The organism is Erwinia endophytica, from assembly GCF_009295515.1.
In the GTDB taxonomy this organism is placed as follows: domain Bacteria; phylum Pseudomonadota; class Gammaproteobacteria; order Enterobacterales; family Enterobacteriaceae; genus Erwinia; species Erwinia endophytica.
On the sequence record NZ_RQVV01000052.1, the window covers coordinates 1 to 57671 of the forward strand.

Here is a 57671-nt window from a genome sequence, read left to right on the forward strand (position 1 = left end):
GGTCATTGGACATTATCTGAACATAAAACACTATCAGTAAATTGGAATCATTACCGAGAAATTGTGCGTGCCGTCAAATCATAGGTTCGCCTACACCAGACCGACTGGTGATGGTACCAATGGGATGTTCAGAGTCAATACTCTATGTCATGAAATGGGGATAACCCAGAAAATATTTCACAGACATATATCCCCTAATGGCCAATTGTGATCTGACGGTATAGGGGTTTGAGGTGAGTAGACCCGCTGGTTACCCGGACGGGCCCCTCCTCAGAACCGGACTTGCGGAACTACCGCATCCGGCTCCCGACAGATCAGTGTCCCCACACATATTCAGCGAGAGTGGAACATTGACTGAGTTCTCCATCGCGATGGGTATCCCAGCATTTTGAGGATCAGATCCAGCTTTTCCCATGTCATTGGGTGTCGGCCACCTTTACGGTTGAACCACCTGCAGATGATCCGCCTGCTCTGGTAGACGAACTGCCCCACACGTCTTTTGTTATCTGAGATGCCATGGTAATTAATCCATCCACGCACTACCCGGATAACCGTGTTCAGGGTCTGTCTTCTGTTGGCGTTCAGGTTCTTCCACAGGGAGTCTCTCAGGCCTTTCAGCCTGGCCGCAAAGCGGTCCTTCCGGCTGGTAAACTTCAGCCGCCAGTTAGATCGGACCGCATATCAATTGTTCTAGGACAATATCTAAATTTATCGATTAACCATTTAGGAAAATCTCATGGAGGAATATCACATGGAAAATGATGGAGATTTAACATACGATACCCTTGAAACTCAAAGCATAGGATCAGAAAAATTGGTCAGTCTAATATCACTATTTAATCACAAAGGTGGTGTCAGTAAAGCAATAACCGTTTTTCATCTTGGTTGGAAAATTGCTGACCCAGGTAAACATGTACTTGTCGTTGATGCTGGTCCTCAATGTAATTAGATTGCCAACCTTTATTGGTGGTTCCCCCCCCTGGACAATGCCCCCTCGAATAATGGGGGTGACAGAGCCTTGTATGACGCATTATTCCCCGGAACGTAAAACCGCCGTATTGGCAAAGTTACGGCCGCCTTACAATATGACGGTCTCCTCCATGAACAGGAGAAAGGGAAAGAATTCGCGCAGAAACTGCTGAACCATAAATCTGAGGCCATGAGAGGTTAGTACCTTGATACCAGGGGCAAAGAATACGTGATGCTTTAAAACACCGAAGATCATATTTCGAGTAACCGAAAATAAAACCAATAAAAACAATCAAATAAAAAAAGACCGAAGACGATTCCTATCTTCGGTCCAGGGAAATGGCTCCTGTAGGAGCCGTGCGCTAAAAGTTGGCATTATGCAGGCGATGTCGCCTTGCCCTTTAAAAGGTAGTCGATATGTGGGGGTTTTCCAGCCAGTTGTCAACAACGAAACAGAAAGATGCCAGCTCTGTGATCGTGCTGGCAGAATGGTTACTTCACGGAGGTTATGGCCGAATATGCCAATGTTGGATGTTACTGGCTGACTCAGTCACACAGTTTTTGAGCACGCTCGATAAACGGCGCCAGGCTCTTCTTCTGTCCAGGATGTTGCGGATCGTCAATCTGGATGACGCTGACCGGCTGTCCTTTCAATTGGCCACTTTTCATCATCTGCTGCGCAACGTCGTTTAACGGATATTGCATCAGTGTACTCGGGTTGATAACCAACAATGCACCGCCTTTAGCACAAGTCAGCATGACCTCTTCCCGATCAAACGCCCAGTTATCTTTCCCCACTTCAAAACGGCTGACAGTGATAATTTCTGCGGCCATCGCGCTGGAACAAAAACTCAGAGCAATCATCAAACTGGCCATTTTTTTCATGATCTAGCAACCTCTTTGGATAACGCCTGGAGCGGCGGTAAAAATAATCAATTTCAGGCCGGTTCCTGCGTGGCAAACACGCTGACCAGCAGCAAAACCAGCGCAGCAAGGAACAACTCCAATAACGTGGTGAGCATAAAATAGTACTGAGCGTGCGCGCCACTGCGCTGAAAACGTGGCACCAGCCAGTACCGGTTAAATAATGCAACGGCACACATGACAACCACCAGAGTTGTTTTCAGCAACAATAACCGGCTGTACAGATGGAAACTTGTTAGCGGCCAGCCCAGGAGCAGCCATGCATTGATAATTCCGCTGATCACTACCAGTGCAACGGCAAGATGTCCATAACGTGAGAAGCGCATCAGAGATCTAATTGCGTCATAGCGCGTATTCAACTGGTGTGCTTCACGCATCAACAGCAGTACCGGCAACAAACCGCCAGCCCAGAAAGCCGCAGCGATAAGATGTACAGCCTGATTACTGCGCTGCAACATACCCATAGCACCGTCGAGCATTGCGGCATGTCCGACAAATGCCAGCCCCATCAACTGCCCTGTCCCACTCAGTAACAACAGCTGTTGTCGAAGTCTGCCTTTAAATGCCAGAGCCACAACTCCCGCAGTGGATACCATCAGATGCCACCGCCACACCTGCCCAAAATGCGTTTGTAGAACCGCCTGCCAGATATCAGCATTAAACAGGTCAGCCCAGCCGTTGCCCATCAGGCCAGTTTGTACAGCGAACAGCAAAATAGCTGAAAGCAGCGCCAGCACAGCACTGGTCGCCAGCAGGTAATGAAATTTTTCTGCCAGATAGCTGCGGAATCTGGCCGGGGCCATCAATGCGGTATAAACACTGCCTCCAGTCAGCGACATTAACGCAGTAAAATGCAGCCAGCGGCACAGGAAATAAAACAGACTGAGAGACATATTACTTCACGCTGCAGCTATCGTTCCCCATGGCCTTATGACCGTCCACTGACAGCACAAGCCCATTGACCTGATAATGACCATGGGTCGGGGATTTTTCCCACGGTATCATCATCTGGTTTTTTAGATGGGCATGAGCGGATACCTGCTGCGAGAAAGTCGCCGCCAGGAGGAATGCAAAGGACAGAGAGATTTTACGCGTTAACATCGTGTCATCCTGAACAAAGCAGCGCTGCAGTGCTGGTGCTGTAGCCTGGGTAAGCTCGAAAGGATACTCCGCTTAAAATAGGGTGTCGAGTCCAGCAAGATAGCCACTGACCGCCAGACTTGCGAAATCTCTCTGGGTACTTTATGTTTGCCTCGAATCTCAGGAGAATTCGATGAATTACAATCTGGCCGAGCTGCCACAGGAAGAAAAAGATAAAGTTAACGTTGAGTTGGCTGCTGCCAGCGTGGCGTTTAAAGAGCGTTATAACATGCCAGTCATTGCTGAGGCGGTCGAACGTGAACAGCCTGAATCCCTGCGTGACTGGTTTCGTCAGCGGCTGGCACAGTACCGACAGATCTCGCTGAGCCTCTCCCGTTTGCCTTATGAACCGAAGCAAAAATAACAGATTAATTCGGCTGTTTGGTGTTTTCTCGGTGAGCCAGTGACGTATTTGACTCATTCCCAACCTTAGTGGAGAGCTTATGTCCGTCTGGAGCGTTGCGGCGGCGCAATCGGGATCGCGTGCCGGTGAGATTGACTGGAATATTTCGCACCATATGGATTTTATCCAACAGGCCGCTGAACTTCAGGTCGATGTGCTGATTTTCCCCGAACTGTCTCTCAGCGGTTATGAACTGGCTTTCAGTCCGGCACTGGCAATGGAAATAAACGATCCCCGGCTTATTCCTTTCTCCATTGCCGCCAGCCAGTATCAAAGCGCCGGTAAAAGCGCATTCTGGGACCCGCATGGCCGCCAGGTGGTACAGGGAGGTGCTGGAGAACAGTTGGTTATCGCCCGGCAAATGGGTAACGATTGGCAAGGCACGGTACATTCGCTACGCGAGCCGCCACTTTTTTGATAGGGATGTGAATGATGTTACGTGTGATTGATACCGAAACCTGCGGCCTGCAAGGCGGCATTGTCGAGGTGGCGTCTGTCGATGTGATTAATGGCCAGATCGTTAATCCCATGAGTGATTTGATTTGCCCCGACCGCCCCATCAGCCGTGAGGCAATAGCTATCCACCGTATCACTGAAGCCATGGTGGCCGACAAACCCCCAATCGAAAAGGTCATTAGCCGTTATCATGGCAGCCCTTATTATGTGGCGCACAATGCCAGTTTTGACCGTCGCGTGCTACCGGAAATGCCTGGCGAGTGGATCTGTACCCTGTCACTGGCGAAAAGCTTGTGGCCGGGGCGGAAATACGGCAACCAGGCACTCAGAGAATCCCTGCAATTAGAGGTTAACCCGCCCGCAGGGCTACATGCGCACCGTGCACTTTACGACTGTTACGTGACAGCGTCACTTCTACTGCGCATCATGAATTTTTCCGGCTGGGATGCTGCTGAAATGGTCAGAAGAATGCAGGTGCGCGGTTCCAGCGCGACCTTCCCGTTTGGCAAGTATCGTGGACAAAAAATCGATGAGGTAGCCAAACACGATCCGGGCTATCTCAAGTGGATGCTGAAGAATATCCTGGATCTGAAGCCAAACCTGCGCAGCGCCATGGAGCGGGCGCTGTCAACCGACTGACGCAGCGCCTGATTGAATCACTAAATTACTTTCCCTTATGCCGCTTTGCTGGAACGACCAGATTTAGCGGGTTTTTCCGCTTGTTGGTCGGCAACAGCCGCTTCTGTCATTTCAACGGCGCTGTCTTCTTCATTCCGTTCAGTAGCCTCATCACCTTTCCCTTCTTCAACCACCCCTGCCTGCTCCGGCAGTTTACTGGTGCGCAAAATATGTTGAACGACCTCCTTGTTTTCGGCGAAAAACATGCCAAGCGCTTCACGTTGTTGATCTTCCATATCGCATGGCGCCCCGCTCAGCCAGTCGGAGAACACTTCTGCCATATCGAGCATTTTGTCGTACGCATCAGCGTCTTTCTTACTGGCGAATGTCATCTTTTCCTCACCTTTTCTGACCACAACATATTTAATTTCAACAGCCATAATGCCCACCTTGGTTAACTGTATTTTTGTACAGTGTATCAGTGATAAAATTTTGCCTCAAGCCCGTAAAGCAGATGTATACGCAATCGTTTTCGTTTATACTGCGCGCGTTTTTCATCCATTCAGGTACAGATTATATGACTACTCTTGGTACTGCGCTGCGCCCTGCCGCCACGCGCGTAATGCTGCTGGGTTCTGGTGAACTGGGCAAAGAAGTCGCGCTGGAATGCCAACGCCTTGGCATAGAGGTGATCGCGGTCGATCGCTATGCCGACGCACCCGCTATGCACGTTGCTCACCGCCGTCATGTCATCAATATGCTGGATGGTGAAGCGTTGAAAACCCTGGTCGCGCTGGAACAGCCTGACTTCATCGTGCCGGAAATCGAAGCGATCGCTACCGATATGCTGCTTGAGCTGGAAAAACACGGCCAGCACGTGGTGCCAACCGCGCGCGCGACCTGCCTGACGATGAACCGCGAAGGCATCCGCCGTCTGGCCGCGGAAGAACTGTCCCTGCCAACCTCAACCTTCCGCTTTGCCGACAATGAAGAGACATTCTGTCAGGCAGTACAGGAAATTGGCTTTCCGTGCATCGTTAAGCCAGTGATGAGCTCTTCCGGTAAAGGCCAAAGCTTTATCCGCGATGCTTCCCAACGCCATACCGCCTGGGACTATGCACAGCAAGGTGGCCGTGCCGGCGCCGGTCGCGTCATCGTGGAAGGCGTGGTTACGTTCGATTTTGAAATCACCCTGCTGACCGTCAGCGCCGTGGATGGGATCCATTTCTGCGCGCCGATTGGTCATCGTCAGGAAGATGGCGATTATCGCGAGTCCTGGCAGCCACAACAGATGAGCGCCCTAGCCCTGCAACGTGCTGAACACATTGCAGAAAAAGTGGTTACAGCGCTGGGAGGCTATGGCTTGTTTGGCGTTGAGCTGTTTGTATGCGGCGATGAAGTGATATTCAGCGAAGTCTCCCCTCGCCCACACGATACAGGCATGGTGACGCTTATCTCTCAGGATCTGTCAGAATTCGCCCTGCATGTACGCGCCTTTCTCGGTCTGCCGATTGGTGGTATCCGCCAGTATGGTCCGGCCGCATCCGCGGTTATCCTGCCAGCGCTGGACAGCGATAATGTACAATATGACCTGGGGGACGTGCTCGGCGCTGGCCTGCAAATTCGCCTGTTTGGCAAGCCGGAGATCCACGGCAAACGCCGTATGGGCGTGGCACTGGCAACGGGCCGGGATACGGATGATGCCGTCGCGCGAGCAGTCAACTGCGCAGCTGGCGTTGACGTTCGCGTCTGAATGTATACACACGACATAAACGTGAAAAACGCCGATCAGTCGATACCCTAAAGATAAAATATCGCAGCCCTGACTGACATCGTCAATGTCAGGTGCTTTTAGTCGTCAGAAAGAGGGAAGCAACCCTCTTTCTGACTGACTGCGTTAACCTACTCAGCGCGCGCCAGCAACAGCCTCTTTCGCCAGTTGCGTGATCCGCTGATAGTCACCAGTGTCCAGCGCATCAGCCGGAACCAGCCAGGATCCGCCGATACAGAGCACACTTTTCAGCGCCAGATAATCACGGTAGTTGGCTGGCGAAATCCCCCCCGTTGGGCAAAAACGCACCTGAGGGAATGGCCCACCGATCGCCTGCAGCGCTTTCACGCCGCCGTTTGCTTCCGCCGGAAAGAACTTAAATTCACGCAGACCATAATCCATTCCGGTCATCAGTTCCGACACGGTGCTGATGCCAGGAATCAACGGAACCGGCCCTGCCACCGCCGCTTTCAGCAGTGACTCCGTAATGCCTGGGCTAATGACGAATTGCGCCCCGGCATCGGTCACTTCTTTCAATTGCTCAACATTCAGTACCGTACCGGCACCGACTATCGCTTCCGGTACTTCCCTGATCATCGCTTTCAATGCGTCCATCGCACAGGCTGTACGCAGCGTGACTTCCAGTACTTTCACCCCACCCGCAACCAGTGCTTTCGCCATGGGCACCGCATGTTCCAGTTTGTTCACCACGATAACCGGCACAACCGGTCCAGTAGTCAGAATCTGTTCTGCGCTTGTTTTCCAGTTACTCATTGACCTGCTTCTCCTGTCTGACCAGCCTGTATCCTTTGAAACGGAGGCTGGCTAAAACGACGCACTCGACGTCCGAAAAGTGATTTCATCCTCTACCATACAGGATTGTTACCGGCCTCGTCCATGCGCTTACTCTGTTTTTGAAACCACGGTTCATTTTAAAAAACCGCCCGACAAATGTGACTTAATCAGAGATAACCGGCATCAGCATTATGTCCCTTATCCACAAAAAAGGCCTGTAATCACAGGCCGTTACTTTTGATTTTTTCGTTAAGAACAGGAATAACACCGCAGATTAACCATCACGTTTTTTATTCAAACTCATTCCATGAACGACCATCTCGGGTGATCATGGCCACTGAGGCGACCGGTCCCCACGTCCCAGCCTGGTAAGGCTTAGGCGGTTCGTTATCAGCAGCCCAGGCTTCCATGATGGAATCAACCCATTTCCATGCCTCTTCCACCTCATCACGACGCACAAACAAGGCCTGAATGCCACGCATTGTTTCCAATAACAAACGCTCGTAAGCATCGGCGACATGCGACTGATTGAAAGTTTCAGAGAAACTCAAGTCCAGCTTGGTGGTTTGCAACTTGTGCTTATGATCCAGACCAGGAACCTTGTTCAGAATCTGAATATCCACGCCTTCATCTGGCTGCAAACGAATAGTCAGTTTGTTCTGCGGCAATTCCTGCCAGGATTCTTTAAACAGGTTCAGTGCCGGGTTCTTGAAATAGACCACCACTTCCGAACACTTGGTCGGCAGGCGTTTACCGGTGCGCAAATAGAACGGTACGCCAGCCCAGCGCCAGTCATCGATATCCACCCGGATAGAGACGAACGTTTCGGTGCTGCTCGTCTTGTTCGCATCGTCTTCCTCCAGATAGCCAGGCACTTTTTTACCCTGCACAAAACCGGAGGTATATTGGCCACGTACCGTTTTCTCACGCACGTTGGAATGATCAATACGGCGCAGCGAGCGCAGCACCTTCACTTTTTCATCACGGATACGATCCGCAGAAAGATCCGCTGGCGGCGACATAGCAATCATGGTCAGTACCTGCAACAGGTGGTTCTGGATCATGTCGCGCATCTGGCCAGCTTTATCAAAATAACCCCAGCGCCCTTCGATACCCACTTCTTCCGCCACCGTTATCTGTACGTGGTCGATGGTACGGTTATCCCAGTTAGCCGCGAACAGGGAGTTGGCGAAGCGCAGCGCCAACAGGTTAAGCACGGTCTCTTTACCAAGATAGTGGTCAATACGGAAAACCTGGTTCTCTTCAAAATATTCCCCGACCTGATCATTGATCTCCCGGGAAGTTTCCAACGAGGTTCCCAGCGGTTTTTCCATCACCACTCGCGCAGGCTGAGCATTCAGTTTAGCTGTACCGAGCCCCTTGCAAATGGCGCCAAAGGTGCCTGGCGGCATGGCAAAATAGTTAATGGTAACGCGCTTTTTTTGGTCGAGCATTTTACCCAGTTTGCTGAAGTGCGTGGTATCGTTGACATCAAGATTACAGAAGTCGAGCCGGCTGCTTAATTTGTCCCACAATGCTTCGTCGATCTTCTCTTTCATAAAGGTTTCCAGCGCTTCACGAACGACTTTGGTGTAGGCTACTTTATCCCAGTCCGCGCGTCCCACGCCGATAATGCGTGATTCTTCGTGAATCTGACCGGCTTTCTCTAATTGATACAGGGAAGGCAACAGTTTGCGGCGAGCAAGATCGCCTTTGGCACCGAAAATAACCAGATCGCATGCCTGGGCTGTTTGTGTATCCGCCATTATATTCTCCTCGTTGCAGGGTGAGCCTGACCTGCGGGATCCGTAAGCACTCAGGCCCTTATTGTAATTTTCTTTCAATACAATGTACTGCTTTTGCTGTGGCCACGTAAACCTGAGTGCGGCGTATCAGCACAGAGTAGCCAGATTGTGCAAATTTTGCCGCACCGGGCGGACAGTTTGTGCGTAATTTTTCGGCTTTTTTGTTACGTCGTTTACAACTGTGAAAGTTAGACACAGCTCAAAGTCTGATAAAAAAGAACGACAAAGCGGGCTAAGTCGCTGCTCCACATAATTAGCGCATCATATATTCTCTACAAATTGACATCGATTTCACCTTTGATTGAAATCGCCAGAATATATGAATGGACGCTGTTATGAATATGCTGGAAAAAATCCAGTCTCACCTGGAGCACCTTAGCAAATCCGAGCGCAAAGTGGCGGAAGTGATCCTCGCCTCGCCCGGTTCCGCCATCCATGCCAGTATCACCCTGCTGGCCCGTGACGCTGAAGTCAGCGAACCTACTGTTAATCGATTCTGCCACCGACTGGAGACCAAAGGCTTCCCGGATTTCAAACTACGGCTGGCGCAAAGTCTTGCCCACGGTACGCCCTATGTCAGCCGTAATATCGACGAGCATGACAGCGCAGAGACTTACTCCAGCAAAATTTTCGAGTCGTCGATGGCCGGACTTGAGCAGGCCAGAAAGAGTCTGGATGTCAATGCCATCAACCGCGCTGTGGACCTGCTGACCCAGTCAAAAAAAATCGCCTTCTTCGGTTTGGGGGCTTCCGCCGCTGTCGCTTATGATGCAATGAATAAATTTTTTCGCTTCAATGTGCCTGTCATCTATTCCGATGATATTGTGATGCAGCGGATGTGTTGCATCAACAGCACGGAAAGCGATGTGATAGTGCTAATTTCCCATACCGGACGCACTAAAAATTTAGTCGAACTGGCGCAGCTTGCGCGAGGCAATGATGCCACCGTACTGGCAATCACCTCACCAGGCTCACCACTGGCGCGTGAAGCCTCGCTGGCACTGACCCTGGACGTGCCGGAAGATACCGACATTTATATGCCGATGGTTTCACGCCTGGCCCAGTTGACACTGATAGACGTGCTCGCCACTGGCTTTACACTGCGGCGAGGTGCGCCATTTCGCGACAATCTTAAGCGCGTCAAAGCGGCGCTTAAAGAATCGCGGTTTGAGAAGGAAACCCAGGCTGCGCCACCCACACGTTCCTAAGAAAGACGTGGCCTGGTCATTATAATTACTGAACCTTTACAGGGATTGCTCCAGCATTATCCCTTTCAAAGCCAACGGAGTCATACATGTCCAGACGTCTCAGAAGAACCAAGATTGTAACCACGTTAGGCCCTGCTACCGATCGTGATAATAACCTCGAGAAAATCATCGCTGCGGGTGCTAATGTTGTTCGTCTTAACTTCTCACATGGCACCCCAGAAGATCACCAACAACGCGCCAACAAGGTGCGCGAAATCGCAGCGAAGCTGGGCCGTCATGTGGCTATTCTCGGCGACTTACAAGGTCCCAAAATCCGGGTATCCACCTTCAAAGAAGGCAAGGTCTTTCTCAGTGTCGGCGATCGTTTCCTGCTGGATGCCAGCCTGAGTAAAGGCGAAGGCGACAAAGAAAAAGTCGGTATTGACTACAAAGGGCTACCCGCTGACGTGGTGCCAGGCGACATTCTGCTGCTGGATGATGGCCGGGTACAACTGAAAGTGCTGGAAGTCCAGGGCATGAAGGTTTACACCGAAGTGACCGTCGGTGGCCCGCTATCCAACAACAAAGGCATCAACAAACTCGGTGGCGGCCTGTCAGCTGAAGCGTTAACCGAGAAGGATAAAGCGGATATTTTAACCGCAGCCCAAATTAACTGCGACTACCTGGCTGTCTCCTTCCCGCGTTGTGGTGAAGACCTGAACTATGCGCGTCGCCTGGCACGTGAAGCGGGTTGTGAGGCCAGGATCGTCGCCAAAGTTGAGCGTGCTGAAGCGGTTGCCACCCAGGAAGCCATGGACGATATCATCCTCGCCTCTGACGTGGTAATGGTTGCCAGGGGCGATTTAGGGGTAGAGATTGGCGATCCTGAACTGGTCGGCATCCAGAAAGCCCTGATCCGCCGCGCCCGTCAACTGAACCGTGCGGTTATCACCGCGACCCAGATGATGGAGTCGATGATCACTAACCCAATGCCTACCCGCGCAGAAGTCATGGATGTGGCTAACGCCGTGCTGGATGGCACAGATGCGGTGATGTTGTCGGCGGAAACCGCCGCCGGTCAGTACCCTGCCGAGACCGTCACTGCCATGGCTAAAGTCTGTCTGGGCGCGGAGAAAATCCCCAGTATCAACGTTTCCAAGCACCGCCTGGATGTGCAATTCGACAATATTGAAGAAGCGATTGCGATGTCAGCCATGTACGCGGCCAACCATCTCCAGGGCGTCACCGCGATCATTACCATGACCGAGTCTGGTCGTACCGCGCTGATGACCTCCCGAATTACCTCCGGCCTGCCAATTTTCGCCATGTCCCGACACGAACGTACCCTAAACCTGACCGCGCTATACCGCGGTGTAACCCCGGTTTATTTCGACAGCAATAACGACGGCGTGGCCGCCGCTCACGACGCCATTAATCTGCTGCGTGATAAAGGTTTCCTGATGTCCGGCGATTTAGTCATCGTCACACAGGGTGACGTAATGAGCACCATGGGTACCACTAACACCAGTCGCGTATTGCGTGTCGACTAGATCTCCGCCATGTTATTGAGCCGTCAGGCTCAATAACATTTTCTGGTCCACTCATCTCTCTGGTACGGTGCTTTACGGCAGGACTATTCCAGGCACAAGGCGTGTGGAGACCGACTTCATTCACCCACTCCCCCTCACTTCTTACGATAAAGATCCTTACGCTGGTAAGGCTCGATATCGCCTTCTTTACGCGTTTTCAGCAATTTGAGGATCCAGGTGTACTGCTCCGGATGTGGCCGCACAAAAATCTCCACTTCCTCATTCATACGACGCGCCAGTGTGGTGTCATCCGCCGTGAGCAGGTCATCCATCGGTGGGCGCAGATACACCTCCAGCCGGTGGGTTTCATTGTTGTACACCGGAAACAACGGAACCACTTTAGCCCGGCAGACTTTCATCAAACGCCCTACCGCAGGCAGGGTTGCTTTATAGGTGGCGAAGAAATCCACAAATTCGCTATGCTCAGCACCGTGATCCTGATCCGGCAGATAATAGCCCCAATAGCCTTGCCGCACCGAGCTGATAAACGGTTTAATACCGTCATTCCTTGCATGCATACGACCACCGAAGCGGCGACGGACTGCGTTCCAGATATAATCCATCAATGGGTTGCTTTGGTTATGGAACATCGCGGCCATCTTCTGCCCTTCCGAAGCCAGTACCATCGCCGGGATATCCACTGCCCAGCCATGTGGAACCAGAAAAATCACGTTCTGCTCTTCACTCCGCAGGTTATCGATGATTTCCTTATTGTACCAGGTGATACGTGAGCGGGTATGCTCAGGACGCATCGCCAGTTCCGCCATCATCACCATCGATTGCGGCGCGGTAGCGAACATCTCGTCAATGATCTTTTCCCGCTCGGATTCAGAGCGCTCTGGCATACAGTAATACAGGTTGATTTGCGCCCGCCGGCGGGCGCTTTTGGCTAACTTTCCCGCCATTCGCCCCAGTACGCCAAGCAGCGGATCTCGTATCCCGGCAGGGATCCAGGCCAGTCCCGCACAAGCGCCGATGAGCAGCCAGTTTCCCCAATAGCGCGGCAGCAGAAAGGACCGTTGAAAGACGGGAATAAACTCAATATTGTTTTTTTGACTGTTTTGCATGCACTCGCCTCAAACATAATCGGCTAATGATAGTGCTGGCAGACAATATTGCAATGTCCACCTTCAACCCCAAAAAAGGAAAAGCTGACGGGAAAATCCCGTCAGCTTACAGATATGGGAAAACCGCGGGTTTATTTAAAGTGCAGCTGCGGTATAACCTCGCGTACCTGAGCCAGGTATTCTGAACGATCTTTACCTGTCAGTCCTTCCATCTGTGGCAGCTTCGCCGTCAGTGGGTTAACCGCCTGATTGTTAATCCAGATTTCAAAGTGCAGATGCGGCCCGGTGGAACGGCCAGTACTGCCTGACAGCCCAATGCGCTCACCTCGTTTCACTTTATCACCAGGTTTAACCAACAATTTCTTCATGTGCATATAACGCGTCATGTACTGGCGTCCATGGCGAATAGCGACATAGTTACCCGCTGCGCCACTGCGTTTGGCGACAATCACTTCCCCATCTCCCACAGTCAGCACCGGCGTACCCAATGGCATAGCGAAATCCACTCCCTTGTGCGGCGCAATGCGGTCGGTAACGGGATTCAGACGACGTGGATTGAAGTTAGATGACACACGGTACTGTCGGGTGGTGGGGAAACGCATAAAGCCCTGTGACAATCCAGAGCCACTGCGATCGTAGAACTTGCCATCATCAGCGCGGATCGCGTAGTAGTCTTTATCACCCATTTGCAGGCGTACGCCAAGCAACTGGCTCTGCTGACTCTTGCCGTCCAGCATCTCGCGAGACATCAATACTGCGAACTTATCGCCGTTGCGTAATTTACGGAAGTCCATTTGCCACTGCAGTGCTTTGATGACCTCGCGGATCTCACTGCTGCTCAAACCGGCGTCTTTGGCACTGCCAATAAAGCTGCCATTCACGGTACCGGCAAGAACGCTGTTGTTCCATTCCCCTTTCTGGATTTCAGAAGATAATTTGAAGGTATCGCCAGAACGCACATAAGTCCGTGTTTCACGACGAGACGCTTCCCAGGTCAGACTCTGCAATTGACCATTCTCGTTCAAAGTCCAGGAGAGTTGTTGACCGATCCGCAAATTACGCAGATCTTTATCAACTTTCACCAATTGGCTGATATTCCCCATATCGATGCCATACTGATTAAGCACACTGCTTAATGTATCGCCAGAGGACACGACATAATCATATCTTCCCGTTTGATTAGGCGTCGCATCATCGATCTCATCGATCTCATCTTTGGGGACATCGTCTTCCAGCGCGGGTGTCTCCTCATCAAAAGGTTCACTGGCGTCAGGCAACAACGTGGGCGGATTTTTGTTCAACTCAATATTCTTTACAACCGGGTTGTCCCCTGCGTCGGAAGGATGATAGACATAGGGCCGCCAGACGGAGACGGCCAGAGTTACAACGGTGAGTGAACCCAACATGATGCGGTGAGTTCGCGGCAATGTGTTAAACGCCATCGCGACAGCGCGGGCAATCTGCTGCAATTATCCAGTTCCTCTAGGCTCCTTTCAGGCAGCTCGCATATTGATTAGACAACTGTGAGAGGAATTTCACATAGCTGTCTTTACTCACTGTGATGTTGGTTCCCAACGGATCCAGCGTTCCTGAACGCACTGTGGTTCCCCTGGCAACAGCATCGATCACGGCTGGCCTGAATTGTGGTTCAGCAAAGACACATACGGCCTTGTGCTCAACCAACTGTGTTCGAATTTGATGTAAACGCTGAGCTCCAGGTTGGATCTCGGGATTGACGGTAAAATGACCTGTAGGGGTCAAACCGAAGTGTTTTTCAAAGTAGGTGTAAGCATCGTGAAAAACGAAATACCCTTTTCCCTTAACCGGAGTAAGCTGAATTCCTATTTGCGCATCGGCGCTCGCTAATTCTGCCTCGAAATGCTGCAGGTTCGCGTCTAGTTTGTCTCTGCTTTGTGGCATAAGTTCCAATAATTTTTCGTGGATTGCAACCGCCGTTTGTTTGGCGATTTCAGGGGACATCCACAAATGCATATTATATTCGCCATGATGGTGGTCATTTTGCGTTTCATCCTCCCCTTCATGCGAGTGATCATCGTCGCTCTCACCGCGTACCAATAGCGGTTTAACCGTGTCCAGAGTGGCAAGTTCAATGGATTTTTTGGCCGGAAGTTGGGCCACGACTTTCGGCATAAAAGCTTCCATTTCAGGTCCAACCCAAACCACAAGATCCGCAGCCCGCAAGCGTTTAATGTCGGAAGGACGCAAGGCGTAATCATGTTCAGATGCCCCATCAGGGAGCAGAACTTCTACCGGAGTGACCCCATCAGCAATCGCCGCCGCAATAAATCCTAAGGGCTTAACAGAAGCAACTACCGCCGCCTGAGCTGGCGGTGCTAATGACGTGCCAAGAGCAAGGCCAAAAGCAGAAATAAGTGCTAAAAGAGGCCGTTTATTCTGTAACATAATGCTTCAATCCATCGTGACAAGTCGATGGTGTGTGATATTATAACATTCTAAAACTTCTGCAAGCTGTAATCACTATGTCATCACTGATTAGTCTGGAAAAAATTTCTGTCAGCTTTGGTCAACGAATTGTATTGTCTCATGTTTCTCTGGCGCTACAATCCGGCAAAATTCTCACACTTCTGGGCCCCAATGGTGCCGGTAAATCAACGCTGGTGCGTGTAGTACTGGGACTTATTCAGCCTGAACAGGGCAATGTCATCCGTACCGATCGACTACGAATTGGCTATGTGCCGCAAAAAATTCATCTGGATGCCACGCTGCCCCTCACCGTTGCGCGCTTTATGCTGTTGCGAAACGGTGTAAAACCTGCCGAAATTTTACCCGCGCTAAAAAGAGTCCACGCGGCTCAATTGCTGGATTATCCATTGCAAAAGCTCTCTGGCGGTGAAATGCAGCGCGTACTGCTTGCCCGTGCTCTACTCAATCATCCCCAATTGCTGGTACTGGATGAACCGACTCAGGGCGTGGACGTGAACGGTCAGGTCGCGCTGTACGATCTGATAGACCAGTTGCGTCATGAGCTCAACTGCGGCGTACTGATGGTTTCCCACGATTTGCATCTGGTCATGGCTAAAACGGATGAAGTACTGTGCCTGAATCAGCATATCTGTTGTTCCGGTACGCCGGAAGTCGTATCCAGACACCCGGAATTTATAGCCATGTTTGGCTCACACGGCGCCGGACAATTGGCTATCTATCGTCATCATCATAATCATCGTCACGATCTCCAGGGACGCATTATTTTACGCAGAGGACCAGAACAGTGATTGAATTGTTATTACCTGGCTGGCTGGCGGGAACTTTACTGGCACTGGCAGCGGGTCCGCTGGGCTCATTCGTGGTCTGGCGCCGTATGTCTTATTTTGGCGATACCCTGGCTCATGCCTCCCTGCTCGGAGTGGCTTTTGGTTTGCTGCTTAACATCAATCCATTTTATGCGGTGATTGCCATTACCCTGCTGATTTCATTGTTACTGGTGTGGCTGGAGCGGCGTCCACATCTGGCCATTGATACCCTGTTGGGGATACTGGCACACAGCGCGCTGTCGCTAGGGCTGGTTGTGGTCAGCCTGATGTCCGGCGTACGAGTGGATTTGATGGCCTACCTGTTTGGCGATCTGCTGGCCGTGACCCCAACCGATCTTTACATCATCGCCGCCGGAGTGGCGATTGTGCTGGGTCTGTTGGCGCTGAACTGGCGATCACTGTTGTCGATGACAATCAGTCCGGAACTGGCGCAAGTTGACGGCGTGAATATTCCGCGAACCAGAATGGTACTGATGCTGGTGACCGCGCTAACGATTGGGGTGGCGATGAAGTTTGTCGGCGCGTTAATTATCACTTCACTGCTGATCATCCCTGCCGCCACCGCCCGCCGTTTTGCCCGATCACCGGAACAAATGGCGGGTTATGCTGTGTTGGTAGGGATGCTGGCCGTCACCGCGGGTCTGACCTTTTCCGCCTTTTATGATACCCCGGCAGGCCCGTCCGTGGTGCTGGGCGCCTCACTGATGTTTATGCTGAGTATGGTGAAAAAACTGGCGATATAGCGGCGAACGACAAGCCGGGACCTCTCTCATACAGAAGCGCAAAAAGCATTCTCACCGGATACCCCTCTCGCGTCAGTCATGGCGCAAGAGGATTTATTCACAACAGGAAAGAGACGCCTATACTTTAGCTTCTCCCCTGTCCGGGGAACATCGCGGCCAGTCCTTATTCTTCGCGGGTGATACCAAAATGCTTGTAGGCATGCTGGGTGGCAATGCGGCCACGTGGGGTACGTTGAATAAAACCTTGCTGGATCAGATAGGGTTCCAGTACATCCTCGATCGTTTCTCGCTCTTCACCAATGGCCGCGGCCAGGTTATCCAGCCCCACGGGTCCGCCGGTGAACTTATCAATGATCGCCAACAGCAGCTTGCGATCCATGTAGTCAAACCCTTCGGTATCCACACTGAGCATATCCAACGCCCGTGCCGCCACCTCTCCACTGAGATCGCCATCTGCACGAACTTCAGAGAAATCCCTGACACGGCGTAGCAGGCGGTTAGCGATACGTGGCGTACCACGGGAACGGCGGGCAATTTCCCGCGCCCCTTCCTCACTCAATGGCAGCCCCAGACAGGCGGCGCTACGACTGACGATATACTGCAGGTCATCCACTTTGTAAAATTCCAGACGCTGGACGATACCAAAACGATCACGTAAAGGCGACGTTAGCGCTCCCGCCCGGGTTGTCGCGCCAATCAGCGTGAACGGTGGAAGATCCAGTTTGATTGATCGCGCCGCCGGACCTTCACCAATCATGATATCCAACTGGTAGTCTTCCATCGCCGGATACAACACCTCTTCCACTACCGGCGATAAACGGTGGATCTCATCAATGAACAACACATCGTGCGGCTCAAGGTTAGTCAGCATCGCCGCCAGATCCCCTGCTTTTTCCAACACCGGACCAGAGGTGGTACGCAGGTTTACCCCCATCTCATTGGCGACAATATTCGCTAAGGTGGTTTTGCCCAAACCTGGCGGCCCGAAAATCAGCAAATGATCGAGCGCGTCGCCGCGCATTTGGGCCGCCTTAATAAAGATTTCCATCTGCTCGCGCACCACCGGCTGCCCAATGTACTCTTGCAGCAGCTTTGGACGAATAGCGCGGTCAATGACTTCTTCTTCAGGGATCGTTCCCGGCGTGACCAGGCGGTCGGCTTCAATCATGCATTACCTCAAATAGCTGCGCGCAGGGCTTCGCGGATCAATGTCTCACAATCCGCATCAGGACGCCCTACCTTACTGATCATCCGGCTGGCTTCCTGGGGTTTATACCCCAGCGATACCAGCGCAGCAACCGCTTCCCCTTCCGCGTCATTCGCCGCATCAGTCGTCTGAACTTCACTGGTCAAAGCAAATGGCGCATCGGCAGCAAACAAATCGCCATGCATCCCTTTGAAGCGATCTTTCATTTCCACCACCAGGCGCTCAGCGGTCTTCTTGCCAACACCGGGCAGTTTAACCAGCACCGCGATTTCTTCCCGCTCCACAGCAGTAACAAACTGTTGTGCGGACATACCCGAAAGGATGGCTAACGCCAGTTTTGGGCCAACCCCATTCACCTTGATCAGCTCGCGGAACAAAGCCCGTTCCTGCTTGCTGTTGAAGCCAAACAACAGTTGAGCGTCCTCACGCACCACAAAGTGCGTGAACAGGACCGCTTCATTATTCAGTTCAGGGAGCTCATAAAAGCAGGTCATCGGCATGTGTACTTCGTAACCCACGCCGTTGGCTTCCAGCAGCACCAGCGGCGGCTGTTTTTCCAAAATAGTGCCTCTCAGACGACCAATCACGTTTTACCCCTTATCATTCAGGTTGCAGCTATATGGCTGCTCTCTCACACCGGTGACTTACCTGAGTCAGCGCCCGTGATCCATGCGTTTTATCGCCTTGCCGCCGCGCCCGACATCGGTCAGCTAGCACCTGCCACAAGATAAGTCATGCCGGGGTTATATCATAAAAAAGGCTGGATGGATATCCAGCCTGTCAGGGCCGCAACCGCCCACGACTCAGATTGAGTTGCCCTGCGCCCATGCGGTTCGCATTCTGGCTAACATGACAATGCGTGATTGCAATCGCTAACGCATCCGCCGCGTCAGCCTGCGGATTGGCCGACAACTTTAGCAAGGTTCGCACCATATGCTGCACCTGGCTTTTTTCAGCATTACCGATGCCAACCACTGTCTGCTTGACCTGACGCGCAGCATATTCAAACACGGGAAGGTCATGGTTTACCGCCGCCACAATCGCTGATCCGCGCGCCTGGCCCAACTTCAACGCTGAGTCGGCATTTTTCGCCATAAAGACCTGCTCAATGGCGAAAAAATCCGGCTGGAACTGGGTGATAATTTCACTGACGCCAGCGTAAATCAGCTTCAGGCGAGACGGCAGATCAGTCACGTTGGTACGGATACAACCGCTTCCAAGATAGGTTAATTGCCGTCCCACCTGGCGGATAACGCCGTAGCCGGTGATGCGTGAACCCGGGTCGATACCAATAATGATCGCCATCACGCCTCTCCGGCCAGGGGAAACTGTCGTCGGAGCAACGCCATTACAGGGTTGCCGCCACCTCGTCGGAGATCTCACCGTTATGGTAGACTTCCTGTACGTCGTCACAATCTTCCAGCATATCGATCAAACGCAGCAGCTTAGGCGCCGTTTCTTCATCCATATCCGCTTTAGTTGACGGGATCATGGTGACTTCCGCTGACTCAACGGTCAGACCTGCGGCAATCAACGCGTCTTTCACCTCACCCAGCGATTCCCATGCGGTGAAAACATCAATCGCGCCGTCATCGTAGGCCACCACGTCCTCGGCACCAGCTTCCAGCGCCGCATCCATCACGACGTCCTCTTCCAGACCCGGCGCGAACGAAATCACACCTTTACGGCTGAACAGATAAGCGACTGAGCCATCCGTTCCCAAATTGCCACCGCTTTTACTGAAGGCATGACGCACTTCAGACACGGTACGATTGCGGTTATCACTCAGGCATTCCACCATCACCGCTGTACCGCCAGGACCGTAACCTTCATAAATGATGGTTTCCATATTGCTGTCATCGTCCCCCCCCACACCGCGAGCAATGGCGCGGTTCATGGTGTCACGCGTCATGTTGTTGGACAATGCTTTATCCATCGCTGCACGCAACCGCGGGTTGGAATCCGGATCGCCGCCGCCTAATTTAGCCGCCGTCACCAGCTCACGGATAATTTTGGTGAAAATCTTACCGCGTTTAGCATCCTGTGCCGCTTTGCGGTGCTTGGTGTTAGCCCATTTACTATGACCAGCCATCTATTTAATTCTCTCCTCGAACCCTTACAGGTTATCTTGACTTGCAATATTATTCGCTGACCGTGCCCACACGTCTTACAGACTTAAGTACGTTGCGGTTCCCGCACAGCACAGTAAACAAATTCACGACGACGATAACACCTGGATTCTCAACTAAAACCATATCGTCTACAAACAAAGCTATTCCCCTCATGCTTCCAGCGCGGGTGCGTTGGCAGAGTTCAGTCAGCCAGAACCCGGCAGCCTGAATGATTCAGGGGACAGGCTATTCAAAATATTCTAACCCACCAGCTCTTCGATTGCCTGGCGGTTACTCCAGGAACGGGTCAACGCAGCCGCTTCGGTGGCTGGCAACCAGCGAAAAGCGAGATGTTCGCTCAACACGATATCCCGCTCGGCGGGTAACGCCAGGCTAAACCAGTGTTCGCTATTATGCGTCACCTCCGGCGCATAACGGTGGCGGAAATGGGCAAAGATCTCGAATTGTATCTGACGCTGGCAGTCCACTAAAGTGAGCCGTTCGGCGTTAATATCAATGGCCACTTCTTCACGCACTTCTCGCCGTGCGGTTTCCGCCAGCGTTTCTCCCTGCTCCTGACTACCGGTAACCGACTGCCAGAAACTGGGGTCATCACGCCGTTGCAACATCAGCACCCGCCCGGTATCACGAGCGAAGATAACCACCAGCACCGATACGGGATGCTTAAAGGCCATTTCAGTTGCTCTCGGTTTTTTCCTTTTTCACCACCTCAATGCCTAACTCCGCCAGAGACGCCGGGTTAGCCAGGTTTGGCGCTTCGGTCATCAGACAGGCCGCCGCGGTGGTTTTCGGGAAGGCGATAACATCGCGAATATTGTCGGTACCGGTCAGCAACATCACCAAACGATCCAGACCAAAAGCCAGACCCGCGTGCGGCGGCGTACCGTACTTCAACGCATCCAACAGGAAGCCGAATTTCTCACGCTGCTCCTGTTCGGTAATGCCCAAAATACCGAAAACAGTTTGCTGCATCTGGCTGTTATGAATACGCACCGACCCCCCCCCCACTTCATAACCGTTGATAACCATGTCATAAGCGTTGGCGATAGCCGTTTCCGGCGATTTTTTCAACGTCTCCGGCGTCGTGTCCCGAGGGGCGGTGAAGGGATGGTGCATCGCGGTCAGCCCACCCTCACCATCGTCTTCAAACATCGGGAAGTCCACCACCCACAGCGGCGCCCAGGCATCAGCTTTGCTGATATTCAGGTCCCGGCCCACTTTCAGACGCAGTGCGCCCAAGGCATCGGCGACCACTTTAGCGTTGTCCGCGCCAAAGAAAATGCAGTCGCCATCAGCCGCGCCAGTACGGCTCAGGACCGCCTCGACAATCTCCGCACTGAGGAATTTAGCCACCGGGCTGCTAATCCCCTCCAGACCGTTGGCGCGCTGGTTAACTTTCATCCACGCCAGGCCTTTGGCACCGTAAATTTCAACAAATTTACCGTATTCATCAATCTGTTTACGGCTTAGCTGAGCGCCACCCGGCACCCGCAATGCCGCCACGCGACCTTTGGCATCGTTGGCCGGACCAGAGAAAACTTTGAATTCAACCTCTTTCAGCAGATCCGCAACATCCACCAGTTCCATCGGATTACGCAAATCCGGTTTGTCAGAACCATAGCGCCGCATCGCTTCTTCAAAGGTCATCACCGGGAAATCGCCCAGATCGACACCCGCGACCTCTTGCCACAGTTCACGCACCATCTTCTCCATGATTACCCGCACCTGAGGCGCGGTCATAAAGGAGGTTTCTACGTCGATCTGGGTAAATTCAGGTTGACGATCAGCGCGCAGGTCTTCATCACGAAAGCATTTCACTATTTGGTAATAGCGATCAAAGCCAGACATCATCAACAATTGTTTGAACAGTTGTGGTGACTGCGGCAGCGCATAAAACTTACCTTTATGCACACGGCTTGGCACCAGATAGTCTCGCGCCCCTTCTGGCGTGGCCTTGGTCAGCATCGGCGTTTCAATATCCAGAAAACCGTTGTCGTCCATATAACGACGCACAAAACTGGTGATTTTCGCCCGGGTCTTCAGCCGACGAGCCATCTCCGGGCGGCGCAAATCCAGATAGCGGTATTTCAGACGGGCTTCTTCGCTGTTGTTCTGATTTGAATCCAGCGGCAACGGTTCAGCACGATTGATAATGGTCAGATCAGTGGCGAAAACCTCAATCGCCCCCGTCGGCATCTCACTGTTTTTATTCTTGTCGTCACGGGCCCGCACGATGCCGGTAAGCTGAATGCAAAATTCGTTACGCAGCTCAGAAGCCAGCTTGAAAGCGTCCTGGTTGTCGGGATCGAAAAAGACCTGAACGATGCCTTCGCGGTCACGCATATCAATAAAGATCAGGCTTCCCAAGTCGCGGCGGCGATTGACCCAACCGCACAGTGTCACTTGCTGGCCTACGTGAGACAAGTTGAGCTGTCCACAATACTCAGTACGCATAACGATATCCTTTAAACTCCGCCGCTTCGCCGCAGCATGATTCAGTTTTCAGCCTTTATAAGGCGATGCTGCCGCGAAAAAAGGCGGCTATTATAATGGAAAAAGCCCGACGCGATAAGTGCCGTCACGCACTCTGTATTATTGATAACAGGCAATCTTCTCCACAATGCTCCCATTACTCACAAAAGCTAACAAATTTCACGCGTTTCGAACATTCTCGTGATCGCTCATAACCGCTGATAGCCTGTAACCTCAATGATTTCCCCTTTTTGCTGGAGAGACTATGTTGGAATTAAACGCGGCATCCACCGCCCTGGTACTGATTGACCTGCAGGAAGGCATCCTTCCTTTCGCTCGGGGTCCCTACACGGCGTCCGATGTGGTTTCACGGGCCGCCAGGCTGGCCGGGAAATTTCGCACGGTAAACGCCCCGGTAGTGCTGGTACGAGTGGGCTGGGCGAAAGATTTCGGTGATGCGCCAAAACAACCGACCGATGCCAGTCAGAGTGGCGCACTGCCTGATAACTGGTGGGTTTACCCGACCACGTTAGGCAAACAGGATAGCGACATTGAAGTGATCAAACATCAGTGGGGAGCGTTTTACGGTACCGATCTGGAATTACAATTGCGCCGCCGCGGTATCGATACCATTGTGCTGGGCGGTATCTCAACCAATATTGGGGTAGAATCCACCGCACGTAATGCCTGGGAGTTGGGCTTTAACCTGGTCACGGTAGAGGATATCTGTAGTGCCGGCAGCGCTGAAGAACACCACGGTAGCTTCAAAAATATTTTTCCTCGTCTGGGCCGGGTGCGCACCAGCGAAGAGGTTATCGCCGCTCTGTAGTTTTTACCGCCATCGATTGAAGGGATTCGATCGATGGGTGCCTCTCCACCTGTTCATTCTGCCCTTGCAAGCCAGCAGGACCTTCAGGGAGACCCCGTGAAACCTTGTTATCTTGGACTGCCGCAGTGGCAACATCCGCAATGGAAAAAATTAGGAATGAGTACCCTTGCCGATTACGCCCGCTATTTTAACTGCGTTGAAGGCAACACCACCCTTTATGCCTTGCCTCGTCCGGAAACGGTTCAGCGCTGGCGTGATATGACGCATGACGATTTTCGCTTTTGCTTTAAATTTCCCGCCACTATCAGTCATCAAGCCGCCTTACGCCAGTGCGGCGACCTTACCGCTGAATTTTTTGCCCTGTTGGAACCGCTGGCTCAGCGTCTGGGGCAATACTGGCTACAACTTCCCGCCACCTTCGGTCCGGTGGATTTACCGGTGTTGTGGGCTTTTCTGGATGGATTACCGGATACCTTCCATTATGGTGTGGAAGTGCGTCATCCGCAGTTTTTCGCCAAAGGTGCAGCCGAACAGGCATTGAACCGCGGCCTGCACCAGCGCAGGGTTAACCGGGTTATCCTTGATACGCGAGGCGTGCATTCGGCCGTGCCCAGCAATCCGGAAATTATCGCGGCCCAACGTAAGAAACCACAACTGCCGGTGCATGCGATCATGACAGCGGAGCAACCCATAATCCGTTTTATCGGCGGTGATGATGATGAAGCCAACTTGACGTGGTTTCAAGCCTGGCTGAATAAGTTGCCGCAATGGCGCGAGCAAGGCCAGCCCTGGCTATTTATTCACACTCCGGATATCGCTTTTGCGCCAAAACTGGTGCAACATCTGTGGCCCGCGTTACAACAGGTGGTGCCAGAGGTGGGAAACGCCCCAGACTGGCCGCAACAGGAGCGCCTGTTTTAGCGCTGGCGATGCATCACTGTTATTTAATCATGCTATGTGTTGGGGTATGACAGCCCCCGTTTTCATCGCTATCATGGCGTCTGAAATTTTTTGTGCTTGATGGGAGTCAGGATGGTCAGCGCCCTGTATGTCGTGCTTGGAGCACTGTTTCTGATTAAGTTTTCGTTCGATGTTGTTCGCCTGCGCCGCCAGTATCATGTTTCTCATGGCGATGGCGGATTTTACGAGCTGCAAATCGCTATTCGTATCCACGGAAATTCGGTGGAAACCATCCCCATCGCCATGTTGCTATTGGTAATGATGGAAATGAACGGTGCCGATATCTGGCTATTGCACCTGGTGGCGCTGTTGTTCTTCCTCGGCCGTTGTCTGCACTACTATGGTATGCGTACCAGTACTTTGTTATGGCGTAAAAACGGCATGATAATTACGCTGATGTCGCTGGTGGCGATGATTATCCTCAACCTGCTTTTCCTGCCGTGGGATTTGGTCTTGACGCAGCGTTAACCCAACCCCAACCTGACAGGTTGGTAATGATCGTGGGCAGAAAGGATGCAGCCAACGTGACTTTCTGCCAAAATAGCGCCTTTCCGTTTTTCTGCCGGACTTACCCATTATGTCTAACCGCGATACGCTGTTCTCTGCGCCGATTGCCAAACTGGGCGACTGGACATTTGATGAGCGCGTGGCTGAAGTTTTTCCCGATATGATCCAACGCTCGGTGCCCGGTTATTCGAACATTATTTCGATGATCGGCATGCTGGCTGAGCGTTTTGTTCAACCACATACTCAGGTTTATGATCTGGGGTGTTCCCTGGGTGCCGCGACACTTTCCGTGCGCCGCAATATCAATGTCGAAGGTTGTAAAATCATCTCAGTGGACAACTCCCCGGCGATGATTGAACGTTGCCGCCGCCATATTGATGCATTCCGCGCTGACACGCCGGTCGACGTTATCGAAGCGGACATTCGCAACATCAGTATTGAGAATGCCTCAATGGTGGTGCTGAACTTTACGCTGCAGTTTCTGGATCCGAATGAACGCCAGCAATTGCTGAATACTATCTGGCATGGTCTGCGTCCCGGCGGCATTCTGGTATTGTCTGAGAAGTTTAGCTTTGCCGATCCGGTGGTAGATGAACTGCTGTTCAATATGCACCACGACTTTAAGCGTGCAAATGGCTATAGCGAGCTGGAAATCAGCCAAAAACGCAGCATGCTGGAAAACGTGATGCTGACCGATAGCGTTGAAAGCCATAAAGCGCGTTTACGGACCGCCGGATTTGAACATGTGGATCTCTGGTTCCAGTGCTTTAATTTCGGTTCGCTCATCGCCCTGAAGGCAGGTTCAGTTTGATGGATTTTGGAAACTTTTATCAGCTTATCGCTAAAAGCCCGCTTTCTCACTGGCTGGAGACGTTGCCAGGACAGATTGCCGCCTGGCAGCGCGAGCAGTTGCATGGTCATTTCAAAAACTGGGACCGTTCAGTAGAACATTTACCTGTATTGCAACCGGAAACACTGGATTTACTGCACAGCGTCACCGCGGATAGCCGCCATTTGAGCGATCGCCAACGCCACGGAATTGAGAAACTGCTACGTAACCTGATGCCGTGGCGCAAAGGTCCCTACTCCCTTTATGGCGTGCATATAGACACTGAATGGCGTTCAGACTGGAAGTGGCAACGGGTGTTACCGCATATTTCACCGCTGGCGGGCCGGACGATCCTCGATGTGGGGTGCGGCAGTGGTTATCACATGTGGCGAATGATCGGCGCAGGCGCGCATCTGGTGGTGGGTATCGATCCGATGCAATTGTTCCTGTGTCAGTTTGAAGCGGTGAGAAAACTGTTGGGTAACGATCAACGGGCGCATTTACTGCCGTTGGGTATTGAGCAATTACCAGAACTGAAAGCGTTTGACACCGTATTCTCGATGGGCGTGCTCTACCACCGTCGTTCGCCGTTGGATCATCTGTTGCAGTTGAAAAATCAGTTGGTAAGCGGTGGCGAGCTGGTGCTGGAAACACTGGTGATAGAGGGTGGCGACCGCGAGGTCCTGGTACCGGGTGAGCGTTATGCGCAGATGCGCAATGTTTATTTTATCCCCTCAACAGGCACCTTGCAGAACTGGCTGGAGAAGTGTGGTTTTGTCGACGTACGGGTTGTTGATTATTCCGTGACCAGCACTGGGGAGCAGCGCCGTACCGACTGGATGACCAGCGAGTCACTGGCGGAATTCCTTGACCCTGACGACCACAACAAAACACGGGAAGGCTATCCGGCCCCATTACGGGCCGTTCTGGTGGCGCGGAAACCTTAATGTTCTGCTGACGACGAATGGCCATTAGCCAGCCACTGAACGCCGGGCCGCCATGCATCAATCCCTGGCGGCCCGATGTCAGTCGCCCTTCCCCGACACTCAGTGGCTTAACTACGCCGCCCCGGGTCATCAACGGCGCGACAGCGCCAGCTTCGCGGCGAAACCGATAAAAACACAGCCAGTCAGTCGATCCATGACTTTCATCACGGCTGGCTTACGCCATTTTTCAGCGAAATACTGTGTGGAGGCGATTAATATGCTGTTCCACAACGTGCCAATCACCACATGAGTGAATGCCATCCCCAGGCTCCACAACGCCACAGACGCGCCTGCCGGGATAAATTGCGGCAGAAACGACACATAAAAAACCCCGACTTTCGGATTCAACAGATTACCCAGTAATCCACGCATAAACACCCCACGATAACGGCTCTGGTGCTTGTCTTCTGGCGCGTGGTGCTGAAAACTACAACGCGGTTTCAGCAGTAAGCCAACCCCCAGCCAGAGCAAATAGGCGGCGCCCAGCAATTTCAGGGCGTTATAAGCCATTTCCGACGCCAGTAGCAACGCGCCTAACCCGAGCCCCACTGCCGCGCCCCATACCATACAGCCGGCATTGACGCCCATCCCGGTTACCAGCGCCTTTTTCCAGCCGCTGGTGGCGGATGTTCTGAGGATTAACGCGGTATCAAAACCTGGGGTCATGGTCAGGATAGTGATAGCAATCAGAAACGTGAACAATGAGGTAGCCATCACTGAGTCCATTAATAAAAAATTAATATTAGCATTTTTTATGTAATGTTCAATTGACTGAACTGCTGGCTGTCATTCAAAACATCTCGCCATCCACCCAATGCCGTTTTTGAACAAATATTCTGAGGAAGAAAGGATTATCCTGGATACCGCACGACATCTTTTTTCATTTATCTGAAAGGAGTCTCACCATGAGTAAGTTCGTTTTCTCCTCTCCACGTAAATATGTCCAGGGGGCTGGTGTTCTGGCGCAATTAGGCGAGTATGTAGCAGAATTAGGTGACTCTGTTTTTGTCGTAGCCGATGAAACCGTCTGGGGACTGATTGGTAAAGAGGTTCAGGCTTCTTTGCAGCAGTACAAAATAAAGTTCCACTATCAGCAGTTCAATGGCGAAGCCTCCAAAAATGAAATCACCCGCCTGGCGGGGATGGCTAAAAACGAAGGGAGCAATCTGGTTATTGGGCTGGGCGGCGGCAAAACCCTCGATACGGTCAAGGCCGTGGCCGATGAACTTAAACAACCGGTGGTCATCGTCCCGACCATTGCCTCAACCGATGCGCCATGCAGCGCCCTTTCGGTGATTTACTCTGACAGCGGCGTATTTGAGAGCTACCGTTTTTACAGCAAAAACCCCGATCTGGTGCTGGTGGACACCCTGGTCTGCGCCCGTGCGCCCGTCCGATTGTTTGCATCCGGTATCGCCGATGGTCTGGCGACATTTGTCGAGGCGCAGGCAGTAAAACGTTCACATAGCAAATCAATGGTTAATGGCGATCCAACCATTGCCGGAATGGCCATTGCTGAAGCCTGTGAAAAAACCCTGCTGACCTGGGGCTTCAGCGCCTATCAGGCGGTGGAGAAAAAACGCGTCACGCCAGCGGTTGAAGCCGTCGTTGAGGCCAACACCCTGCTGTCGGGACTGGGATTTGAGAATGGCGGTCTGGCTGGCGCGCACGCGATCCATAATGGTTTCACCGCCATCGACGGTGAAATTCATCATCTGACACACGGCGAAAAAGTAGCTTATGGGACGCTGACACAGATGGTACTGGAACAGCGTCCTGATGATGAAATTGCCCGTTACATCCGTTTTTACCGCGCCATTAAGATGCCAACGACGCTGAAAGAGATGCACCTGGAAAACGAGAGCTGGGAAAACCTGCTCAAGGTAGGTTCGCTGGCAAACAGTGAGGGTGATACCCTTAAGAACCTTAACCCCAACCTGACAGCTGAAGACATTGCCAGCGCCATCCTGGCCGTTGATGCGTTTAGTCAGACCGTGAAGTAACGCGCGGTCACCCCTGTCGGCAGGCATGATGAGGTGTCAGCAGGATAACCGTCGCGAACACCTCAATCTCATGCGAATAACTCAGCGTACAATTATCGTGATCGTCCCAAAGCTGGCACTCATCTGACGAGGTCAAATCACTGTAATTGTTATGCGTCAAAGTCAGTAAACGCAACTCACGATCTTTCTGGTCATAAGTCCAGGTCATCTTACTGGTGTCTGAGTTGCTGGATACCAGTTGATTCTTCCGGTTCCAGTGATAAGAGTATTCGCCGTTTGCCCTGCCATCCGATCCTCTCGCCACACTTTTTATCAGCCGTTGATCGCTATCATAAGTATTGATGGTTTCGGTAAATCCCTTCTCGCCCTGAAGCAGGAAGACATCTGATGAGCTGGCAATGGTACCCTGTTTACCCAACTGATAATTAATGATGCCCTGCTTGCGATTGACCTCTATGGGCTGTCCTTCTTTAATCACAAACACCGACAGGTCGTAAACAGATTCCCAGCCGGTGGCGACCCGAACAATATTTTGCACCATTTTCAGCATGACATCGCCCTCATGCTTATCGAAGGTCACATCTGCCCGCGCCAGCCCACCGCAGCGGTCGAACTCGCTGATAATACGTTTTTGCTGATCAACATCTTTACCAAACTCGCCCACCACCACCTGCTTTACCGGTCCTTTAACCGTCCCCCCCAGCAACAGTAAGCTGTTACTGTCATTAATTTGCTGAGCCTTTTCCGGGCATTTTTCTGCCGCGAATGCCACATTTAGCGTCATGGTCGTCAGCAGAGCAAGGCTTCCTGCACTCAGCATAATGATCTTCATCAAAAATCTCGTCAAAGAAAGTGGGAGTAAGTAAAGTGTAAAATGATTTGCGCTGCTAATAGAAATTTTCATCGCATGACGCACTCACTGCCTGATAATAGCCGGTGAACGCTTCTATATTTTGCTGAAAAGTGATTTCACGCTAAATCATCGCATATAAAAAAATAAAACGCTGATCCCATCCGTTCTTTATTGCTTCCATAAAAATAACCACTTGATATAAATAAAAAAAGCCCCATCAAAACGATGGGGCCTGGTACGAGCAAACATCACGTCGCTGAACTGGCGTGCTGCGCGGCAAAATCGAGGTCAGGCGACTCTGACTGGCGAACCAAGAGACATCGCAACTTTCATCGCCTCCACCATATCACTGTCTACGCAGGTACGGCTAAATTCATCCGTTTCCGCCACTGAACTCATCGAAACGCCAGCTTTACGATAGCGCATCGGCGAAGCAATTCGCTGGCTGGCCGAACTATGTAGTTCACTCAGGCCAGCATCAATAAATTTCTGAAGATTGCTGAGGCGCACACCTGCGCCAGCCATAATAATAGGACCACGCGTCAGGCGATTTAGTTCATTCAACAACGGTAAACCACTTTCAGCGCTCTGCTGCTGCCCTGATGTCAGGATCCGCGCAACTCCCAAATCAGTCAACTGCTCTAATGCCAGTAATGGGCTATGGCAGAGATCGAAGGCCCGGTGGAAAGTCACCGCCATGCCGTCACACAGCGACATAATTTGCTGCATGCGGGGTAAATCGATGTGCCCATCGACATCCAGTAATCCTACCACTAAACCAGGAAAACCTACTTCCCGAATAAAAGCAATATCGGATTTAATTTCGTTGAATTCGTTCACACTAAAACAAAAGTCGCCACCTCGTGGGCGAACAATAGGGTGAACGGGAATGGTTACTGCCTCACGGGCCTGTATCAGACTCCCGGCTGAGGGCGTTAAACCACCTTCAGCTGGAGCGGCGCAGAGTTCTATACGGTCGGCTCCCGCATTTTCAGCGGCCACAGCACAGTCGACCCCATAGCAGCATACTTCCAATTTTAGCATCCCGTCCTCCTGTAAATGACTGCCAGCTGGTTGTGTAAGTGGATCCTGATGGCTATTATGACCGAAGAATATAAGACTTATATTAGCGGGTATCACCGACATGGCATGCAATTTTGACCAACGGATAGATCGCCGTCACAGCGATAGTCTAAAATGGCAAAAATATGGTGACAGAGATATCCTGCCATTATGGGTTGCTGATACGGACTTCCGGTCACCCGATTGCATTATTAACGCCCTGAAACAGCGGGTTGAACACGGCATTTTTGGCTATGGTTCCCCCCCTACTGAGCTGATTGATGTGGTTATCACCCGGATGGCCGATCGTTACCAGTGGCAGGTTGAACCCGAGTGGTTGGTGTTTTTGCCTGGAGTGGTCAGCGGGTTAAATATCGCGGTACGCGCCTTTACCGCCCAGGATCAAGGCACCATCGCGCCGACCCCAATCTATCCGCCCTTCCGTACTGCCGCAAAACTTGCCCATCGTTTTCAGCTTAACGCACAAATGCGGCGACAAGAGCAACGCTGGCTGATGGATCTCGACGCGCTCGAACCACAGCTGACCGGCCGTGAAAAGTTGCTGATGCTGTGTAACCCGCACAATCCGGGTGGCACAGTGTATCGCCGGAATGAGTTGGAAAATCAATTACGCTTTGCCCAACGCCATGACCTGATTGTCTGTTCTGATGAAATTCACTGCGATATCCTGTTGGAACCCGGAGTGAAGCACATTCCGTTCGCCAGCCTCAGTGAGGATGCCCAGCAACGCTCGGTAACACTGCTCTCGCCGTCGAAAACTTTCAACATCGCGGGCCTGGGCGCGTCGCTGGCCATTATTCCTGATAAGGGATTGCGGACCCGCTTCAACTCGGTCCGTCAGGGCATCGTGCCCACGGTCGATATTCTGGCTCTGGTCGCCGCCACGGCGGCATGGAAAGATGGGCAACCCTGGCTAAATCAGCAACTGGATTATCTACGCAATAACCGTGATTTACTGACCCGTCAAATCAATGCCGTCAGCGGTCTTTCACTGGCTGCGCCAGAAGGCACCTATCTGGCATGGATTAATGCCAGCGCGCTGAACGTGGCCAGTCCGGCACTGTTTTTCGAACGTCACGGCCTGGGCTTTTCACCCGGACGAGATTTCGGTGACGATGGTTTTGTCCGCTTTAACTTCGGTTGCCCACAAAGTCTGGTTAAAGAAGCTCTGCGACGGATTGAAAGCGCCGTCAACTCTTTATAGCTCGCTCTCGACTACCTCTTTCAGGCTCCAGGGATGGAATTTGATGGTGACACGACCATCAGAGATAGCCAGTGTCGGATTGAGCAAACGCTCGCCTTCCCCTTTTGGCGCACTGTTTTTGATTGAAATTCCCGGTTCAGATAACCCTTTATCCGAACAGAGCGCCAACGCGTGAGAGGCCAATTGACTCCCCGTTCCCCGCAAAACAATTTCCACATGTTCCCAGCCTTCATGAGAATAACGCTTGTCTCCCGGCCATGGCAGTTCAACAACGTTTATCTTCCAGGGACCGACACTGAGCGGCGTGTTCAACTCAAACAGTGCTATCGGCCGGCCATTGATTACCTTCTCAGAAAACAGGACCGCATGCTGCAAAAACCCTTGCTTCCAACGCTCTGCGGTACTGTTTTGCTGACAACGCACGGCGATATGATCAGCGTCTAATTCCGCGAGATCCAACCCTAAACGATCTGCCAATGCATAAACAGATAGCACAAAATGTGGTAAATCATCAGACAAATCGCTCAGTTCTGTGGCGATGTGGCTCTCGAACATCCTCTCCCCTCACTATTACTGTAATCACTCTAATCATTAAAGAAAATATTACGCGCCAATTATCACTCCAGTAAATTCGCAATATTAACAAGCCTGAATTTAATATAAAGGCCATTATATGGAAGCCTACTGGAATCACTGCAGTTTAAACTGGCTCAAATTCACTCTTTAATTTGGAAAATGTTTCTTAACATTATGTTTTTTTTAAATTAAATTTATACAACAAGAATAATCTTAAACCATTGCCGCTACTTGTAGGGCACTCTGGATTCTTATAGAGTTTGTTCCGACTCTCTCACAAGGAATAGCAAAATGCTTCTGTTGATACTTGTCGCAGTGCTGATCATTATGATGGGCTTTGCTCTGGTACGCCACTGGAAGGTGCGCAATCACAAAACCACCATAGCGAGCCCTCATCGCCCTCATCGCCGACGTTCTTAATGATTCAGGCGGGAAACAGCGACGAACTGTTCTCCGCCATCTTCGCCATACAGCCGCTCAGGTTCCTGGATAACTGCACGAGAAATGCAGTATACTTTTCCCCTTATTTTTAGCGCGGCCAGTCCACTGCAGAGCACATCGTGGTCTGGTATCGTGCAGAATGACGGCCTGCGCTTTCTGGCGCAGGTCTTTTTTAGCTTATAAGGTAAACCGGTGAATATTCAGGCTATTCTCTCAGAAAAAGTCAGTCAGGCGATGATCGCGGCAGGGGCTACAGCCGATTGCGAACCCCAGGTTCGTCAGTCAGCCAAAGTGCAATTTGGCGACTACCAGGTAAACGGCATTATGACCGTAGCGAAAAAACTGGGTAAAGCCCCCCGAAAACTGGCCGAAGAAGTGCTGACCCATCTTGACCTGCAGGGAATGGCCAGCAAGGTCGAGATAGCTGGCCCCGGTTTCATCAACCTGTTCCTTGACCCCGCCTGGCTCGCCCGGCAAGTCGACAGCGTGGTGAATGCTCCCCGCCTGGGGATTACGCCAGTAACACCACAGACCGTGGTTATCGACTACTCCGCGCCTAATGTTGCGAAAGAGATGCACGTCGGACATCTCCGTTCAACGATTATCGGCGATGCCGCGGTCCGTACACTGGAATTTCTCGGCCACAAGGTGATCCGTGCCAACCATGTGGGTGACTGGGGGACGCAGTTCGGTATGCTGATAGCGTTCCTTGAAAAGCAGCAGAACGAACATCACGACGATCTGGCGCTGGCCGATCTGGAATCCTTCTACCGTGAAGCAAAACGGACTTACGACGAAGATCCCGTCTTCGCCGAGCGCGCCCGTGGTTACGTGGTCAAGCTACAGGGGGGCGATGAATACTGCCGGAAGATGTGGAAGAAGCTGGTCGACATTACCATGTCGCAAAACCAGCTTGCTTATGAACGCATGAATGTCACCCTGACCCGCCAGGATGTGATGGGTGAAAGCCTGTACAACGATATGCTACCAGGCATTGTCGCGGACCTTAAAGCCAAAGGCCTGGCGGTAGAAAGCGAAGGCGCCATCGTAGTCTTTCTCGACGAGTACAAAAATAAAGACGGCGAGCCAATGGGGGTGATCATCCAGAAAAAGGATGGCGGCTATCTCTATACCACTACCGATATCGCCTGTGCCAAATATCGTTATGAAACACTGCATGCCGATCGGGTGCTGTACTACATCGACTCTCGTCAGCATCAGCATCTGCAACAAGCCTGGGCTATTGTGCGTAAAGCGGGTTATGTACCAGATTCCGTGCCGCTGGAGCACCATGCCTTTGGCATGATGCTGGGCAAAGACGGCAAACCGTTTAAAACCCGTGCCGGGGGCACCATCAAGCTGTCCGATCTGTTGGATGAAGCGGTTGAGCGCGCGACCCGCCTGGTCAGTGAGAAAAATCCAGAGATGCCTGCGGATGAGTTGCAGCGTCTGGCAAACATCGTTGGGATCGGCGCGGTTAAATATGCCGACCTGTCCAAAAACCGCACCACTGATTACATTTTTGACTGGGATAACATGCTGGCCTTTGAAGGCAATACCGCGCCTTATATGCAGTATGCCTATACTCGCGTGCTGTCCGTATTCCGTAAAGCTGGAATTGATGAAGCGGCAGTGACGGGTAAAACAGTGCTCAGCGAGGAACGAGAATCGGCGCTGGCCGTACGTTTGCTGCAATTTGAAGAGACAATAACGCAAGTGGCCCGCGACGGTACGCCACATGTAATGTGTGCTTATCTCTACGATCTGGCCGGTTTGTTCTCAAGTTTCTACGAGCACTGCCCAATCCTGTCAGCAAATGACGAAACGACAAAGCAAAGCCGTCTGACGTTGGCGCTGCTCACAGCAAGGACACTGAAACAGGGGCTGGAAACACTCGGCATTGAGACCGTAGAAAGAATGTAACACCAGAAAAATAACGCGGGATGAGTGATTCATCCCGCCTGTATCGTTAATTTCTGGTCCTGTCGCCGTAAAAATAACTACAAGTGGCCAGGAAACACAAGCTGTAACCCAGCAGTTCACAACCTTCTTCCACCATATTTTTTACCGTATGGTTATAACCTGCCATCATCAGTGTCCGCCAGAGATCCTGCATGCCAAACAGACGGGAAAATACCAGGATAATCAGCAACCCCGCACTCATCATCCCCCATGATGGCTTGCGGAGGATATCGACCAGTCCGGCCACAGCCTGGCGTGGCTGACGGGCGGCAATGGCCAAACAAACAACCGTAACAACCAGCGCGAACCAACTCCAACTGCCGTGATGGAGTTTATCAAAAAGAAAGTCCATTTCACGGATCAACATGCAACTAAAGAACCCCCCCACCAGAACCAACGCCGGACGCTCATTGCGTTGTCTTCTGGCACGGTAAAAGTACAGCAGTACAATAACCAGCAGGATCAGTTCCTGAACGATTTCAGTAAATGATAACTCATGAACAGCATCATGCATCCAGTGGACATCAATATATATCAGGCTCATCATCAGACACAGAAAGAGCGAGCAAGCTAAAAATCCAGCGATCCTGCTGCGAATAAAAATTAAATCAGAATGCATCTCAATCCCTTTTTTAATTATAAAACATTCCATTTTATAGCCAGCATAAAATTTCATTTACCATTTAATGCGAGAGAACGAAATGTTTTAAATACAAACCAAAAAATTAATTACATTATTCATTTATATCATGCAGTTAAGATAAATTTATCATCATAACTTAATAATACTCACGTAAACCAATCATCGGTGGGAATAGTATATTCCTCACCTTCTCCCCGTAACGCCAATTCCGTCAGAATGTACATCCCTCCCGCGAAAGAAAAATAAGAGTTTTGGACAATGAGCTGCCGTGTAATTCGTTCTATAACGTCATTAAACGCGCGAAAATTAATTAAGTTTCGCATTCTAAATTCAAACAGGCACCGGGCATTTTGTCTTACACTGAATAGGCCAGGATATTTCTCACGACACAGCCGGGGCGCTTTGAGACGCCCCAGGCTCTTTTGCCTCGTATCAGGCTAATCGTGGCAAGGTGGCGACTTTACCCGCCTCCCCCAACACCTGACTACGTGCCGGAATCGCCAGCAAATCCTTTAAGTAGGTTTTGCGCCAGTGGGTTATGTCATTCTTCTGCAACACCGCCATCATGTCTTTATAGCGAGAAATACGTTCGTTCAGAGGCATTGTTGCTGCCTGATTCAGCGCTGCGGCCACTTCGTCACGATCATAAGGATTAACAATCAATGCCGAAGTTAACTCATTAGCCGCGCCAGCAAAACGTGACAGCACCAGCACGCCGGGATCTCGTGGGTCCTGGGCAGCGACATACTCCTTCGCGACCAGATTCATCCCATCGCGTAACGGCGTCACCAGACCAATATCAGTCAACCGGAAGATTTTCATCAGCAAACGGCGCTCAAAATGCTGGTTCAGATAGTACAGTGGTGTCCAGCCCAGCGTGCCGTACTTACCATTGATCCTCCCGGCCTCGGTTTCCAACTGGTGGCGGATATCCTGATAGGCCTGCACATCGCCACGCGAGGTGGGGGCAATCTGCGAAAAACGGATTTTCCCCCGATGCTCAGGATAATTCTCCAGCAGCGCCTCATAAGCGAGAAAGCGTTCTGGCAAACCTTTGGAGTAATCCAGGCGTTCGCAGGCAATAATATTTTTTGCATCGCCAAGATCTTTTTTCATCGCCGCCATTTTGGGTGGTAGCGGCCCTTCAGCCATCTCTTTAATGCTGTCCGGCTCAATACCAATCGGGTAAACACCGGTAATAAAATGTTTGCCAAACGCAGTGTGTTTTTTGCCTTTGCTCTGCATCAATGTCAGGAATGACAGACATTCCAAAAAAGCAGTACGGTCACTTTCGGTCTGGAAGCCCAGCAGATCGTAATCACACAGCATTTCCAGTAACTCTTTATGGGGCGGCAGCGCGTTAAAGATTTCCGGTGTGGGGAATGGGATATGCAAGAAGAATCCAATACGATTTTGGACCCCCAGCTTGCGCAGCTCAGCAGCGAACGGCAACAAGTGATAATCATGGATCCACAGCACATCATCTGCTTTCAGCAGGGGTAGCAAACGCCTGGCCAGCATTCTGTTCACGCGGCAATAGACATCCCACGCTTCCCGCTGAAAGTTAACCAGATCCAGGCGGTAGTGAAAAGCGGGCCAGATGACCGCATTGGAAAATTGCAGGTAATACAGATCGTAGTCATTCTGATTCAATCCAAAAGAGGCGTAGGTGATGTTGTCCTGCTCGAACACATTCATTTCTTCATCATCTTCGCCTATTTCATTAATTTCGCCGTTCCAGCCAAACCACATTCCACCGGTGGTTTTCAGCGCATCCATAATGCCAACAGCGAGACCACCTGCACTGGCTTTCGTCCCATTGGGTATTGCAATGCGGTTAGATACGACGACTAAGCGATTCATAACCTTGACTCCCTCCCGACGTTGCTACGCCTTGATCTAACTGTAATAGTATTTGTTCCAGCCACTGACCTACCGCCCCGACATCCGGCAAACGATACGCCGCTTCGCTCGGCCCTTCACCAATTTTGATTGAGAGACCTTCCATGATATTGACCACCTTAAATGCAGCTTCATCGGTCAAATCATCCCCCAGGAATACCGGTGTTCTGCCGGCAAAAGGAGCCTGTTGCATAAATGCATGAATAGCACTCCCTTTACTGATACCTTTCGGCTTAATTTCCACCACGCATTTACCGGGTTGCAGAGTCAGCATCGGGAAGCGTTTGGTCATCAATTCCGCCAGCGCCAGTATCTCCTTCTGAAAATGCTCCGCGCGGCGATAATGCAGTGCAAAAGCCATTCCTTTGATTTCCAACTGCGTGTTCGGCATGGCATCTATCGCTTCTCTTAGTAATGAAGAAATCGACTCTGCCACCTCATCCGGTAATGAAAGACGTTCGATATGGCCCGATGCATCGCGGCGCTCAGCGCCATGTACGCCAGCCAGAGGAAGATGTAAAGGCGAGACCAGTGCATCCAGTTCGCTCATCGGGCGGCCCGAAACCAACGCCACGGCCCCCTCATTGAGCTGGACCAACTGGTGCAAACTGGCAAGGATTGAGGCGGGGATAAAGACCTCATCCGGACGCGACTGAATAGCAGCCAGTGTGCCATCAACGTCAAAAAAGAAAGCGTAGCGCTCAGTTGGGGATAGAGGGGGAACTGGCTCGTTTTGAATATTCACCCGTATTTCCTCCTGATTATGTGTGTTACGGCGATACGTTCATCAGGCTTTTTGAAGCCCAACTTACGCTGGCGGGGTCAGATGGCGTATCTGAATCACCCACAACGCACGAGGAAAAAGTGCTGTTTACAATGATGGCAAGCAATAACCGCAATCCAGCCGGGTTATTCAACAAGGGAGATAACAAGGACAAATGTCGTCAGGTTTCATCGTCTACAGGTACTGTTTCCTTCCACTATCAGATCGGCACGACAAATGTGCAATGGGGCCCGCCTTGTTGCCAGATATGCAACAACATTAATTTTCAGTATAACCATTGAGCACAGATTTACCAGACCTGGCACCGGCAGGCGGGGAACCGCCGTGCTCCGCTTACCGTAACGACGGTGATCACTCGCGCCACGTATTCCGGGTAATCACCCCACCCATCCGCAATCCTCCCAGCAATCCCATCGCGCCCTCACAACCATCGTTACCTGTGGCGGAAATATAACACCGGGGTGATGGAAAACGGATTGCTCAAATTAACAGCGCATCCGCAAAAGTTAGTGGTAAAGGGAAACGCAGGTCGCTACAGAGCAAAGCATTGGTGACGTCGTGGCTCAGAGCGCTAATCGGCTCGCGGGCATCCTCGCTATAATGGGAGCCACCGGTGTGGAAAGCGCACCAGACGCAACCAGAGAGGTCATGTTTTGATTAAATACAGCGTGCTGTACCCGAACACTGAAAACGGTAAGTTTGACCATGATTATTATCGCGACGTGCATCTGCCACTGATCAAAAAAAGAATGGGGTCCTACCTGCTGTCCTATTCCATTGACAAAATCATCACCACCCCGGAAGGCACTCCGGCCCCCTATATCGCCGCCTGTCATTTAATCTGTCATTCTGTCGACGACCTGCAGAAAGGTATGGCGGGCCATGTTGATGAAATCGTGGGCGATATCGCGAATTTTACCAACATCACATCAGTGAAATGGATTTCAGAAGTGGTGGCATAAATTTTACCGGGGAAAGGGACACAAGCGTGAGAGACACGTTCTCTGCCGGAGAATGACCTGTCTCACACCAGAGGACGGTGCGAGACAGGGATCACATATAACGATGTTGTATCGTTAATAACGCGTGAGCGTACTTCCCCACGCCGTCTCACTGCTTATCAGCAGGATCATGCCGCTCAAGGTGTTACAGCAGGTGCTTCTCAGCCAAATCCAATGCGAAGTAGCTGAGGATCATGTCCGCCCCCGCACGTTTGATCGCGCCAAGGCTTTCCAGCACCACATCCTGTTCATTCACCGCACCCGCCAGCGCTGCAAACTTGATCATCGCATATTCACCACTCACTTGATAAGCCGCCAACGGCAGATCGGTTCGCTCGCGTACCTCGCGGATAATATCCAGATAGGCACCAGCGGGTTTCACCATCAGCACATCGGCCCCTTCCGCCTGATCGATTAACGATTCGCGAATGGCTTCACGGCGGTTCAGTGGATTCATCTGATACGTTTTACGGTCTCCCTTCAGCGAAGTACCCGCGGCTTCACGGAACGGGCCATAGAAAGAAGAAGCAAACTTGGTGGAATAAGACATGATGGCAGTATTGGTAAACCCGGCTTCGTCCAGGGCGTAACGGATTGCCGCGACCTGCCCATCCATTGCCGCAGAAGGGGCGATGAAATCGGCACCGGCACGTGCAGCAGCAACGGCCTGCTTGCCCAGGTTAATCAGTGTGGCGTCATTATCCACCCCATGATCATGCAATACGCCGCAATGACCGTGAGTGGTATATTCGCAGAAGCAGGTATCCGACATCACGATCATTTCCGGCACGGTGTCTTTGCAAATCCGTGACATACGGGAGACCAGGCCGTTCTCCTGCCAGGTATCGCTGCCATCCTCATCGGTATGATGAGAGATACCAAACGTCATCACCGCGCGGATCCCCGCGCTGGCAATGCGCTCAATTTCATACGCCAGACGTCGTTCCGGAATACGCATCACACCAGGCATCGCCTGAATTTCTTTGTACTCGTCAAGGCCTTCCTCAACGAAAATTGGCAATATTAAATCATTAATATTGAGGGTGGTTTCCTGAAACAGGGTGCGAAATGCGGGGGTCTGACGTAAACGTCTTGGACGCAGGCTGGGAGAGTAACTGGACAAAACAACCTCGGTTTAACGGATAGCGCGGCGATAAAACAACCGTCGATGATAAAAAAGTGGGTCCGTTAACAGTATACCTCCACGTACTTTCTGACAATCTTTGCGATGCTCCCCAGCCCATTAACGGCACAGAATGTGTATATTCACCGCTATGTTAGCCTTCATTACGGCTTCATCTCCTGCCAACTTTATCGCCTGAGTTATAGAGGGGCACAAGGGGATAATATGGCAAATATGACCACCTCGCTGATTGCCGCCAGCGTGATGGTCCACTGCGTTTTTATGACAACGCCACAGAATCAATATCCGCGATAAAATTCCCGAATAACGAACTCAGGGGGGGCTGAAAGCGGAAAGTTTTCTTTTACACCAGGTCAGGCTGGAATAAAGCGGATGACAGTACCAGAAAATACGGAGCTTCAGGCTGTTACGCGTCATTTTGCGTACCAGTGCGCTGAACACGGTCTGATACTCTTGTGGTACCACCATATCGTACTTTCTCACCATCGTCAGACAACCACTCATCACCGGGAAGTAATATCTGTCGACCAGATTATCGTCCACCTGGATACCAGAAGCCTGGATGTCTTTCTCGGTTTCTTCGCGGGCAATAAAGTAGTTCTTCACCCATGAAAAATCCCGGGAACTCACCGACAGCGAGCCCAAACTGTAACGTTTGAAGTAATAAACGTCAGCCGTAAAAAAAGCATATCGGGCCTGGAGATAAATATTCAACATAAACGGCGCGTCTTCATGATTCTGGATAGGCAGAAAAACGCTACCGCTACGGTTAATCAACTCGCGGGAAAGAATACTGGACCACAACACCCGATGTGCGGAATCGCTGTCGAGCAGTTGTCGCAGCAGTGGTGTACCACCAGGATACGTTCCCGCCATCGTACGGCGGTGAGCACTGATGAATCGTCGCTCCGCTACCGGTACGTCGGTAAACATCTTCGCCGAAAAACCAAACAACTCCAGTTCCGGGTTGGCCTGCTTTGCACGGATAAAGTCCGCAAACAGCGTTGACCCAACGTAATCATCCGCATCCATAAAATAGATGAATTGACCTGTTGCGATATCCAGCCCTTTGTTACGGGCCGCGCTCACCCCACTACGGGCATTACGGATCATCCTGATGTGCGGATAAGTCGTGCAATACTCCGCTATTAGCTGGTCAGTACCGTCTGTAGAACCATCATCGATAACAATTATCTCTTCCGGCGGCGATGTTTGTTGTAACAATGAATCAATGGCTTCGCTCAGGTACTCCCGGCCGTTATAGACCGGTATGATGACCGACAGGGTCGGCTTTTGCGCCAGACCGTTGACCGTGCTCATCTCTCACCTCGAAGGTTTAAACGACGAAACGTCATATTTTTGAGATACTCCCCTACTTTGCTGTGGAACAGGCAGCAAATAACCAGATTGATAAAACCAATAATTCCGAGGAACAGCAGGTTCAGCCAGCGATTAACATTCCACTCGAACGGGATATACAGCGATGCGCAGGCCACCACGGCTGAGACACACCAGATCAACATCACATCACGGGTCAGCCAGGGAATATGGATTTTCGGCGCAAACTTGCGATGCACGATGTAAGCCCAGACCAGCAAATAGAAGATATTCTGCCCCAGCCAGACCACGCCAGTACCCAACGCGCCATAATGCATCGCCGCCAGTATGTTCAATGGGATCAAAATGATGGCGAAAACACTAAATCCTTTCATATGCAACGAAAGGTTACCGCTGACGTACTGCAGGTTATAAAGCAGACCACAAATCGCCTGAATACCGCTTCCCAACGCATAAAGGGTCATCACCAGCGACATCTGCTCGCCGATCTGCATATTTTGCGTCCATGCCCAGATCAATTGCGTCGGATACAGCGCAATGGTGATACTCAACGGCGCCATAAAGATACTGACCGCCTGAGTCGTCCAGCGATACAACGTAAGTGTTTCCTGCTCGCCCTTCTCCGTATTGGTCTTCATCCCGGTCATTCTCGGCACGATGGCCTGCATGATCGGGCTGCTCAGCATCACAATACCCGTCGCGGCCGTCGCCACCACGGTAAAGGAACCATAAGTTGCCAACGGCAATGTTTTGGAAAGAACCAGGCGGTCAATCTGCGAGATAAAGGTCCAGATAGCGCTGGAAAAAGCCGCGCCGAGGGCAAATTTCAGGAACGGCTTCAGGACGGTGTTAAAATCAGGCGCCTTGCTGCCACGACCGCTGCGGGGGACCAACTGATAAGATTTCCAGATGCAGCAGGACGCTTCGGCAATGGAGATGGCCAGTTGCCAGCCAAAGAAGAAAATCACTGGGTTGGAGGCGAAACGAATCACAAACACCGCGCCAAAAGTACGCAGGGTAATAGCAATCAGGTTCAACGCGTTCAGCCAGACCTGATGCTCATAGCCAACAATGACGCTACGGAAAGGACCAGTACGCCAGCGAATCGCCGCCGTCAGCACCATGACCGCCACAGCAACAATCAAGTCCTGGTGAGGGATGGTCTTCGCATGCAGCCAGTGCGATGCAATGTAAGGCGAGGCAATCCAGCCCAGCACCACCAGTACGCCAGCCGAGATCAGGAAAAACTTGCCCAACGTGGCAAACAGCGCGGGAAAATAAGGATTCTGTTCTTTGTTCGCCCGGTAACGCGCTGCTTCGCGTAATAATGTGGTGGAAATACCGACATCCAGCAACTGTAGCCATGTCAGCAGTATAGAAAAAAAGCCAATCAGGCCATAAATCTCCATTCCCAGTTGATGGATATACAGCGGCACAACCAGAATGCCAGCCAGAGTGGAATAGAGCTGACCAACATAATTCGCAACCGCATTACGCTTAATCGACATAGACTCTTCTTAAATTTTGTGACTGAGTTATCAAATTCCAATAATTCAGACTAACAAATTGCCGCTGATACCACACCTGGGAAATAATCTTAAAAGACCATACAGTGGCTGAAGTCCTGGCTTTGCGTTGCGTTTTTTAGCAAAAATTTGTTATATCTGACTTGTTTTTGTCAGGCTGTGTTTCTGTTATTTACAATAAAAAACTCAAGTTACTAAAACTCACCGATCGCAACACTTAAGAAAAACTAAACATGCGCAGTAACTGACCTGCGACAAAAAAGCAGGCTATACCATTCTGGCTTTCTCAATAATATCCAGTCACTGAATGAGCCCGCTTTTAAATCGCGACCAAAGTAATGAATTGCATTAAACAAAAACTCAAGAGTCTGATAATCATTAGCCTGAGAAAGTGACAACATCGATTTAAATGACTGAATAAGATAAAGTTGGTGTAATTCCCTGGAGGAATGCGCGCTGCCTGATAATCGCGTTAATGTCTCATAGCCGTTGATAAATGCGTCATAACGGGCGCGGAAATTGTCCTCATCTTTCATGGTGATCGCAGTCACAGCAGAAGGTGACCGCAGACTGTAATGGCATTTATCACTCACCCATGCCTGGCTGGAACGCAGGAAAACCTCCAGCGCATATGTCGCATCCTGATATAAACGCCCACGGTGCATAATCTGCCAGCGACTCAATGCGGTCCGCGGTACAATAAAGTTACAACCGGCAGCATAGCCGGCATCATTCTGCAACAGATCACTTAATGCCTGCTGCGCCGTCATCAGGCCCTGCCGACGGTGAACAACCCGCGTCTGAGTGATAAAAGACGGATTAACCTCATCGGTTCTGGTATTGAAACAAAACACATCGATGTCGGGATGGCGACTGATGGCCTGAGCGAAATCCGCACAAAAACCGCCACTGACTATCCCGGCAGGATCGCAGCAATACAGCCATTTCCCCTGCGCCAGTCCGATACCAAAATCACAGATATTCAGGGGTTCACAAGCCGGCAACGCAGCAATAATAATGTTATTCTGCCCACTAAATTCCCTGAGTAAATCAACCGTAGCAATATCAGACTCCCGATGGACAATAATTATTTCATCCGGTACAGGAGACTGGCAGAGAAATGCTGAAACACACTGGACTATATTTTTTTCGGCGTGATCAACCGGGATAACCACTGATAACAGTTTACAGGTCATAGTCTTCATCTTTTACAAAAATGCATGTTGATGAAGTTACAACAATGAAATCAAAAAGACAATGTAACGTCAGGAATTAGGATAATACCAGCCACATTAGTGCCAGAAAAAAATTGTGTAAAACATAACGGAATCAATACTTATACTAATTATGTAACATACAATGTATGAGCAATAGAAATAATTAGCCATTATTGACGCAAAATAAGAATTATTAACATAAAAAATAATACACTTTAAATAAAAAACTAAGATATTTTCTGGCTATTTATAAGAGTAATATTCTGTATGAAAAAGCAACAAGGATAAAGCAGTTCCCTCATCATTAATCCCGGTTTTAATAAGACCCGTTTTTAGAATTATCATCGCTATGTAAAAAGATGTTGACTAAATCTCCTTACATAAAAAGCTCTCCACGCCAGTGGAATGGTAGCGTTGAGCAGTGGGATAACACCAGGATCAGCGTCATTTTGCAAACCACCGATAAGCTAATACGTCGATAATTCTTAAGCATTCTCCCTTTATCCGACTAAAACAGCGGATTAGCATCAACACTTAACATTGCCCGATAGCCATCCGGCGGCACGGTGAGGCAACGATTGCCATCCGCTAAAGCGCGATAGATCAGAGCGGAAACAGCTTCCGCCCTTTTCAGCCGTCGGTTAACTGTTCTCTGGAAAAATCGTTGCCGACAAGCGATGTTGCCTGGCGCTACGGTTGACCAGCAGCCAACACAGCGCCGTGACCACCCAGCCGATAATCCACGAAATATCATTGCCATCAAACAACCAGACCAGCGAACCGCTGTAAAAGCCGTTGGAAATAAAGGGCAACTGAATCAGTACCCCCACCACGTAAGTCCCGATACCGATCATATTCCAGCGCTTGTAGCGCCCCGCCGGGTTGGAAAGTGCCGGAATATCCACGTGCCCGTGAGAGATAAAATAGTAATCCATCAGATTCATGGCGCTCCACGGGACGAAGAAAGCCAACAGGAACAGCAGGAACTGGGTGAATGACTTCAGAAAAGAAGGTTCACTGATCATCGCAATGGTGCAGCTGATAACCACCATCCCGATAATGAAGATGATGCGTCCGGTCGCAGTGATGGTCGCTGTCTTTCTGAAACCACACACAATGGTGGTTAACGACATAAAACTGCCGTAGGCGTTAAGCGTGGTAAAGGTGATTTTGCCAAAGCAAATAGCAAAATAGAGTACCAGCGCCATTGTCCCGGAGGACCCCAGACCGACGATATACCCCACTTCATTGCCGGAAAAAGCCTTACCTGCCAGCGCGGCGGCAATCACCCCGAGGGTCATTGAAAGCTGTGTTCCCAATGCAGTCCCGGCAAACACCGCCAGGAAGGTGTTACCCGACGAGACATCATGCGGCAAATAGCGTGAATAATCAGAAACGTAGGGGCAGAAAGCAATTTGCCATGAAGAAGAAAGCGACATCGCCAGCAGGAACATCGACAACGAAAAATGCCGGTTGTTCAGCAACGCACTGACATCATTTTCCAGAAACAATCGAAAGAACAGATAAATAAAGGTCAGTACCCCGACAACGCTGGCCACTTTCCCCAGGCTGTGGATCAACCGGTATCCCAGAGTGGCGACCACAATAATGATAACCCCGAAAGCAATAATTCCAGCCCGATCGCTGATGCTGGCTAAATGCGCCAACGCCTGGCCAGCCAGTACGGTGCCGCTGGCCGAAAAGCCAACATACATCACACAGACCAGCACCAGTGGGATCACCGCGCCATAAACCCCAAACTGCGTACGGCACGTGATCATCTGCGGCAGTCCCAGACGCGGGCCTTGCACCGCATGCAGCGCCATAATACCGGCGCCGAGGATCTGCCCAACCAGCAAACCAATCAGCGACCAGACCACATCGCCGCCCAGTACCACCGCCAGCGCACCGGTAACAATCGCGGTAATTTGCAGGTTGCCGCCGAACCACAACGTGAACTGGCTGAACACATTACCGTGGCGTTCTGATTCTGGAATGTAATCAATGCTGCGTGTTTCAATAAGGCGGGAACCCGAACGTTCACTGCCGTGTGGAGCAGATGATGCTGACGACATAACTCACCCCTGACCTGTTATTAACCTTGTATATACAACCCTATGTCAGCGTGACATATTCCCTGGAGGTCGGCAAGATCTCAGGTCATAAGAAAAATCAATGTGTTGTAGGCGACATGAGTGATGTTGTGCAGCCCTGCTCATGCCATCCCTGGCAACTGACGCTGTACTCAGCGAGCCTGTTTCGCACACGTCTCTGCTCAGGATCAGAACAACCCCAGTGGCTGCACACTGTAACTCACCAGTAAATTTTTAGTCTGCTGATAGTGGTCGAGGATCATCTTATGAGTCTCGCGGCCAATACCCGATTTTTTATAGCCGCCAAAGGCGGCATGAGCCGGATACAGGTGATAGCAATTAACCCATACACGTCCGGCTTTAATCGCCCTACTCACCCGATACGCCCGGTTGATATCACGAGTCCACACGCCCGCTCCCAGACCATAAACGGAGTCATTCGCCATGGCGATCGCTTCTGCCTCATCTTTAAAAGTGGTGACGCCCACCACCGGCCCGAAGATCTCCTCCTGGAAGACACGCATACGGTTATTCCCCTTCAGCAAGGTCGGCTGAATGTAATAACCCGTCGACAAATCGCCTTCCAGTGGTTCGATACCACCACCAGTCAATACTTCGGCCCCCTCTTTCTGTGCAATATCCAGATAAGAAAGGATTTTATCGAATTGCTGCTGCGAGGCCTGCGCACCGATCATCGTCTCGGTGTCCATTGGGTCACCACGTTTGATACTTTTAACGCGTTTCATCACCGCCGCCATAAATGGCGCATAGATTGATTCCTGTACCAGCGCGCGGGACGGACAGGTACAGACCTCCCCCTGATTAAGGAAGCCCAGCACCACACCTTCCGCCGCTTTTTCAATAAAGGAGGGTTCGGCCTGCATAATATCTTCAAAGAAAATGTTGGGCGATTTTCCGCCCAGTTCGACGGTGGAAGGGATCAGATTTTTCGCGGCCAGTTCAAGAATGTGCCCACCGGTCGCCGTAGAACCGGTAAAAGCCACTTTGGCGATACGCGGATGAGCGGCCAGCGCTTCTCCCGCTTCACGGCCATAGCCATGTACCACGTTGAGTACGCCATTTGGCAGTAAATCGGCGATCAGTTCTCCCATCAACGTTATTGACAGTGGCGTCTGCTCTGCGGGTTTAAGCACCACACAGTTGCCTGCTGCCAGCGCGGGTGCCAGTTTCCAGGCCGCCATCAGCAATGGGAAATTCCATGGAATAATCTGAGCCACCACACCCAGCGGTTCATGAAAATGGTATGCGGCAGTAAACTCGTCAAGCTCGGCAGCCGCCCCTTCCTGCGCCCGTAAACACCCCGCAAAGTAACGGAAATGATCCACCGCCAGCGGCAGATCGGCGGCCAGCGTTTCGCGCACCGGCTTGCCGTTATCCCAGCTTTCATGCACCGCGAGATATTCCAGCTTTTCCTCCAGGCGATCGGCTATTTTCAACAGCGTCAGCGAACGGATCTGTACCGACGTTTTCCCCCAGGCTTCTGCGGCGGCATGGGCGGCATCAATCGCCTTCTCAACATCATCCTGGTCGGAGCGTGGAAACTCGCCGATGATGGAACCGTTAACCGGCGAGGTATTGGTAAAATACACACCATTAACAGGTGGCACGAACTCACCATTGATAAAGTTACCGTAATGCGATCTGAGGCTGATCAGCGAATCTTTGTTGCCTGGATAAGCGTAACGCATCATCGTTCTCCTTTGCGGGTGATCTTTTGTTTGGATTTAACAAAAGAAAAACCAATAATTAACATTATTAATCAAAGTGAGAATGTCAGATTGCCAACGCAGAAACTGTGATCGAACCAATTGCCAGGGGGAATTTTAGTGGTCGATGTGAGGTAACGCACAACACCGGGAGTCATTGAAACTCCCGGTAGGCCAGGCTGAATATGACACCGGCAACGTTGTCTGACGCGACGAGTATTCAGGCCTGTTTACTGATCTGACGCCGCTGCTGCCAGAAATCCAGCAACAGTTTACGCGACCAGACCGGTTCTGTCTGATGCGTCATCAGGCTGCTTACCGCATTATTTTGCATACAGACAGTCATGATTTCGTCGGTAAACTCAGGATGAAACTGCACCGACAGCGCCTGCGGGGTGTAACGGATAATCTGGCAGTCATCCCGCGCGGATGACGCGAGAACCTGAGCGCCTGGCGGTGGCTGCAGCACCGATTGACGGTGTGAAAGCCATGCGGAAAACTGCGCGGGCAACGAGTTGAGCAGCGGATCATGCTGACTGGCGGGGTTAGTTTCCAACTGCTGTAGCCCGTACTCCCAGCCCCGTGGATTATCATCCACCTGTCCGCCCAACGCATAAGCCATCAGTTGATGTCCATAGCAGACGCCAAGCAGCGGCAACTTATTATCCACAGCATGACGGATCCATGCTGCGGTACGTTCACTCCATTCGGCATGGTCAGTGACCATCGCCCACGAACCGCTGAGGATAGCGGCAGATATCGACGCCGGGTCGGGCAACGCTTCGCCCAGATCGGGGCGGATGACAATATACTCATCCGCCTGCAACCCCAGCGCGGCAACAAACCAGTGCTGCTGTTCGCCAACCTGCTTCATTACCGCCTCTGGCGGTGTTTCCAACTGGATAATCGCTAACGGAAGAAGATGAGAATTCATCATCGTTCAAACCATCCTTATCAGTAACCTGCCGACAGCCGGCGTTATTGAAATATCATGGCACGATGCCACCTTATCTGTCACATCACATTTTCATCACATGATCTTACTCATCATCATGGCTACACGGCATCGCCACCGGTTTGCCAGACACCGTTGTGCCTCCCCCATCAATCGTAGATACGCGACTGATATAATCATGATTAGCCCGCATCAGACACGGCAAAAGCAGATGCAGAACCCGAGTCAGAGATCAGTGGCCAATGAAACATCCCCAGTCTGTCTGGCGCCATGTGCTGTCATGCAGGATAGTAGATGTAGATAACGCAGAAAAAAGATCATCAGTATCTCGCGAAGTAAAAGTGACAGTGTCACCAACTTTTATTCACGGATCAGTGCAATGACGGAGGGTCGTTAAGATCCGCTTCCCCTGTCCGCTGATGATAGCGCTCAGCAATGAAATCGCTCATCGGGTGACAGGCAATATAGCGGACAAAATTCGCATCATAAAATGCGCCGCTTTACGGCCTTCGGGATAACGTGTTTTATTCAGCGTACCGACGATGTGATGAAAACACACTGGCGCAATAAAAAATTCAGTCGATCACAATCAGCCAGGGAAACTATATTTAAACATCCCGCATACGTTTCCTTAGCAGGATGTTTTTCAGGAATAGGATGAACGACTGATTCAACAATAAATTACCCTGTCACTGAGGCATATGGCACCCGTGACGTCATTAACGGTTAACCAGTTTCGCCGGTAAAGCGATAACCAGCAGACAGCTTAACAACAGACAAACGGCAAAAAACCATAACGCGCCATTGCCGCTGCCGGTAAGATCCAGCGCGATACCCATGATCGAATTACTGACCAGTCCGGCGATGTTGGCTATCGAGCAGGCTAGCGCAAATCCCGCCGCCGCCGCTGTACCTTTCAGGAAGGTCGCTGGCAGACTGAAGAAGACCGGCACCGCACCAATGATCATCGCCTGGGCAATCGAAAACAGCAGCACGGTCATCATCACGTTTTGTGAGAAAAAGGTACTGGCTCCCATCGCCGCCGCGCCGACAATAAACGGCACGATGATATGCCAGCGTCGTTCACGCATCCGATCCGAGCTCTTGCCCAGCACCAGCATACCGACCAGCGCCGCCAGACTGGGGATCGCGGTCAAATAACCAATAGTGCGGATGTCGGTGGTTCCGGCTTTTTTAATAAAAGTCGGCATCCAGAAAGCCATCGCATAGGCACTGAGCAAAATGGAGAAATCGATCCCGCCCAGTATCACCACACGAATATTCAACAGGCCATCACGCAGGCGATGTTTCACCCCTTTCGCCTGAGCTTCGTCACTATCCAGCTCACGCTGTATCGCCTGTTTTTCTTCCTCGCTAAGCCAGGTGGCGCTTACCACGTTGTTGGGCAGCAACCAGAAAGTCATCACCCCCAGTAGCATGCTCGGTATCCCTTCCAGCAGAAACAGCCATTGCCAGCCCTGCAGACCATAGACTTGATGAAAATGGCTCATGATCCAGCCGGAAACCGGCCCGCCAATCAGGCTGGAGAGCGGCAGCCCCAGCATAAACAACGCGATGATGCGGCTGCGACGCCAACTGGGGAACCATTTGGTGAGATAGAACAACACGCCCGGCAGAAAACCCGCTTCCGCAGCCCCCAGTAAGAAACGCACAATATAAAACTGCACCGGCGTTTTCACCAGCAGCGTGGCGGTGGAGAATATCCCCCAGGTTATCATGATGCGCGCAATCCAGACCTTTGCGCCAACACGTTGCAGGATCAGATTACTCGGTACTTCAAACAAAATGTAGCCAACAAAAAACAGCCCGGCGCCGAAACCAAACGCCGTTTCGCTCAATGACAGGTCACTGGCCATTTGCAGCTTCGCCAGGCCAATGTTAATGCGATCGAGATAAGCCGCCAGGTAACATAAACAGAGAAAAGGGATCAACTTCCAGGTGATTTTACGATAGATAGCGGCAGTGTCCTCGGCTGCCAACACAGCAGGACGGGTTGTAGCAACAGTCATGATTTTCTCCGGGTGAAATAACCCCTGATGGGCGTGTTGTTATACGTTTCTCATCCGTCGAAACGTGCTCTTTTGCATACTCCGTGCAGGTGAATAGCGCCTTTAACAGGCGCTGAGATTCCCGAGATACGCCAGCACTGCGGCTTTGGAGACCACATCGCCATATTTACTATCAATATCAAACAGATTGGCTTCATGCGGTGCGGCGTGACGATCGCCCACGCATTCACGCACAACCATGGCGCGAAAGCCATATTGCAAAGCATCGACCGCGCTGGCGCGCACGCAGCCGCTGGTAGAACACCCGGCGATGATCAGGGTATCGATACCTTCGTTCACCAGCAGTGGGGCCAGCGCGGTACCAAAAAAGGCGCTGGCATATTGCTTGGTGATCACCACTTCATCCGCTAATGGCAATACTTCCGGACAGAACGCAGCCAGAGGATGACCTTCCACCATGTCGCGCATCACTGGCGCTTTCTGCACCCAACGACCGCCATCACGCTGATGCTGTGGGTGATAACGAATCTGGCTATGCACCACCGGAATGGCATAGCGACGGGCGGTTTCCAGTAACGTTTGCGCTTCCTGTACCGCCACCACCACGCCCGGAGCAAACAACGGTGCCCCCGGCGTGGTATAGCCCTGTAGAAAATCGACCATCAGCAAGGCCGGATGTTTACCAAAACCGATGCGGTTCCCCCAGACACCGGCGTAATTTTCACTGGCACTTTGTGTCATCAGTATTTCTCCTTACCCATCACCGGAGGTGTGAGGTTTCCGTGGTGATGTTGGCATTTGGCACACTCTGCCCGATGCGATATTGGCGCGTCATGACTGAGCGTCCACGTGCAGGGGAACGCCGAGGAAAGACCCAAAGGCCGTGAAGAAACCGGGGAAATTATCCCAGGGGATCATATGTCCGGCGTTTTCAACGTGAACGATTGCAATAGAAGGCAATAGCGTGCGGATCTCTGCTTCATCTTCCGCCTGAATGACCCCGCCTTTGCCTGCCACCATAAGTAGCGTTTTGGCTGGGATCTGCGGGAAATATTGATGAATATCGAGCTGGTGAAAGTCGTCATAAGCTCGGCGGATCGCCGGTTCATAGCAAGTCGGCAGCCATTCGGCACGTAACTGGCGCTGTTCTTCCGTCCAGCTCGGGCAATATTTCTTCATCGCTTCAGCATCCATGCCCTGCTCTGACTCGCGGATCGAATCCTGATACCATGGCCACAGCCCCGGATAGTGACGACGGCCTGGCCCCGAAACAGGTGGATCAATCAACGACAGCGACAACACGCCATCCGGTTGTTTTACCGCTGCGCGGATGATAAAACGCGCCCCCATCGAATGGCCGACCAGGTGATACTGTTGCAGCCCCAATGCTTGCGCAAAGGCATTGATGTCATCGGCACAGCATTCGCTGCCGTAATCCAGCCCCTCGCCGCTACTGGATAAACCGCGACCACGCACATCCAGTACCCAGGTATCAAACTGCTGACCAAACACTTCCGCGACAAAACCCCAGGTGATCGCCGGGCTGGTAATCCCGGGTACCAGGATCAGCGCCGGGCCTTTGCCACCGTAACGCAGATAGTGCTGGCGAATGCCGTTGGCCTGAACCTGGCCGCCGTACAGATAATGACTCATCAGGACACCTCGCTGTTCAGCGGCGCCGAAAATACGTCATAGCCATACACCCAGGACGGATCTTCCTGGGTACGCAGGAAAGTATTGGCGTTAGAGACGGCCTGCACGCGTGAAGCGCGTTCTTTGCGGTTAACCTCGTACAGGCGGAAAGCGGTGCGGTAATCATCAAGGCCGGTTTCAGTCAGGCAGCGCGTCAGCATCGCGGCATCTTCAATCGCCATCGCCGCGCCCTGCGCCATATGTGGTTTCATCGGATGACAGGCATCGCCCAGCAATACGATGCGCCCTTCACTCCACACCGGTAACGGTTGGCGATTAAGCAGCGGCCACTTGGTTATCGATTCACTGCATTCAATCAACGCCTGTACCACGGGATGGTAATCACCAAAGGTTTCCAGCATTTCCTGCTGGCTGCTGTCAACAAAACTCCCCGTGAATTCCCATGACGGATGCGGCACGCCAGAGACGTAGTAATACTCATCACGTGATTTTGTGGTGTAATAAACCATCAGGTGACGATCATCCGACCACCATTTAACGCAATCTTCGAAACTCAGGTTGTATTTACGCAGTTGCTCGCCACGAATCAACGCACGGTGCGCAACCCAGCCACTGTAAGTCGGCGCTTCCACCCCCAGAAGATGCTCGCGTATTTTTGAGTTGATGCCATCCGCACCAATGACGATATCCGCACGTTGTTCGCTACCATCCTGGAAACGCAGTAGTACATCACTGCCGCTGTCTTCCACGCTGCTCAGACACTTGTTGAAATGTACCGATCCAGGTTCAAGACTGGTCATCTGCATCGCCTGCAAATCGCCGCGATGTACCGTGACATAGGCCGCGCCGTACTCTTTGCGCGCAAATTCTCCCAGCGGAATACGTGAGAGGTACTCACCGGTTTCGCCATCGCGGCTGAACCAAAAATCCGGATGTGAAGCCAACTCTTCCAGTTGTTGTTCGATCCCCATACGACGGAACACTTTGAGCACATTCGGCCCCATGTGAATACCGGCGCCAATCCGCGAAAATACCGGGCTCTGTTCGTAAACCTGCACCTCGAAGCCCGCTTTCTGTAACAACGAACCTGCGGCGAGTCCGCCAAGACCTGCACCAACGATCGCAATGCGTTTCATATTGCTCATGTTTTCCTCTTAAGACTCACACTTAATTGAAGGTATACCCTGCATTATTTTTTCGCCCCACCCTGAAAAATGAAGCGTACACACTATTTTATCTAAAAAATTTCGCTTTCATGTTATGTCATGTCTATGGGCTATTCTCCGCATGGAATGATGTTAGACACAGTATTTACGCCGCGTTAAATAGGCTTTTCTTATGGAAAGAAGAAATGCTTGCACTCTTATCAGGAACGCGTCTATAACAAAAACATGAAGTGTATTCACTATAAATGGCTGATATTTTGAGCAGTGGATATTCTCTGTCGTCTAACCTGAGAGGACCCCGTAATGGCTGTAAATCAGAGTCAGTTAGGCCAGATGTTTGAACAGGTATTACGTCTGTCTAACGTTGATGCGACACAGAGCGTCGCCATTTTGAAAAGTCACTATTCTGATGCACGTACCGTGCAAGCCGCGACCGATGCTGCACTCAGATTGGGCGCAAAAGTGTATTGCGTTGAGCTGCCAGCTTTTAACCATCCCACCGCGATGGGCAACGATATGACCGCCTATTGCGGCGATACCGCGCTGACCGGCAACATCGCTGCTCAGCGGGCGCTGGAAGCGGCGGATCTGGTTGTCGATACCATGATGCTGCTGCACTCTCCAGAGCAGGAACAAATCCTCAAAACCGGTACGCGTATCCTTCTGGCCGTTGAACCACCGGAAGTATTGGCACGAATGTTGCCAACCGAAGAAGACAAATCGCGTGTACTGGCCGCCGCCGCCGTACTGGAAAAAGCGCGCATGATGACCGTGAAATCGTCGGCGGGTAGCGATTTTCGTGCCCCACTGGGACAGTATCCGACCGTCACCGAATATGGTTACGCCGATGAACCAGGCCGCTGGGATCACTGGCCGAGCGGTTTCCTGTTTACCTGGCCGAATGAAGAGCAGGCCGAAGGGGTACTGGTGTTGGAAGTGGGCGACATCCTGCTGCCTTTTAAGTCCTATGCCCGTGAACGTATCACGCTGGAAATTGAACAAGGTTTTGTCACCAGGATCCACGGTGGGTTTGAGGCGGAATATCTGCGCGATTACATGCGCTACTTCAACGATCCTGATGTGTATGGCATTTCGCATATCGGTTGGGGATTGCAACCGCGCGCGCAGTGGACGGCGATGGGGTTGTACGACAAAAACGACGGCATGTGTATGGATGCCCGCGCATTTTACGGCAACTTCCTGTTCTCTACCGGTCCCAATACCGAAGTTGGCGGTAAACGTAAAACCCCCTGTCATATGGATATCGCATTGCGCCGCTGCGATATCAACGTCGATGATCTGCTGGTGGTGGCAGAAGGCGAAGTCGTGGCGCCGGAGGCTTCACGCGCTCATTAATCTTGCGCAGGGAGTGGCTGTCAGCACAGTGACAATGCATTACACTGCCTGACAGTTTACGGGGAAAAGGACCTTTTTATGGCGCATGACGACACCTCTCCTGAGGGGGAACATTACGACTACACCGAGCAGGTCGGCCATTTGTTGCGCAAGGTTTATCAGCGCCATGTGGCCATTTTTCAGCAACATATCGGCGATTCACAGATTACAGCCGTGCAATTTATTACGCTCTGCGCGCTACGTGATCACGGCCCCAGCGCCCAGAACGATCTGGTGCGCTATACCGCCGTCGATCAGGCCACGATCCGCGGCGTGGTTGAACGATTGAAAGCGCGTGGTCTGGTCAGTCTCGGCCCTGACCCGACCGACAAGCGCAAGGTGATTGTGATGCTGACCACCGCCGGACAGACACTGATCCAGCACACCACCGCCAACGCGCTGCGTATCACTGAAATGACATATGGGCAGCTAAACCCCGCTGAACGGGTCGCGCTGGTTTATCTACTCAGGAAAATGCTGGACGACATGAGCCAGCCATAACCCGGGGCGACTGAACCGCCTCGGTAAGGCGGTAACAATGAACATGATGGCACCGCAGTCTGCCACCCCGGTTTCACCTGTAGGTTTATGCTGTTATGCCTTGACGGTTAATGGCGAAGCAAAGGAAGTGACCAGCTACCGTGATACGTCTTTATTGCTGGTATTGCGTAATGAATTGCATCTCAATGGCCCTAAGTATGGTTGTGGTCTGGGTGAATGCGGCGCCTGTACCGTGATGATTGATGGCATTGCCGCCCGCGCCTGTGTCATCCCCGCCTATGGCGTACGACAGCGAGCCATTACCACCCTCGAAGGCCTGGGCCAGCGCGATGCGCTGCATCCGGTACAACAGGCGTTTATTGAACAACAGGCCGCGCAATGTGGTTACTGCCTTAATGGCATGATCATGACCACCGCCGCGTTATTGCGCGCCCACCCCTGTCCCAGCGATCAACACATTCGCTCAGCGCTCAGCGGAAATCTGTGCCGCTGTGGCACCCATCAGGAAATCCTCTGCGCCGTGAAACGGGCGGTACAACTCTGCCTGCAACAGCCGGGGACGCAACCATGAATCATTCTGCAATCCCGACACAGCAACAACTGCTGAATGCTGACAATGTGCTATTGATAGTCGATGAGGTACAGCCGCCGCCGGGCCTGGTACCGAAAGGCCAGACACCGGCACTCAAACCGAAAGAACTGGCACTGTTCCTGGCGATTGATGGGAGTGGGCAGGTCTGGGCGTTCAACGGCCATGTCGATCTTGGCACTGGGGTAAAAACCGCGCTGACGCAAATCGTCGCGGAGGAACTGAATCTGCGCCTGGATCAAGTGCAAATGGTACTGGGCGATACCCTGCGCGTACCAAACCAGGGAGCGACGATTGCCAGCGCCACCTTACAGATTTCCGCGGTACCCCTACGTAAAGCGGCCGCCGAAGCGCGTCGCTGGCTGACACAGCAGGCTGCAACCCGTTTACAGGTTGCGGCCAACGACTTACGCCTCGATGCCGGTGAATTCCGTCTGGCGAACGGAGCCTGCCTGAGCTTTGCCGAACTGGTCAATGGCCAGCGTTGCCAGATCCCCCTTTCTGATGAGGTCCCGCTCAAACCCACCAGTGACTACCGCCTGGTCGGCACCAGTTCACCGCGGGTCGATATCCCGGCGAAAGCCACTGGCGAACTGACCTGGGTCCATGATCTGCGTTTGCCGGGGATGCTGCATGGTCGGGTGATCCGCCCCCCTTATGCAGGTTATGACAGCGGGCCATTTGTCGGGACTTCATTACTCAGCATTGATGAACGTTCGATTGCACATCTTGATGGCATCGTTAAAGTGGTGCAAATCGCCGATTTTGTCGGCGTGGTGGCGGAACGTGAAGATCAAGCCATCGCCGCGATGGAAGCCCTGCAAGTACACTGGAAACCCTGGCAGCACCTGCTGCCGGATATGCGCGATGTGGAAAAAGCGATCCGCGATAACCCGCGAACGTCACGGGTAGTACACGATACCGGCGCAGTCGATGCGGCGTTGGATAACCTCGCACAGCGCTTTACCCGTCACTACGTCTGGCCTTATCAGTTACACGCTTCCATCGGGCCGTCCTGCGCTGTCGCCGACTATCACACCACGAATTTACAGGTATGGAGCGGTACACAGAATCCGCATTTACTGCGCGCCGATCTCGCCTGGTTGCTGGAAATGCCAGAAAACGCGATTGAGGTGAACCGCATGGAAGCGGCCGGGTGCTATGGCCGCAACTGTGCGGATGATGTCGCAGCGGACGCGGCGC

56 protein-coding genes and 1 pseudogene (1 of these 57 running past the window's edge) are annotated in these 57671 nt (G+C 51.7%); 23 read left to right on the plus strand and 34 right to left on the minus strand.

The window, feature by feature from the left end; all coding sequences use genetic code 11:
- Positions 1 to 333: 333 nt before the first annotated feature.
- Positions 334 to 663: pseudogene (locus tag EH228_RS14320) on the minus strand (group II intron maturase-specific domain-containing protein); the annotation flags it as partial.
- An 88-nt stretch (positions 664 to 751) separates the two neighbouring features.
- Between EH228_RS14320 and EH228_RS14325 the strand changes: the two are divergent.
- The gene (locus EH228_RS14325) at positions 752 to 949 is read left to right on the plus strand and encodes an AAA family ATPase (protein WP_204902668.1); all 198 of its coding nucleotides are present in this window, start codon (positions 752 to 754) and stop codon (positions 947 to 949) included.
- 566 nt (positions 950 to 1515) lie between these two features.
- Here EH228_RS14325 and EH228_RS14330 read toward each other — a convergent pair.
- From EH228_RS14330 to EH228_RS14340, 3 genes are read right to left on the minus strand one after another with little or no spacing between them, the layout of a single operon-like run.
- Positions 1516 to 1854: a YebY family protein gene (locus tag EH228_RS14330; RefSeq protein ID WP_152322303.1), complete on the minus strand. Its 339-nt coding sequence runs from the start codon at positions 1852 to 1854 to the stop codon at positions 1516 to 1518.
- 53 nt (positions 1855 to 1907) lie between these two features.
- Positions 1908 to 2786 carry a copper homeostasis membrane protein CopD gene (gene copD, locus EH228_RS14335; protein WP_152322304.1) on the minus strand — a complete coding sequence of 293 codons (879 nt, stop codon included), beginning with the start codon at positions 2784 to 2786 and terminating at the stop codon, positions 1908 to 1910.
- Position 2787: 1 nt separating this feature from the next.
- The gene (locus EH228_RS14340) at positions 2788 to 2994 is read right to left on the minus strand and encodes a hypothetical protein (protein WP_152322305.1); all 207 of its coding nucleotides are present in this window, start codon (positions 2992 to 2994) and stop codon (positions 2788 to 2790) included.
- A gap of 172 nt (positions 2995 to 3166) precedes the next feature.
- On the opposite strand from EH228_RS14340, the gene EH228_RS14345 reads away from it, so the two are divergent.
- The 3 genes from EH228_RS14345 (at position 3167) to exoX (ending at position 4531) form a co-directional block, all read left to right on the plus strand.
- Positions 3167 to 3397 carry a DNA polymerase III subunit theta gene (locus EH228_RS14345; protein WP_152322306.1) on the plus strand — a complete coding sequence of 77 codons (231 nt, stop codon included), beginning with the start codon at positions 3167 to 3169 and terminating at the stop codon, positions 3395 to 3397.
- A gap of 79 nt (positions 3398 to 3476) precedes the next feature.
- Positions 3477 to 3854 carry a nitrilase-related carbon-nitrogen hydrolase gene (locus EH228_RS14350; RefSeq protein WP_152322307.1) on the plus strand — a complete coding sequence of 126 codons (378 nt, stop codon included), beginning with the start codon at positions 3477 to 3479 and terminating at the stop codon, positions 3852 to 3854.
- A 14-nt stretch (positions 3855 to 3868) separates the two neighbouring features.
- A complete protein-coding gene (exoX, locus tag EH228_RS14355) occupies positions 3869 to 4531 on the plus strand; it encodes an exodeoxyribonuclease X (protein WP_152322368.1) in 663 nt (220 codons plus the stop codon).
- 35 nt (positions 4532 to 4566) lie between these two features.
- On the opposite strand, the gene EH228_RS14360 is transcribed toward exoX, so the two are convergent.
- Positions 4567 to 4950, minus strand: a complete 384-nt coding sequence (locus EH228_RS14360) for a YebG family protein (RefSeq protein WP_152322308.1) — start codon at positions 4948 to 4950, stop codon at positions 4567 to 4569.
- 137 nt (positions 4951 to 5087) lie between these two features.
- On the opposite strand from EH228_RS14360, the gene purT reads away from it, so the two are divergent.
- Positions 5088 to 6263: a formate-dependent phosphoribosylglycinamide formyltransferase gene (gene purT, locus EH228_RS14365; protein ID WP_152322309.1), complete on the plus strand. Its 1176-nt coding sequence runs from the start codon at positions 5088 to 5090 to the stop codon at positions 6261 to 6263.
- A gap of 153 nt (positions 6264 to 6416) precedes the next feature.
- Here the strand turns inward: purT and EH228_RS14370 are convergent, their stop codons facing one another.
- Positions 6417 to 7055 carry a bifunctional 4-hydroxy-2-oxoglutarate aldolase/2-dehydro-3-deoxy-phosphogluconate aldolase gene (locus EH228_RS14370; protein WP_152322310.1) on the minus strand — a complete coding sequence of 213 codons (639 nt, stop codon included), beginning with the start codon at positions 7053 to 7055 and terminating at the stop codon, positions 6417 to 6419.
- 311 nt (positions 7056 to 7366) lie between these two features.
- On the minus strand, positions 7367 to 8842 hold the full coding sequence (gene zwf / locus EH228_RS14375) for a glucose-6-phosphate dehydrogenase (protein ID WP_152322311.1): 1476 nt from the start codon (positions 8840 to 8842) through the stop codon (positions 7367 to 7369).
- A 374-nt stretch (positions 8843 to 9216) separates the two neighbouring features.
- On the opposite strand from zwf, the gene EH228_RS14380 reads away from it, so the two are divergent.
- Positions 9217 to 10089, plus strand: coding sequence for a MurR/RpiR family transcriptional regulator (locus EH228_RS14380; protein WP_152322369.1), 873 nt, complete (start codon positions 9217 to 9219; stop codon positions 10087 to 10089).
- 86 nt (positions 10090 to 10175) lie between these two features.
- On the plus strand, positions 10176 to 11618 hold the full coding sequence (gene pyk, locus EH228_RS14385; RefSeq protein ID WP_152322312.1) for a pyruvate kinase: 1443 nt from the start codon (positions 10176 to 10178) through the stop codon (positions 11616 to 11618).
- 134 nt (positions 11619 to 11752) lie between these two features.
- Here pyk and lpxM read toward each other — a convergent pair whose 3' ends face one another.
- The 3 genes from lpxM to znuA all read right to left on the minus strand — a co-directional run bounded on the left by lpxM (position 11753) and on the right by znuA (position 15148).
- Complete coding sequence (lpxM, locus tag EH228_RS14390; RefSeq protein WP_152322313.1) at positions 11753 to 12724, minus strand: lauroyl-Kdo(2)-lipid IV(A) myristoyltransferase; 972 nt, start codon at positions 12722 to 12724, stop codon at positions 11753 to 11755.
- 131 nt (positions 12725 to 12855) lie between these two features.
- The gene (mepM, locus tag EH228_RS14395) at positions 12856 to 14193 is read right to left on the minus strand and encodes a murein DD-endopeptidase MepM (protein ID WP_152322314.1); all 1338 of its coding nucleotides are present in this window, start codon (positions 14191 to 14193) and stop codon (positions 12856 to 12858) included.
- Positions 14194 to 14206: 13 nt separating this feature from the next.
- Entirely contained in the window at positions 14207 to 15148 is a 942-nt protein-coding gene (znuA, locus tag EH228_RS14400; protein ID WP_152322315.1) for a zinc ABC transporter substrate-binding protein ZnuA, read from the minus strand.
- A gap of 77 nt (positions 15149 to 15225) precedes the next feature.
- On the opposite strand from znuA, the gene znuC reads away from it, so the two are divergent.
- Positions 15226 to 15978 (plus strand): zinc ABC transporter ATP-binding protein ZnuC, encoded by a 753-nt coding sequence (gene znuC, locus EH228_RS14405; RefSeq protein ID WP_152322316.1) that lies wholly within the window; start codon positions 15226 to 15228, stop codon positions 15976 to 15978.
- The gene (gene znuB / locus EH228_RS14410; RefSeq protein ID WP_152322317.1) at positions 15975 to 16760 is read left to right on the plus strand and encodes a zinc ABC transporter permease subunit ZnuB; all 786 of its coding nucleotides are present in this window, start codon (positions 15975 to 15977) and stop codon (positions 16758 to 16760) included. The genes znuC and znuB overlap by 4 nt, the downstream gene beginning before the upstream one ends.
- Before the next feature lie 163 nt (positions 16761 to 16923).
- On the opposite strand, the gene ruvB is transcribed toward znuB, so the two are convergent.
- The 6 genes from ruvB to aspS form a co-directional block, all read right to left on the minus strand.
- On the minus strand, positions 16924 to 17928 hold the full coding sequence (gene ruvB / locus EH228_RS14415) for a Holliday junction branch migration DNA helicase RuvB (protein WP_152322318.1): 1005 nt from the start codon (positions 17926 to 17928) through the stop codon (positions 16924 to 16926).
- Positions 17929 to 17936: 8 nt separating this feature from the next.
- A complete protein-coding gene (gene ruvA, locus EH228_RS14420; protein ID WP_152322319.1) occupies positions 17937 to 18554 on the minus strand; it encodes a Holliday junction branch migration protein RuvA in 618 nt (205 codons plus the stop codon).
- 193 nt (positions 18555 to 18747) lie between these two features.
- Positions 18748 to 19272, minus strand: coding sequence for a crossover junction endodeoxyribonuclease RuvC (gene ruvC / locus EH228_RS14425; RefSeq protein WP_152322320.1), 525 nt, complete (start codon positions 19270 to 19272; stop codon positions 18748 to 18750).
- 43 nt (positions 19273 to 19315) lie between these two features.
- Positions 19316 to 20059 carry a YebC/PmpR family DNA-binding transcriptional regulator gene (locus EH228_RS14430; protein WP_152322321.1) on the minus strand — a complete coding sequence of 248 codons (744 nt, stop codon included), beginning with the start codon at positions 20057 to 20059 and terminating at the stop codon, positions 19316 to 19318.
- Between the two features lie 279 nt (positions 20060 to 20338).
- Complete coding sequence (gene nudB / locus EH228_RS14435) at positions 20339 to 20773, minus strand: dihydroneopterin triphosphate diphosphatase (RefSeq protein WP_152322322.1); 435 nt, start codon at positions 20771 to 20773, stop codon at positions 20339 to 20341.
- Position 20774: 1 nt separating this feature from the next.
- Entirely contained in the window at positions 20775 to 22553 is a 1779-nt protein-coding gene (gene aspS / locus EH228_RS14440; RefSeq protein WP_152322323.1) for an aspartate--tRNA ligase, read from the minus strand.
- Positions 22554 to 22836: 283 nt separating this feature from the next.
- Between aspS and EH228_RS14445 the strand changes: the two genes are divergently transcribed.
- The 5 genes from EH228_RS14445 (at position 22837) to cmoB (ending at position 26643) form a co-directional block, all read left to right on the plus strand.
- On the plus strand, positions 22837 to 23400 hold the full coding sequence (locus tag EH228_RS14445) for a hydrolase (protein ID WP_152322324.1): 564 nt from the start codon (positions 22837 to 22839) through the stop codon (positions 23398 to 23400).
- Between the two features lie 96 nt (positions 23401 to 23496).
- Positions 23497 to 24321 (plus strand): DUF72 domain-containing protein, encoded by an 825-nt coding sequence (locus EH228_RS14450; protein WP_152322325.1) that lies wholly within the window; start codon positions 23497 to 23499, stop codon positions 24319 to 24321.
- Between the two features lie 111 nt (positions 24322 to 24432).
- Complete coding sequence (locus EH228_RS14455; protein ID WP_152322326.1) at positions 24433 to 24828, plus strand: MAPEG family protein; 396 nt, start codon at positions 24433 to 24435, stop codon at positions 24826 to 24828.
- Between the two features lie 109 nt (positions 24829 to 24937).
- A complete protein-coding gene (cmoA, locus tag EH228_RS14460) occupies positions 24938 to 25678 on the plus strand; it encodes a carboxy-S-adenosyl-L-methionine synthase CmoA (protein ID WP_152322327.1) in 741 nt (246 codons plus the stop codon).
- A complete protein-coding gene (gene cmoB / locus EH228_RS14465; RefSeq protein WP_152322328.1) occupies positions 25675 to 26643 on the plus strand; it encodes a tRNA 5-methoxyuridine(34)/uridine 5-oxyacetic acid(34) synthase CmoB in 969 nt (322 codons plus the stop codon). The genes cmoA and cmoB overlap by 4 nt, the downstream gene beginning before the upstream one ends.
- A 129-nt stretch (positions 26644 to 26772) precedes the next feature.
- Here cmoB and EH228_RS14470 read toward each other — a convergent pair whose 3' ends face one another.
- Positions 26773 to 27396, minus strand: coding sequence for a LysE family translocator (locus EH228_RS14470; protein WP_152322329.1), 624 nt, complete (start codon positions 27394 to 27396; stop codon positions 26773 to 26775).
- Positions 27397 to 27587: 191 nt separating this feature from the next.
- Here EH228_RS14470 and EH228_RS14475 point away from each other — a divergent pair, with 191 nt between their 5' ends.
- The gene (locus EH228_RS14475) at positions 27588 to 28685 is read left to right on the plus strand and encodes a glycerol dehydrogenase (protein WP_152322330.1); all 1098 of its coding nucleotides are present in this window, start codon (positions 27588 to 27590) and stop codon (positions 28683 to 28685) included.
- A gap of 7 nt (positions 28686 to 28692) precedes the next feature.
- Here the strand turns inward: EH228_RS14475 and EH228_RS14480 are convergent, their stop codons facing one another.
- On the minus strand, positions 28693 to 29505 hold the full coding sequence (locus EH228_RS14480; protein ID WP_240116302.1) for a hypothetical protein: 813 nt from the start codon (positions 29503 to 29505) through the stop codon (positions 28693 to 28695).
- A 321-nt stretch (positions 29506 to 29826) separates the two neighbouring features.
- Positions 29827 to 30582, minus strand: coding sequence for a copper homeostasis protein CutC (cutC, locus tag EH228_RS14485; protein ID WP_152322332.1), 756 nt, complete (start codon positions 30580 to 30582; stop codon positions 29827 to 29829).
- A 100-nt stretch (positions 30583 to 30682) separates the two neighbouring features.
- Between cutC and EH228_RS14490 the strand changes: the two genes are divergently transcribed.
- Positions 30683 to 31825 carry a MalY/PatB family protein gene (locus EH228_RS14490; protein ID WP_152322333.1) on the plus strand — a complete coding sequence of 381 codons (1143 nt, stop codon included), beginning with the start codon at positions 30683 to 30685 and terminating at the stop codon, positions 31823 to 31825.
- Here the strand turns inward: EH228_RS14490 and EH228_RS14495 are convergent.
- Positions 31820 to 32380, minus strand: a complete 561-nt coding sequence (locus tag EH228_RS14495; RefSeq protein ID WP_152322334.1) for a VOC family protein — start codon at positions 32378 to 32380, stop codon at positions 31820 to 31822. The two genes, EH228_RS14490 and EH228_RS14495, sit on opposite strands and share 6 nt — an antisense overlap.
- 312 nt (positions 32381 to 32692) lie before the next feature.
- Between EH228_RS14495 and EH228_RS20670 the strand changes: the two genes are divergently transcribed.
- The gene (locus tag EH228_RS20670; protein WP_275065364.1) at positions 32693 to 32821 is read left to right on the plus strand and encodes a hypothetical protein; all 129 of its coding nucleotides are present in this window, start codon (positions 32693 to 32695) and stop codon (positions 32819 to 32821) included.
- 213 nt (positions 32822 to 33034) lie between these two features.
- The gene (argS, locus tag EH228_RS14500; RefSeq protein ID WP_152322335.1) at positions 33035 to 34765 is read left to right on the plus strand and encodes an arginine--tRNA ligase; all 1731 of its coding nucleotides are present in this window, start codon (positions 33035 to 33037) and stop codon (positions 34763 to 34765) included.
- A gap of 46 nt (positions 34766 to 34811) precedes the next feature.
- Here argS and EH228_RS14505 read toward each other — a convergent pair whose 3' ends face one another.
- From EH228_RS14505 to otsB, 3 genes are all read right to left on the minus strand, one after another.
- A complete protein-coding gene (locus tag EH228_RS14505) occupies positions 34812 to 35423 on the minus strand; it encodes a hypothetical protein (protein WP_152322336.1) in 612 nt (203 codons plus the stop codon).
- A gap of 456 nt (positions 35424 to 35879) precedes the next feature.
- Positions 35880 to 37310 (minus strand): alpha,alpha-trehalose-phosphate synthase, encoded by a 1431-nt coding sequence (otsA, locus tag EH228_RS14510; RefSeq protein WP_152322337.1) that lies wholly within the window; start codon positions 37308 to 37310, stop codon positions 35880 to 35882.
- A complete protein-coding gene (otsB, locus tag EH228_RS14515; protein ID WP_152322338.1) occupies positions 37285 to 38094 on the minus strand; it encodes a trehalose-phosphatase in 810 nt (269 codons plus the stop codon). The genes otsA and otsB overlap by 26 nt, the downstream gene beginning before the upstream one ends.
- A gap of 692 nt (positions 38095 to 38786) precedes the next feature.
- Between otsB and EH228_RS14520 the strand changes: the two genes are divergently transcribed.
- Positions 38787 to 39095, plus strand: coding sequence for an EthD family reductase (locus tag EH228_RS14520; protein WP_152322339.1), 309 nt, complete (start codon positions 38787 to 38789; stop codon positions 39093 to 39095).
- Positions 39096 to 39279: 184 nt separating this feature from the next.
- On the opposite strand, the gene hemB is transcribed toward EH228_RS14520, so the two are convergent.
- The 11 genes from hemB to EH228_RS14575 all read right to left on the minus strand — a co-directional run bounded on the left by hemB (position 39280) and on the right by EH228_RS14575 (position 53962).
- On the minus strand, positions 39280 to 40257 hold the full coding sequence (hemB, locus tag EH228_RS14525) for a porphobilinogen synthase (protein WP_152322340.1): 978 nt from the start codon (positions 40255 to 40257) through the stop codon (positions 39280 to 39282).
- Between the two features lie 333 nt (positions 40258 to 40590).
- The gene (locus EH228_RS14530; RefSeq protein WP_152322341.1) at positions 40591 to 41598 is read right to left on the minus strand and encodes a glycosyltransferase family 2 protein; all 1008 of its coding nucleotides are present in this window, start codon (positions 41596 to 41598) and stop codon (positions 40591 to 40593) included.
- The gene (locus EH228_RS14535; RefSeq protein WP_152322342.1) at positions 41595 to 43124 is read right to left on the minus strand and encodes a lipopolysaccharide biosynthesis protein; all 1530 of its coding nucleotides are present in this window, start codon (positions 43122 to 43124) and stop codon (positions 41595 to 41597) included. The genes EH228_RS14530 and EH228_RS14535 overlap by 4 nt, the downstream gene beginning before the upstream one ends.
- 245 nt (positions 43125 to 43369) lie before the next feature.
- The gene (locus EH228_RS14540) at positions 43370 to 44338 is read right to left on the minus strand and encodes a glycosyltransferase (RefSeq protein WP_193323352.1); all 969 of its coding nucleotides are present in this window, start codon (positions 44336 to 44338) and stop codon (positions 43370 to 43372) included.
- A 662-nt stretch (positions 44339 to 45000) separates the two neighbouring features.
- Positions 45001 to 46434, minus strand: a complete 1434-nt coding sequence (locus EH228_RS14545; RefSeq protein ID WP_152322344.1) for a purine-cytosine permease family protein — start codon at positions 46432 to 46434, stop codon at positions 45001 to 45003.
- 206 nt (positions 46435 to 46640) lie between these two features.
- The gene (gene exaC / locus EH228_RS14550; RefSeq protein WP_152322345.1) at positions 46641 to 48161 is read right to left on the minus strand and encodes an acetaldehyde dehydrogenase ExaC; all 1521 of its coding nucleotides are present in this window, start codon (positions 48159 to 48161) and stop codon (positions 46641 to 46643) included.
- A 238-nt stretch (positions 48162 to 48399) separates the two neighbouring features.
- On the minus strand, positions 48400 to 49116 hold the full coding sequence (locus tag EH228_RS14555) for a glutamine amidotransferase (protein ID WP_338030666.1): 717 nt from the start codon (positions 49114 to 49116) through the stop codon (positions 48400 to 48402).
- 737 nt (positions 49117 to 49853) lie between these two features.
- Entirely contained in the window at positions 49854 to 51164 is a 1311-nt protein-coding gene (locus EH228_RS14560) for an MFS transporter (RefSeq protein WP_152322346.1), read from the minus strand.
- Between the two features lie 102 nt (positions 51165 to 51266).
- Positions 51267 to 51905: an N-carbamoylsarcosine amidohydrolase gene (locus EH228_RS14565; protein WP_152322347.1), complete on the minus strand. Its 639-nt coding sequence runs from the start codon at positions 51903 to 51905 to the stop codon at positions 51267 to 51269.
- A gap of 90 nt (positions 51906 to 51995) precedes the next feature.
- Positions 51996 to 52817: an alpha/beta fold hydrolase gene (locus EH228_RS14570; RefSeq protein ID WP_152322348.1), complete on the minus strand. Its 822-nt coding sequence runs from the start codon at positions 52815 to 52817 to the stop codon at positions 51996 to 51998.
- Complete coding sequence (locus EH228_RS14575; RefSeq protein WP_152322349.1) at positions 52817 to 53962, minus strand: FAD-dependent monooxygenase; 1146 nt, start codon at positions 53960 to 53962, stop codon at positions 52817 to 52819. Before EH228_RS14575 ends, EH228_RS14570 begins: the two co-directional genes overlap by 1 nt.
- Positions 53963 to 54286: 324 nt before the next feature.
- Here EH228_RS14575 and EH228_RS14580 point away from each other — a divergent pair, with 324 nt between their 5' ends.
- From EH228_RS14580 to EH228_RS14595, 4 genes are all read left to right on the plus strand, one after another.
- A complete protein-coding gene (locus tag EH228_RS14580) occupies positions 54287 to 55339 on the plus strand; it encodes a 2,5-dihydroxypyridine 5,6-dioxygenase (protein WP_152322350.1) in 1053 nt (350 codons plus the stop codon).
- A 78-nt stretch (positions 55340 to 55417) separates the two neighbouring features.
- Positions 55418 to 55879, plus strand: a complete 462-nt coding sequence (locus EH228_RS14585; RefSeq protein WP_152322351.1) for a MarR family winged helix-turn-helix transcriptional regulator — start codon at positions 55418 to 55420, stop codon at positions 55877 to 55879.
- Between the two features lie 43 nt (positions 55880 to 55922).
- A complete protein-coding gene (locus EH228_RS14590; RefSeq protein ID WP_420841467.1) occupies positions 55923 to 56450 on the plus strand; it encodes a (2Fe-2S)-binding protein in 528 nt (175 codons plus the stop codon).
- Positions 56447 to 57671, plus strand: the 5' portion of a protein-coding gene (locus EH228_RS14595; RefSeq protein ID WP_152322353.1) for a molybdopterin cofactor-binding domain-containing protein. It continues 2345 nt past the right edge of the window; 1225 of the gene's 3570 nt are visible here — the first part of the coding sequence; the start codon lies at positions 56447 to 56449; its stop codon lies off the right edge, out of view. Before EH228_RS14590 ends, EH228_RS14595 begins: the two co-directional genes overlap by 4 nt.

Bases quoted from the DNA above. Each gene is read 5' to 3' on its own strand.
- purT (WP_152322309.1), top strand. From the start codon at position 5,088: ATGACTACTCTTGGTACTGCGCTGCGCCCTGCCGCCACGCGCGTAATG.
- otsA (WP_152322337.1), bottom strand. From the start codon at position 37,310: ATGAATCGCTTAGTCGTCGTATCTAACCGCATTGCAATACCCAATGGG.
- EH228_RS14590 (WP_420841467.1), top strand. From the start codon at position 55,923: ATGATGGCACCGCAGTCTGCCACCCCGGTTTCACCTGTAGGTTTATGC.
- EH228_RS14480 (WP_240116302.1), bottom strand. From the start codon at position 29,505: ATGCTGAGTGCAGGAAGCCTTGCTCTGCTGACGACCATGACGCTAAAT.
- EH228_RS14495 (WP_152322334.1), bottom strand. From the start codon at position 32,380: ATGTTCGAGAGCCACATCGCCACAGAACTGAGCGATTTGTCTGATGAT.
- EH228_RS20670 (WP_275065364.1), top strand. From the start codon at position 32,693: ATGCTTCTGTTGATACTTGTCGCAGTGCTGATCATTATGATGGGCTTT.
- EH228_RS14370 (WP_152322310.1), bottom strand. From the start codon at position 7,055: ATGAGTAACTGGAAAACAAGCGCAGAACAGATTCTGACTACTGGACCG.
- EH228_RS14580 (WP_152322350.1), top strand. From the start codon at position 54,287: ATGGCTGTAAATCAGAGTCAGTTAGGCCAGATGTTTGAACAGGTATTA.
- EH228_RS14490 (WP_152322333.1), top strand. From the start codon at position 30,683: ATGGCATGCAATTTTGACCAACGGATAGATCGCCGTCACAGCGATAGT.
- EH228_RS14330 (WP_152322303.1), bottom strand. From the start codon at position 1,854: ATGAAAAAAATGGCCAGTTTGATGATTGCTCTGAGTTTTTGTTCCAGC.
- EH228_RS14350 (WP_152322307.1), top strand. From the start codon at position 3,477: ATGTCCGTCTGGAGCGTTGCGGCGGCGCAATCGGGATCGCGTGCCGGT.
- EH228_RS14325 (WP_204902668.1), top strand. From the start codon at position 752: ATGGAAAATGATGGAGATTTAACATACGATACCCTTGAAACTCAAAGC.
- EH228_RS14555 (WP_338030666.1), bottom strand. From the start codon at position 49,116: ATGATGAATTCTCATCTTCTTCCGTTAGCGATTATCCAGTTGGAAACA.
- EH228_RS14570 (WP_152322348.1), bottom strand. From the start codon at position 52,817: ATGAGTCATTATCTGTACGGCGGCCAGGTTCAGGCCAACGGCATTCGC.
- EH228_RS14560 (WP_152322346.1), bottom strand. From the start codon at position 51,164: ATGACTGTTGCTACAACCCGTCCTGCTGTGTTGGCAGCCGAGGACACT.
- EH228_RS14540 (WP_193323352.1), bottom strand. From the start codon at position 44,338: ATGACCTGTAAACTGTTATCAGTGGTTATCCCGGTTGATCACGCCGAA.
- aspS (WP_152322323.1), bottom strand. From the start codon at position 22,553: ATGCGTACTGAGTATTGTGGACAGCTCAACTTGTCTCACGTAGGCCAG.
- copD (WP_152322304.1), bottom strand. From the start codon at position 2,786: ATGTCTCTCAGTCTGTTTTATTTCCTGTGCCGCTGGCTGCATTTTACT.
- znuA (WP_152322315.1), bottom strand. From the start codon at position 15,148: ATGTTACAGAATAAACGGCCTCTTTTAGCACTTATTTCTGCTTTTGGC.
- exaC (WP_152322345.1), bottom strand. From the start codon at position 48,161: ATGCGTTACGCTTATCCAGGCAACAAAGATTCGCTGATCAGCCTCAGA.
- EH228_RS14585 (WP_152322351.1), top strand. From the start codon at position 55,418: ATGGCGCATGACGACACCTCTCCTGAGGGGGAACATTACGACTACACC.
- exoX (WP_152322368.1), top strand. From the start codon at position 3,869: ATGTTACGTGTGATTGATACCGAAACCTGCGGCCTGCAAGGCGGCATT.
- EH228_RS14475 (WP_152322330.1), top strand. From the start codon at position 27,588: ATGAGTAAGTTCGTTTTCTCCTCTCCACGTAAATATGTCCAGGGGGCT.
- ruvC (WP_152322320.1), bottom strand. From the start codon at position 19,272: ATGGCGATCATTATTGGTATCGACCCGGGTTCACGCATCACCGGCTAC.
- EH228_RS14360 (WP_152322308.1), bottom strand. From the start codon at position 4,950: ATGGCTGTTGAAATTAAATATGTTGTGGTCAGAAAAGGTGAGGAAAAG.
- EH228_RS14340 (WP_152322305.1), bottom strand. From the start codon at position 2,994: ATGTTAACGCGTAAAATCTCTCTGTCCTTTGCATTCCTCCTGGCGGCG.
- EH228_RS14380 (WP_152322369.1), top strand. From the start codon at position 9,217: ATGAATATGCTGGAAAAAATCCAGTCTCACCTGGAGCACCTTAGCAAA.
- zwf (WP_152322311.1), bottom strand. From the start codon at position 8,842: ATGGCGGATACACAAACAGCCCAGGCATGCGATCTGGTTATTTTCGGT.
- EH228_RS14575 (WP_152322349.1), bottom strand. From the start codon at position 53,962: ATGAGCAATATGAAACGCATTGCGATCGTTGGTGCAGGTCTTGGCGGA.
- EH228_RS14530 (WP_152322341.1), bottom strand. From the start codon at position 41,598: ATGAGCACGGTCAACGGTCTGGCGCAAAAGCCGACCCTGTCGGTCATC.
- znuC (WP_152322316.1), top strand. From the start codon at position 15,226: ATGTCATCACTGATTAGTCTGGAAAAAATTTCTGTCAGCTTTGGTCAA.
- EH228_RS14505 (WP_152322336.1), bottom strand. From the start codon at position 35,423: ATGCATTCTGATTTAATTTTTATTCGCAGCAGGATCGCTGGATTTTTA.
- lpxM (WP_152322313.1), bottom strand. From the start codon at position 12,724: ATGCAAAACAGTCAAAAAAACAATATTGAGTTTATTCCCGTCTTTCAA.
- EH228_RS14430 (WP_152322321.1), bottom strand. From the start codon at position 20,059: ATGGCTGGTCATAGTAAATGGGCTAACACCAAGCACCGCAAAGCGGCA.
- pyk (WP_152322312.1), top strand. From the start codon at position 10,176: ATGTCCAGACGTCTCAGAAGAACCAAGATTGTAACCACGTTAGGCCCT.
- EH228_RS14445 (WP_152322324.1), top strand. From the start codon at position 22,837: ATGTTGGAATTAAACGCGGCATCCACCGCCCTGGTACTGATTGACCTG.
- ruvB (WP_152322318.1), bottom strand. From the start codon at position 17,928: ATGATTGAAGCCGACCGCCTGGTCACGCCGGGAACGATCCCTGAAGAA.
- EH228_RS14565 (WP_152322347.1), bottom strand. From the start codon at position 51,905: ATGACACAAAGTGCCAGTGAAAATTACGCCGGTGTCTGGGGGAACCGC.
- EH228_RS14535 (WP_152322342.1), bottom strand. From the start codon at position 43,124: ATGTCGATTAAGCGTAATGCGGTTGCGAATTATGTTGGTCAGCTCTAT.
- EH228_RS14455 (WP_152322326.1), top strand. From the start codon at position 24,433: ATGGTCAGCGCCCTGTATGTCGTGCTTGGAGCACTGTTTCTGATTAAG.
- EH228_RS14545 (WP_152322344.1), bottom strand. From the start codon at position 46,434: ATGTCGTCAGCATCATCTGCTCCACACGGCAGTGAACGTTCGGGTTCC.
- EH228_RS14470 (WP_152322329.1), bottom strand. From the start codon at position 27,396: ATGGCTACCTCATTGTTCACGTTTCTGATTGCTATCACTATCCTGACC.
- nudB (WP_152322322.1), bottom strand. From the start codon at position 20,773: ATGGCCTTTAAGCATCCCGTATCGGTGCTGGTGGTTATCTTCGCTCGT.
- cutC (WP_152322332.1), bottom strand. From the start codon at position 30,582: ATGCTAAAATTGGAAGTATGCTGCTATGGGGTCGACTGTGCTGTGGCC.
- cmoA (WP_152322327.1), top strand. From the start codon at position 24,938: ATGTCTAACCGCGATACGCTGTTCTCTGCGCCGATTGCCAAACTGGGC.
- EH228_RS14345 (WP_152322306.1), top strand. From the start codon at position 3,167: ATGAATTACAATCTGGCCGAGCTGCCACAGGAAGAAAAAGATAAAGTT.